The sequence below is a fragment of the Kribbella capetownensis genome, from assembly GCF_004331485.1.
In the GTDB taxonomy this organism is placed as follows: domain Bacteria; phylum Actinomycetota; class Actinomycetes; order Propionibacteriales; family Kribbellaceae; genus Kribbella; species Kribbella capetownensis.
In genome coordinates this window covers 166587-222646 of sequence record NZ_SJKD01000008.1, presented here as the reverse complement: position 1 = coordinate 222646, position 56060 = coordinate 166587, and the positions used below count along the sequence as shown (strand labels likewise).

Sequence of the window (56060 nt, the reverse complement as noted above, 5' to 3'; positions counted from 1 at the left end):
CGGTCGGCGGCGATGAACTGGACGCGTCCAGCGGGGATGTCGAGGACGGCGGTGATCGTGCTGGGGGTGTCGAACTTCTGCATCGTGCTGTCCTCCTGGACCCAGTGGTTTCTGACATCGGAAACGCTACGTTGCGTTTGGAGATCTGGCAACACGACCGTTGCGCAAAAACGACATCTATGCAGGTCAGAAGCCTATGATCGTTGCAACGGTTCTGTTTTTAACGCAACGTCCGCTGGAGCAGTCGTTGCGTTGGAAGGAAAGTAAACGCTATTGTGCCGGCGTCAGTGAACCTGAAGGGAGATCGTGATGCCGGGAGGCAGGCTCACGCAGCAACACCGCCAGCAGATCGCGCTGGGGCTGGCCGACGGGCTCGCGTACGCCGAGATCGCCAGGCGGCTCGACCGCCCGACCTCGACGATCACGCGTGAGGTGATGCGGAACGGCGGACCCACGGCGTACCGCGCCGACCTGGCTCACCGCGCCACCGAACGCCGCGCCCATCAGCGTAGGCAGGCCGCTCCCCGCGGGCAGCAGGCGCTCCCGCAGGCGCACGGACGTGATGCCGAGGCGGTGCGCGAGTACGAGGAGGCGTTCACGACCCTCGTGATGCAGTCGGGCCTGCCGAAGATGATGTCGCGGGTGCTGACAAGTCTGACCATCGCGGACGAGGGCAGTCTCACCGCGTCCGAGCTCGCGCAGCGCCTCCAGGTCAGCCCGGCGTCCGTCTCCAAGGCGAGCGCGTTCCTCGAGAGCCAGGGTCTGATCCGCCGGGAACGCGACGAACGCCGCCGCGAGCGGTACGTCGTCGACGCCGACGTCTGGTACCAGTCGATGATCGCCAGCGCCCGTTCCCACGCCCGGCTCGCCGAGACCGCACGCCAGGGCGTCACCGTCCTGGGCCCCGGCACCCCCGCCGCCGGCCGCCTCGAAAACATCGCCCGCTTCGTCGACTTCGTCGGCGAAAGCATCGCCCGAGCCGCCGAACAGGCCCGCGAGATCCTCTACACCCCCCCACCCAAACCCACCCCCCAAACCCCAGACCGCACCTAGACACCTGCCGCTGGCGGGTTGTTTGACCGATGACGCGCAACAACCCGCCAGCCGGCGCACAACCCGCCATCCACCTGGTGCCCGGTGGGCTGCGCACTCCGGGTGGTTCAGGTCGCGTCGTGGAAGACGAGGCCTAGGGTGTGGCGGTGGCCGGTGTGGATGGGGGAGACGCCGTGGCGGACGGGGGAGGCAGACCAGCCTCGGGTTGAGCGGACCGGGCGGTCGCGGGTGGTGAAGACGAGGCCATGGCCTTGGGGGATGAGGGTCGCCGTACCGCGGGACTGGGCGCGCGGGCGTTGTTCGACCAGGAGGAATTCGCCGCCGGTGTGGTCGGCACCAGGGTCGTTGAGGTTGATCACGACCTGCAGTGGGAAGACCTTGTCGCCGTACAGATCGCGATGCAAAGCGTTCCAGTCACCCGGACCGTACCGCAGCAGGATCGGCGTAGGCCGCGTCTGTCCGGCCTGGTGACACATCTCCAGCCACTCGTCCAACGTGTCCGGCCACTCCGCGTCCCGGCCGAGCTTGGCGTACCAATCCCTTGCTATCGGCAACAACCGCGGATACAGCGCCTGCCGCAACGCCTCCACCGCCTCGGGGAACGGCCGATCGAAGTACCGGTACTGTCCCTCACCGAACCGATGCCGAGCCATGTCGATCGTGGCCCGAAACCGCTGTACGTCGTCGTACAGCCGCGCGATCCCGCTCGCCTCGGTGGGCGTCAGCAGCCGCGGCAGCAACGCACACCCGAGATCGTTCACCCCGGCGGTCACCGCATCCCAGTCCGCCTTGGCCACTCGCTGTGCATATTTGTCCGTCATGACGATGGAACGGATCAGACCGCCGAGGTGTGAGTCAGTACGTCGAGTAGCTCCGGCATACTCCGCGCACTCGCGACACCGAGGCCCGCAACCGTGTTGGCGGCAGTGTCCTCGCTGTGGAACAACACCGGACGGAAGCCGGCAGCATGGGCAGCGGCAAGGTTGGTCGGCCGATCGTCCACCAGAGCCGTGCTCCCCGAGATCCCGGGATGTGCGAGCACGGCCTCGTACGCCGCCGCCGAGGGCTTGCGAGCACCGATCTCGGAGCTGACGAACCAGTGGTCGACGTACGGCTCGAGCCCGAAACGCCTGCGCAGGTGGGCGGACCACGGCCCTGCGTCGTTGGTCAGCACGAGCACCGTCACACCGGCCTCACGGAGCGACCGCAGCGTGTCGACCGTGCCGTCGGTCAATTGATGACGGCCGCAGTACTCGGCATCGGACGCCGACTGGCCAACACCCAGAGCCGCCCAGAACTCCTCCGTCGACAACTCGCCAAGGGTGCAGGCGCGGTACACCTGCCGGATCTCGGGCTCGCCCACCGTGCACCCTTGGTCGCGAAGGTAAGGGATCAGTACGCCGCTCACTACGTTCCCGTGCCGGTACAGCACGCCCATGGCGTCGAGGACGACGACACGCGCAGCCACTACTTGAGCACCTTGAAGCGGAAGTTCATGCGCTCCTGCGTGAGGACCTCGAGTTTGGTCGGCTCGACGCCGGGGCTGTCGTAGAAGCGCACGCCTTCGCCGAGCAGGACGGGGACGATGTGAAGGACGATCTCGTCGACGAGTCCGGCGTCGAGGCTCAGGCGGGGGACGGTTCCGCCGGTCACGACCAGGTTCTTGCCGTTCGCCGCCTTCAGGCCGTCGGCGACCACGTCGCGGATGTCACCGGACACGTAGGTGAACTCGGGGATCGGATTGGTCGCCGGGTCCTTGCGGGTGTAGACGAGGACCGCTCCGCTCCACACACCGCCGTACGGCCGGTTCTCGCCGACGCGGTCGATGAGCCGCCCGCCGCACAGGAACGCGCCGGTCGTGGCGATCACCTCGGCCGCCAGTTCGGACGGCTCGGTCTCGCCGAAGCTCCAGTCGAGATTGTCGGCGCGGTCTCCGATGAAACCGTCGAGGGACATGGTCATGTGCCAGACAACAGCGCCGGTCATGGTGATCTCCTTTCGGCTGCGCACCACCCTGCCGGGTCGAGAAGTATGCGTCCAATGCCAATACGCGCCCGGAATCATAGATACGATCGATCTATGCTCGATCTCGTCCGGCTGCGGGTGCTGGCCGCGGTCGCCGCGCACGGTTCGGTCACCGCGGCGGCCGAGGCACTGCACTACACCCAGCCCACTGTCAGTCATCACCTCTCCCGGCTGGAGGCCGCGACCGGCGCGAAGCTGGTCCAGAAGGCCGGACGGGGCATCCGCCTCACTCCCGAAGGTGAAATGCTCGCCCGTCGCGCCGCGGAGATCATCGGCCGGGTCGATGCCGCCGACGCCGAACTGGCCGAACGGATCGGACTGCAGACCGGCAAGGTCCGAGTGGGCTCGTTCAGTTCGGCGCTCAGCGTGCTCGTCCCACCGGCGGCGGCCGAGATCGGCCGCCGGTACCCGAACATCGAGCTGGAGCTCTCCGACGCTCATCCCGTCGTCGCGCACCAGCAGTTGCGCGAGGGGGCGATCGACCTCGCGATCGTCTTCCGCTACGACGATGCCACGCCGGACGACGGCATCCGCTACACCTACCTCCTCGACGACCCGGTGTACCTGCTGAGCCAGCGGAGCGGAGAGACGCTCACTGACCACCGGGACTCCGCCTGGATCGCGGGCTGCGTGAACTGCCGGCGGGAGCTGCTCGCCCACTGCGCCGACGCGGGGTTCACGCCTCGGATCGCCTACACCAGCGACGACATCGTCGTGGAGCAGGCGTTCGTCGCCGCCGGGCTCGGGGTCACGACCATGCCGGGCATGGCGTTGCGGTCTCATCTCGCCGAGGGCGTGCACGCCACCGAGCTCCCCGTCGTACGCCGGATCTATCTCGCGACGTACGGCGATCCGCCGGACCCGCCGGCCACCACGGCCTTCATCGAAGCACTGCGCAACGTCACGCCGCCGGAGCCGGTTGGAAGCACGGCGTGATGGGCACTGGAAGCACATGCTGGAGCGTGTCGGGCTGCGGTACGGCCAGATCTGGCGGACAGCCGCGGGGCTGCTGGCCGCCATCGGCGTCATCGCGTCCCTTGTCTTCGTGTCACCGGCGTCCAATCTGGTCGCCTTCCTGATCTCGGCCATCACGGTCGGTGCGGTGTACTTCAGTTTCGGGCTGGCGCGCGAGCTGCCGCCCGCGGAGCTGATCCGCGCGGCGCCACGCTGGGCCGGGCTCGGTGGGTTGTTGGTGCTGGCCGCCTGCGGGTACGGCGCGGCCGTGGGAGCCGAGACGCTGGTCCTGCTCGCACTCCTGATCGCGACGTCGCCGCCGATCATCGTACGCATCTGGCCGATGCCGAAACCGGCGCGGGAACCGGAACCGGACCGGCATCCCGACGTAGAGTCGATCGACGAGGGAACGATCGTTCAGCTGGACGTCGTACGGCCCACGCTGCGCGACCTGACGGACGAAGAACTCTGCCTGGCCTGGCGGCGGAGCTTCAAGCAACTGCAGAGTTCGACCGGGCGCGAGCTGCGACTCGGGGTGGCCGACGTCCGCCGGGCGTATCTGGACGAGCTCGAGCGACGGCAGCCCGAGGCGTTCGCCGCCTGGCTCGCCTCCGGTCCGCGCGCGGCCGGCGATCCGGCCAGGTTCTTCACGCATCGCGCCGAACACTGACCGCACACCTGGGGGAGCAGCAGACGGGAGAGCTGAGTGGCCAGCACCGACGAGGGCCGGAGTACGCGCACGTTCTTCGGGCAACCGCCAGTACTCGCGAACCTCTTCGGGGTCGAACTCTGGGAGCGGTTCTCCTTCTACGGTATGCAGGGCATCCTGCTCATCTACCTGTACTACCCGGCCGACCAGGGTGGACTCGGCATCGACGAGGGGACCGCCACCAGCATCGTCGGCGCGTACGGCGGCCTCGTCTACCTGTCCACGATCCTCGGGGCCTGGCTCGCGGACCGGGTCTTCGGTCCGGAACGAACCCTGTTCTACGCCGCGGTCGTGGTGATGCTCGGCCACATCGCCCTGTCGCTGCTCCCCGCCCTGGTCGGCGTCGCGGTCGGCCTGGTCCTGATCGCCCTCGGCAGCGGCGGGGTGAAGGCCAACGCCACCTCGCTGGTCGGCACGCTGTACGCCCCGGACGACGATCGCCGTGACGCCGGCTTCTCGATCTTCTACCTCGGCATCAACCTCGGTGCGCTCGCCGGTCCATTGCTGACCGGCCTGCTGCAGGAGAACGCCGGCTTCCACTACGGCTTCGCGCTGGCCGCCGCCGGGATGTTCCTCGGCCTCGTCCAGTACGGCGCGGGCCGCCGGCGGCTGAGCGGTGCCGCGCGAGTGGTGCCGAATCCGCTGACGCCCGACGTAGCGCGGCGGGTCGCCGTCGGCGCCGGGATCGTGCTGGTGGTCGTCGTGGTGATCCTCCTGACCGGAGTCCTGCCGGCGTCGAAGTTCGCGACCGCCGTCGCGGTCGTCAGCGCGGTCGCGGCGGTCATCTACTTCGCCGTCATCCTCGGCAGCGGGCAGGTGACCGATGTCGAGCGCAGCCGGGTTGTTGCCTTCATCCCCTTGTTCGTGGCGAGCGCTGCGTTCTGGTCGCTGTACCAGCAGCAGTTCACCGTGGTCACGATCTACTCCGACCAGCGGCTGGACCGCAACCTCTTCGGCTGGGAGATGCCGGTGTCGTGGGTGCAATCCATCAACCCGGTGATGATCATCGTGCTGTCCGGCGCGTTCGCCGCGTTGTGGACGAAGCTCGGACCGCGGCAGCCGTCGACGCCGGTCAAGTTCAGCCTCGGTCTGGCGGTGATGGGGATCGCGTTCCTGCTGTTCCTGACGATGGCCGGTGGCGGTCCGAACAGCGCGCCGCTGCTCGGACTCGCCGGCATCCTGCTGGTCTTCACCATCGCCGAACTACTGATCTCGCCGGTCGGCCTGTCCCTGTCGACCAAGCTCGCGCCGGAGGCGTTCCGGACCCAGATGGTGGCGTTGTTCTTCCTGTCCGTGGCCCTCGGTACGGCGCTGTCCGGCGTACTGGCGAAGTTCTACAGCACCGACCACGAGTCGACGTACTTCGGTGTCATCGGTGCGGTGGCGATCATGCTCGGGGTTGCCCTGATGATCGCGGTGAAGCCGATCCGGCGGCTCATGAGCGGCGTGCACTGAACGCCGTCCGCAGGTCGGCTCCGATGAGCTCGACCGCATGCCGCCCGGCGGACAGTACGGCGGGGAAGTTCAGGAAGGCGTGCATGGTGTCGGCGTACTCGACCAACCGGTTGGGTACGCCGTCCCGAGCGAGTCGACTCGCGTAGTTGCGGGCGTCGTCCCGGAGTGGATCACGACCGGCCGCGAGCAGGAGCGCCGGCGGTAGACCGGCCAGCGATTCGGCCCGCAGCGGTACGGCGGTCGCGGGCAACTCGCCGGCCGGGAAGTACTGCGCCGCCGACCACGGGTCGGCGGCGATGCTGAGGAACGTGCCGTCGAAGAGGCGCACCGACTCGGTGTCCTGGTCGTGGTCCAGAGTGGGATAGCAGAGGATCTGTCGGTCAGGGACTGGCTGGCCTTCGTCCCGCGCAAGCACGCAGGCACCAGCGGCGAGGGCGGCGCCGGCACTCTGACCACCGACTGCGATCCGGCCGTCGCCGTTGAGGTCGGACGTGTGCTCGCGCAACCAGGCCAAGGTGTCGAGGACGTCGTGGAGCCCTGCAGGGTAAGGGTCTTCAGGCGCGAGGCGATAGTTGAGTGAGACAACGATGACGTTGCCTGCGGCAGCGATCCCGGAGGTCGCGTACTCGATGTCGCGCAGGTCGCCGCCGATGAACCCGCCGCCGTGCAACCACAACAGCACCGGCCTCGGCCCGGCCGCGAACCGATAGACCCGCGCACGCAGTGTGCGTCCCGGAAGGTCGATGGTCAGGTCTTCGGCACTGGTGCGTGGGTCCTGCTCGCCGGCCAGCTCCGGGTCGGGAAGCTCTTGCCGGTCGAGCCGGAGTGTCTCGTACGGATCGAGGTCCGGACCGGCCGGTTCGGCGGCGAAGCGCTCGAGCAGTGCGTCCGTCTCGGTGTTGAATGCGGGCAGATCCACGATTTCGATGCCCTCGGCAATGGTGTTCATGCCGGCACCGCCGCCGGTGTGAGGTGACGAGCCGCATGGGAGAACAGGAAGCCGTCCGGGGTGGTGCAGACATACTCGGCCAAAGCACCGATACCCCCGTCGAACCCACCGCCCGTCGAAGCATCCGCCCACGACGCCTCGTCGTACTGCTCGATCTCGCCGAGGAACGCCGCGCCGACGCTGTGGAAGCGATGCAGGAGCAGATCGGAGGGGATGTGCCGGCCCGCCTCGACCCCGCCGACATTGAGCGCGCTGCCGATCTCCGCCGTCTCCCAGCGCGGGTCGAGGCTCCAGTGCAGCCGGCCTGCCTTGGCCTCGCAGAGCACAGCGAGGTTGATCTCGTCCCACATCAGGATGTGCGCGGTCAGGTCGTGCAGTGAGTCGCAGAAGTGCCCTAGCGGTCCAGCGGTCACTCGGTACGGCGCCCGCAGTTCGGTCTCGGTCAGTCCGTCGATCCGTTCCAGCAACAACCGCTGGTCCGCACGAATCAACCGCGCGGCCTCGGCCGGCGATGTTGTCGGTGTACGCATGCGCTCAGCCAAGCAGGACATCCGCCGTACCTCGCGTGGATTGAGCGAAATCCTCAATCCACCTCAGCGCCTCCGGGCGGTCGGTGGTCAGTCCTGGGCGAGGCGGGTGAGGAGGTGGTGGAGGGTGGATTGTTCTTCGGGGGTGAGGCGGGCGACGAGGGTGACCATGGCGTCGCGGCGGGTGCGGCGGATGGTGGTGAGGACCTCGGTGCCGGCGGGCGTGAGGGTGACCAGGGTGGCGCGGCGGTCGCCCGGGTCTGGCCGGCGGGCGACCAGACCGGCGGATTCCAGGTCGTCGACGACGGAGGTCGCGGAGCGCGGGACGATGCCGAGTTGGGTGGCGAGCTCGCTCAGCCGGAGGGCGCGGTCGGCCTGGTCGAGGGTGCGCAGCAGCCGGAACTGGCCGTGGGTGACGCTGGCTCCGACGCCGTCCTTCGTCGCGCGGCGCTGACGGCGAACGATGCCCTCGAGCAGCGCCGCGATCTGTTCAGCGGTGTCTTCCGATGCGTGCACGAACTGAGCCTAGTGGTGAGCCGGGAGGTGCGGGATTTGTGAGCTTAGCTCATAGTGAGCTAACCTCAGTATATGTCGTCCCCGACCGAAAGGCTCCGATGTCACAGATCTCCGGACTTCCGGGCGCGGGAGCCGGCGGCGGTCGCGCCATGCGATCGCTGCTGAAGGACTCCTCCGTCCGCCACCACAAGCTCACTGCGGGCACCCTGCGCCGCATCATGACGTTCGCCCGTCCCTACCGCGGCTATCTGGCCGTGTTCCTCGTCCTCGTCGCCTTCGACGCCGGCACCGGCGCCGTCACCCCCTTGCTCTTCCGCGCGATCATCGACCGCGGCATCGTCCCGGGCCACGCCCAGGTAGTCGTGTGGCTGTCCCTCGTGGTCGCGCTGCTCGCCATCGCCAACAGTGCGATCACGCTGGCGGAGCGCTGGTTCTCGTCCCGGATCGGCGAAGGACTCGTCTACGACCTGCGCACTGCCGTGTTCGACCACGTCCAGCAGATGCCGGTCGCCTTCTTCAGCCGCACCCAGACCGGTGCACTGATCCAGCGCCTGAACGGCGACGTCCTCGGCGCCCAGCAGGCGTTCACCTCAACTCTGTCGAACGTGGTCAGCAACGTGCTCAGCGTCGTTCTCGTGCTCGGCGCCATGTTCGTCATGTCGTGGCAGATCACTCTGCTCGCCCTCATCTTGCTGCCGCTGTTCGTACTGCCCGCCCGGCTGATCGCCGGCCGGTTGCGCGAGGCGACCGCCGAGACCTACCGGCTGAACGCGACCATGGCCCAGACGATGACCGAGCGGTTCAACGTCGCAGGCGCCGTACTGGCCAAGGTCTTCGGCCGGACCCAGGACTCCTCCCGTGACTTCGCCGGTAAGGCCGCGCAAGTGCGCGACATCGGCGTCACCACCTCGATGTACGCCGGAGTCTTCCGCGTCTCGCTCACCTTGGTCGCGGCCCTCGCGGTCGCCCTTGTGTACGGCGTCGGCGGAGTCTTCGCGGTAGAAGGGGCGCTCGGGATCGGCACGGTCGTTGCCCTGACCGCCTACCTCACCCGGCTGTACGGCCCGCTGACCGCGCTCTCCAATCTCCAGGTCGATGTGATGACCACGCTGGTCAGCTTCGAGCGCGTGCTCGAGGTGCTCGACCTCCCGCCAATGGTTGCCGACCGCAAGGATGCGAAGGAACTGCCGCCGACGGTCGAGCCGTCGATCGAGTTCGACCACGTCTCGTTCCACTACCCGTCGGCCGCGGAGGTGTCACTCGCCTCGCTGGAGTCGGTCGCCACGCTGTCCGCCGAGACCGGCGAAGAGGTCCTCAAGGAGGTCAGCTTCACCGTCGAACCCGGCCAGATGGTAGCCGTCGTCGGCCCGTCCGGCGCCGGCAAGACCACCCTGTCGTCGCTGGTCTCCCGGATGTACGACGTCACCGACGGCGCGATCCTGGTCGGTGGGCGCGACGTCCGCGAGGTGACCCAGAGCTCACTGCGATCCGTCATCGGCGTGGTGACCCAGGACTCGCACATGTACCACGACACCATCCGCGCCAACCTCTTGCTCGCCCGCCCGGAAGCAACCGAGGCGGAGCTGCAGACGGCCCTCGAGGCCGCGCAGATCGCGACCCTGGTGAACAGCCTGCCCGACGGCCTCGACACCGTGGTCGGCGATCGCGGGTACCGGCTGTCCGGCGGTGAACGTCAGCGTCTCGCGATCGCCCGGCTGCTGCTCAAGTCGCCGTCGATCGTCATCCTCGACGAGGCGACGGCCCACCTCGACTCCGAGTCCGAGGCCGCGGTCCAGGCCGCGCTCGCCAACGCGCTGGTCGGGCGTACGTCGCTGGTGATCGCGCACCGGCTGTCGACGATCCGCAACGCCGACGTCATCCTCGTCCTGGACGAGGGCCGGATCCGCGAACGCGGCACCCACGAGCAGCTCCTCGCCGCAGGCGGGCTCTACTCCGAGCTCTACACGACCCAGTTCACCAAGGCCGCCTAGGTCGCGGTCTCCAGCCGTAGCCGGCGGAGTTCCGGCTCGGCCGGACCGGCCACTCCGGTCACGAGCAGCGCGAGCCCGGCCCAACCCGGTGGGATCCACAGCAGGTCAGGATCTCCGCCGGCGAAGGCCGGGCGTTCGCCTGCCCACACCCGCCCGATGCACTCGCCGGACGCCCACGCGGTCACCCGGACCTGCACACCTTCCGGCCGGAGCAGATAGCCGGTATCGGAAGCCGGCAAGTCCACGTCCAGCCACGCTTCCTCACCCGGCCGCAAAACCAGCGGCAGTACGACGTCCTGTCCCGGCCCACCGCGACCGGCAAAGGCGGTCAGCAACTCGTCGTCCTGGACAGCACACGTCCAGCCCGTGACCGGCTCCAGACTGAGCAGCTCGGCGCGGAGACGCCCGCCACTCGGGTCATGCGGCACGGTCACCGAGATCTGCTTGGTCCCGGCCGGTAGCAGCATCCACGGATTCTCGGCGTGGACCGTGGTCGGCTCACCGTCGTCCACGGACACCGCGATCGGCACGTGGGCGCCGTGCAGGTGCAGAGCGGAAGTGGTTTCAGCGGCGATCGGTCGCGTGTAGGTGACCGGCGTACCCACCTGCGTGCTGCTCCAGCCGGTGAGAACTCGCGTCGGCGCAGGGTCGCCCGCCCAGTGGCCCTCGACCGTCCACAACGCTGAGATGTCTTTGGTCCCGACGACTGTCCAGAGACCGCCCAGACCGCGGAGCGCACCGAGCCGGAGTGCCGGCAGCCGGGCGTCGTCGAAGTTGGCGTGACCCCAGATCTCCACAGTGGCTCGGATGTCGCCACTGAGTCCGCGTACGTCGATCCGCCGGGTGGCGCCGAATCCTGCGAACGTGTGAAGCCTGCCGCCGATCGATAGGTCGACAATGTCGGCCGCACCCACCAGCAGCAGCTCGTCGGTCAGTTCCGCCGTGGTCGTGTAGCTCCCGCGGCCGCGATAGACACCGAGCGACTCCAACGTGGGCGCCGGCTCATGCGTGCCCGCTGGGATCTCCGGTGCTGCCGCGGCCCGTCGTCGTACCTCGGAAACCTCTTGCGACAGAGGACTCTCAGGAGGCGCGACATCAGGTCGCGACTGCACAGTGATGCTGAGCCCGTCGACGACCTCGGTCGACCCGGCCTCGACCTCCGCAGACCTGTTGCCGACGACAACAGTCACCGGCACCGCCGAGCAGAACACCAGGCTGTCGTCCGCCAGCTCCACCACATCCGCCGAAGCCAACGTCAGCGTCCTGTCTCCCAACGGCAGATCGAGCAGCATCAACGGACACGAGTCCGCCGCGACCGCCACCGACACCCCGTTGACCACCGCGCGCCCGTCGCTGCGGCCGAGATTCGGTACGGCGACCAACCGCCCACCACCATCCAGTTCGAGGACCCCCGGAGCCGAGCTCGTCGAGAAGTCGGCCGTCACCTCGACAGACGGTCCAGGCGTCGCAAGCGCCAGCCGCGATCCCAGTGCATCGAGCACCAACGAGAGCACCTGCGCCTCGGCGTACTCAGGCCGCTCTACCCCCGTCGACGACACATACCCGCCGAAGTCGTAGCTGTGGCTCATGAAGTTCCCCGGCTTACCCCAGTTCCCACTCGACGGTGTGTACCCGAAGTCCCAGCCTGACGCCTGCAGGTACGGCGCGAGCAGGGACGCACCACTGGCCAGCAGCCGCCGCAGGGTCCGGTGCCGCCGGTTCGTCTCGGTGATCAGCAACGGCAGCCCGCGGTCCGCGAGCAGATCGGCGTACCGGCGTACCTCGGGCTCGATGTCCGGCGAGTCGTCGTTCGGATAGAAGTTGCACGCAGGTACGACGTCCGCCACGTTGCCGGTGGCACCGAAGACATCACCCTGACCGGCGCAGGCGATCAGCGGCACGGTGATGCCGTGGGCAACCGCCTGGTCCCGCAGGGCGGTGACGTACCCGGGCCGGTCCTCGCAGTCGAAGAAGTCCAGCTCGTTCTCCAGTTGGACCATGATCACGGAGCCGCCGGCGCCGTGCTGGCGAGCGGCCAGGATCGCCAGCACCTGGTCGAACCAGGCCGTCACGGCGGCCAGGAAGCCCGGCTGGTTGTCGCGGATCCGCAGCGACGGATCGAGCCCGAGCCAGGCCGGGAGCGCGCCGCCGTCCCACTCCGAGCAGATGTACGGCCCGGGCCGGGCGATCACGTGCAGCCCGGCGTCGTACGCGAGATCCAGGAACGCGGCGACATCGCGCCGGCCCTCGAACGACCACCGGCCGGGCGCGAGCTCGTGGAAGTTCCACGGCAGGTACACGTCGATGCAGGTGTACCCCGAGGCCCGGACCTGGTCGAGTCGCGCCCGCCACTGCTCCCGGGGCAACCGGAAGTAGAAGAGGGACGCACACAGCACGACCCGCGGTTCGCCGTCGATGCGGATGCCCCGGGCATCCAGTTCCACTGAACTCATGGAGCCAACAAGATCAGAGTCGGCCGGTGGTCGCCAGGTGCCGTCTTGCACCGTGGCGCCGGCGCGACGGAGGGTGGGGGCGTGAACCTCGTCATCGGAGTCGACATCGGCACCGGCAGTACCAAGGCCGTCCTCACCACCACCGACGGCACAGTGCTAGCCGTTGCGCGGCGGGACCACGCGCCGAGCCTGCCGCGACCAGGCTGGGCGGAGATGGACGCCGAACGCGACTGGTGGGGTGACGTCGCAAAGGTGCTGAACGAGCTGACCTCGACGCATCCGGGCGACCGGATCGCGGCCGTCTGCGTCTCCGGCCTCGGACCATGCGTCGTCCAAACCGACGAACAACTCCACCCGCGACGGCCGGCCATCCTGTACGGCGTCGACAGCCGCGCGACCGTGGAGATCGACGAGATCACCGCACAGCTCGGCGCGGACGAGATCCTGCAACGCTGCGGTAAGGATCTGTCCAGCCAAGCGATCGGTCCGAAACTGGTGTGGTTGCGCCGGGAGGCCGGCGAGGCGTGGCGACCACAGGACCGGTGGTTCAGCGCGCACACGTACGTCGTCGCGCGGCTGACCGGGGAGTGGGTGCTCGACCACCACACCGCCAGCCAGTGCGACCCCTTCTACGACATCCACACGCAGGGCTGGGCGACCGACTGGGTCGAGCAGGTGCTGCCGGGTCTGGCCCTGCCACGCCTGGTGTGGCCTTCGGAGCAGGTCGGTGTGGTCAATGCCGACGCGGCTTCAGCGACTGGACTCGCCGAGGGGACTCCGGTCGTCGCGGGCACAGTCGACGCGTGGGCCGAGGCCTTCAGCGTCGGTGTACGACGTCCTGGCGACCTGATGCTGATGTACGGCTCCACCATGTTCTTCGTGCAGGTGCTGACCACGCCGACGAGTGTGCGCGGGCTCTGGACGACCTCTGGGGTCGAGCGGTCAACCCACACCTTGGCTGCCGGTATGGCGACGTCCGGCACGATCACCACCTGGCTGCAGGACCTGACCGGCGGTGTGCCGTTCGAGACACTGGTCTCCGAGGCAGCCGCCGTTCCCGCGGGAAGCGAGGGGCTGGTGATGCTGCCGTACTTCAGCGGGGAGCGTACGCCGATCTACGACCCGCTCGCGCGTGGCGTGATCGCCGGACTGACTCTGCGCCACGGACGTGGCCATTTGCTGCGAGCGGCGTACGAGGGAATCGCTTGTGGCGTGCGGCAGATCGTGGAGTCCTTCGAGGAGGCGGCTGGCCGGCCGGCCCGCATCGTCGCGGTCGGCGGCGGTACGCAGGGCGGACTGTGGACGCAGATCGTGAGTGATGTGAGCGGTCTGGTCCAGCAAGTGCCCGCAGAGACGATCGGAGCGTCGTACGGCGATGCACTGCTTGCGGCGATCGGGGTCGGTCTGGTGCCGCCGGAGACGGACTGGGCCCGGCTGGATCACACGATCCAGCCGGATCCATCGACAGCGTCCGTCTACGCCAGCCTCTTCCAGACGTACGGCGAGCTGTACCCGGCGACTCGCAGTCAGGTGCACCGGCTGGCCCGCTCGGTGGAGTCGTCAGGTGACGTCGCTGATGTGGAGCACGGTGCCGTTGGGTAGGTCGCGGTCGAGCAGCGACCAGATGGACCGGGCGACATCCTCCGGTTTGGCGAGCAGGCCCTGGGCGTCCAGCTCACGGAAGTGCTGGGCGTCCGGCACCTGGTCTTCGGTACTGGCGCGCAGCTCCGCCTGCATGTCGGTGTCGACTGCGCCGGGAGACACCGAGATCACCCGGCAGTACGGACTTCGGCGGTCCTGCTCCAGCCCGACCGTTCGCACCCACTGATCGATCCCGGCCTTGCCGGCGCAGTAGCTCGACTCGCCTTCGTGCGGGTTCTTGGCCGCGCCCGACGACACCATGATCAGGTGCTGGTGGTACGGCTTCCCGGCGACCGCCTGCAGGAAGGCCTGCCCGAGGACCTGCGCCGAGGCCGAGTTGAGCAGCACGTTGCGCGTGTACTCCTCGGTGTCGACCCGACCGGCCGACCCCAGCGGGGTCAGTGTGCCGGCGTTGTGGATGAACACCACCGTGTCCCCGTCGAAGGTGGACAGCCGCCGGTCGAAGTCGTCGGCCACCACCGGCCAGGACGCCGGATCGGCCAGATCCACGGCCACGTGAAACGCCCCCGGCGTCCCGCCGCGCCGGGAGATGTCGACCAGATCCGCGTCGAACGGAATCGTCGCCGCCAACGCCGCCCCGAGTCCGGCCGATGCACCGGAGATCCACACCAGCATCCGCCCCAGCGGATTCATTGCTTCACGCCCGAAGGCAGGCAAAACTCACTCATAGCAGTTCCCCCCTGCGGCGCCCGGACGGTGCGCTGCCACGCAGCCTACGACGCGATGCCCTCCGGATCGAAGCGTTCCCGGCAGGTTTCTGTCCTGAGCAACCCGTCGTTCAACCGGAGTTGCGGACGGTGACCCGACCGGGAACGATGGGTCAACCGTGAACGAGGACATGTACACGCCGACCGCCGCCGCGATTGCGGAAGCCTTCGCACTCGGTGAGCCACTCGGCGACCTGGTCCTGGTCCGACGCGGCGACACCGACACGTGGCGGCTCGAGACGGTGACCGGCAGCTACTTCGTGAAGGGCTACTGGTCCTCGACCGCGCAGTTCACGCCCGGTGGCCTGACCGATCAGCTCGAGGTGGCGATGGCGTTCGAGAACCGGGCGCTGGCCGCGGGCATCGACCAAGCCGAGCCGATCGCGCCGGTCGATCCCGTGCTCGGCTGGATCACCCGCATCAACGAGCGTCTCTTCCGCGTCTACCGCTGGGTCGAGAGCCGCCCGCTGGCCGCGGACGACGACATCACCGAGTGGCTCGGCCGCACCCTGGCCCAGGTCCACCAGTTGCAACCGGTGGGCGCGTCCGGCCTACCGGACTGGTGGCGTACGGCGCTCGGCCCGCGCGCCGACTGGGAGAATTGGTTCACCGCGGCGCAGGAGCGCGGTAAGGAGTGGGCAGACCTGGCGTGGGACCGGTTCCCCCTGATCCTCGATCTGACCGACCGCATCCGGAACGTCTGCGAGCTCGCTCCGGACTGCGTCGTGACGCACGGCGACTTCAAGACCCACAACCTCTTGAACACGCCGGATGGTCCGGTCCTGGTCGACTGGGACAGTGTCCGCGTCGACAGCGCTGCACTGGAGGCCGCGCGCGTCGCCTACATCTTCGCGGCCGGCAAGCAAGAACCGATCACCAGCATCCTGACGGCGTACACGGCAGCAGGCGGCGACGTCAGCTGGCCCGGCGAAGACCTCTTCTTGAGCGAGTCCCGCCACGACCTCCATGTCCTGTTCGAGCACGTGTTGGTCTGCCTCGGCGAGCTCGCACCAGCCCGCTGGATGACCGACCCCGAGCAGACGGCTACCAAGCTGCTCACCGAGTTCCCCGGCAAGCTCGCCGGCCTGCGGAGCCTGGTGGGCTAGAGGTCGTCGATCTCGTCCGGGCGAACCAGACCGTCTTCGATCGCGCGAGCGAGCAGAGCCGCCTTGCCCGCGGCGTGCCGGCCGACCTGCCCGTACTTGATTCGTGCTCGGTCGATGTACTGCTTCACGGTCGTCTCGCGGATTCCCATCCGCTCGGCCACCGCGGCCTTCGACCGGCTCTGGAACCACAGCAGCAACGCCGTCCGTTCCTGCGGCGCGAGCCGGGGGCGCTGATCGGCGACCATCACACCGGCCATCGCGGGAGGAACTGCGGGCCGGTCGTGCGCGGTCGCGACGATCGCGTCGACCAGGTGGCGCGGTCCCTCCTGCTTGGTGACGTAGGCAATGGCTCCGGCGTCGAGGGCGGCTCGCACCATCTCCTCGCCGGAGTGCTGGGAGAACACGATGACTCGGCGTCCGCCGTCGGCGAGTCCGGCGATCGCGTCGATCATCAACCGGCCCTCGAGTTCGAGATCGAGCAGGATCACGTCCGCCTGCCGACCGGCGCCGTGGACCGCTGCGTCGAGGTCCGGCCCAGCCGAGACGATCCGGACCCGAGCGGCCGCGTCCTGGCCGATCCAGGTCCGGACGCCTTCGATCACCACCGGATGATCGTCGACCACGGCTACCGTCACTGATGCTGCCATCTGGCCTCCAGCCACAGGGGATCCGGTCGTCCGGCCTGATCGCCGACCGCCGACACGATCACTTCGTCCGGGCCGCCGTACACCGTGACGCGGGCCCAGGTGCTCGAGGCGACGAGTGCTTCGATCGCCGGCTCGGTGAGGATGCGGCGGGCCTCGAGCGGGAGCTCCGGCAACGGGCCGGCCGTCGCGAGCTCGACCAAGACGCCGCGGCGCTCGGCGACGTTCGCACAGGCCCGCACCTCGTGCAGCAACGGATCGGGTACGTCGTCGGACTCGGCGAACAGTCGCCGGAGCCGGGCCGCCTCGATTGCGCAACGGCGCTGTACGTCGGGAGAGTCCGGGTCGAGCGAACCGTTCGCAAGGCCGTCGAGCAGTGGCGCGACCTGGCCGCGGAGCGACTCGTAGCGTTCCCGGCGGGCTTCGTGCAGAGCGTCGGCGACCTCGCGGTCAGCACTTGACTCGGCTCGCTGCGCCGTCGCGAATCCCGCCACCGCGGCCGCGTCGTCGAGCGCACGAGCCGCGAGCAGCACCGCCGACGGGACCAGTACGCCGCCCGCGCAGGCGATCACCAGGAAGCGCGCGATCACGGTCAGGTCGATGTGGTGGTCGGTGAGCAGCAGGACCGACAGGTTCAGCAGGATGTTCGCGAGGAAGACCACGGCGAACGCGATCAGCCGCTCGCGCAGCATCAGCAGGACACCGATCAGTACGACGTCGCCGAAGGCCCAGTTCGCGGCGCCGGTGATCTGGTCGCCGGGAACCATCGAGACCGCTAGAGCGCCCGCCGCGATGACCGCCGCTGCCGACCGCCACCAGTGAGCGAAGGCCGGTCGGCCGGTCAGCAATCTGATCGAGCCGTGCACCAACAGTGCCGCGAGCAACGCCCAGGCGACGAGCTCGGCGCCGGTCGCGCGATAGAGCCCGGCGCTGAGGACGAGTGACGGCAGCACGTAGACGACATGCCAGACCCCGACGATGACCACGACGCTGATGTCGAGTGCGCGAGCGAGGCCGGACCGGATCCTCGCCGCTTGATCACCCTCGCCGGTCACCGTCACCCCACCGCAGGACGACCTGGGTGCCACCGGCCGGCATCGACAAGACCTCGGCCACTCCGCCGACATCGGCCATCCGTCCCAGGATCGACTCCCGGACCCCGCGACTGTGCGCGCCGATCGCCCGTACGTCGAAGCCGCGGCCGCGATCGCGGATGTCGACGCGCAGCCGCCCCGCTCTGTCGACCGAGACTCCGACACTGGCGGCGTCGACTCCGGAATGCCGTACGACGTTCCGCAGCGCCTCGCCGACGCACGCCGAGATCGCGGCGGCGACGTCCGCGCGGACGGACACCACGGGCAGCGCGGCGGCAATGTCCAGGTCGGCGGCTTCGGTCTCGATGACGGAACGCAGCCTGTCGTCGAGGCGCTCCTGCCGATCGGTCCGGGACGGCCCGGTCGACAGCGCGCGCAACGCCGCGGCGTCTGATGCGGCCCGCGCGTGCAGGATCGCGGAGCCCGAACGGACCGAGCCAGAGCCGACCATCGTCAACGTCGCGAGTGCGGTGTCATGCAACTGGCGGAAGTGTTCGCGTTCGTCGGCGCGTCGGGCCGCTGCCACTTGTGCGTCCCGGTCCTGCTCGGCTTGGCGCTCGCACTCGAGCTCAGCCGCGCGTCCGGCACGACGTACCAGCTGGACTGTGGCGGCCGCCAGGCCGGTCTGGATCACCAGGATGCCGGCGCCGATCAGCATCGACGGCTGGAAGTTTGTCGCAAGTGATTGACCCAGGGCGTCGGCGGCGCTGATGAGTACGCCGATCGGCACGCCGACGGCCGGGCGGAGTCGAAGTTGCGCGAGGAGGACCGCCGCGGTGGCGATCGGCAGCAGCCAGGCGGAGCTGTTCGGGAGCTCGGCGGCCGAGACCAGATGGCCTTGTAGTAGAAGGATCGCGCAGACGATGAGGCTGTCGGCAACGACCAGGCGGTGCGTCAGTCCGTGCCGGACCACGACCGACAGGAAGAGCAGGCACCACACGGCGAGTCCGCCGAGGACCGGCACGAGCCACAGTGGTGCGACCGGTGGCGCGAGACTCAGGACGGCCGCGATGGCGCCGAGGCCGACGGTCCCGAGCCGCAGCGCCAGGCCGTAGACAGCCGCGAAACGATCCAGTGCGCGATCAGGAGCGCCGCGTTCCAAGGCCAGATCCTCCGGCACCGGCGCGCGTGAAACTGAGGCTCTCGCATCAGCGAGAAGCCTGTTTGTGTCGATCAACATCCCCCCATGCGGTTCCCTGCCGCAGCAATACCTTGCCCGCCGGAATCGCGACCGTCAACAACACAGAGCGACGGAATGACCTCCGTTCGGAGGTCCCTCGCCGTACCGGCCGGCTCGTACCGTTCGAGGCGGGGGAACGGCAGCCGAGTCACAGCTGCAAGGGGAGAGATGACTCGGCGCAAGATCAGCAGTCGATGGATGGTGGGGACGAGCTCCGCACAAATTTCGATGCCGCAAGCAATGAGTTGTACTGAGGGGGATGGATGACGTTTGATGTGCTGTGTGTGAAGGGGTTGGGGGACGGTGGGGACGAGACGATGTTCCCGGGGTTGGATGGGGGTGGGAAGGTCAACCAGGAGTTGCTGGATGGGGATTCGGCGCAGCAACTGGTGGCTCGGGCGATCGCGGTGCGGGATGTGGGTGGGGGGAAGGCGCGGACCGTTGTCGAGGTGCGGGAGATTCGGGCCGAGGTGTGCATCACCGACGCACGAGTGATCCTGCTGTGCTCGAAGTACGACAAGGGCGGCGGCTGGGTCGGCAGTCCCGGTACGGCGCTGATGCTCAACGCGGTCAGCAAGCTCAGGGCGGCGCGCCGCAGCCGCGGCACCGCGCTGGTCGGGCACATCCGCTACCCGTGGCTGATCTCGGTCGGCTTCAGCCCGAAGCAGGGCTGGCTCGACGAGGAGGTACTGCGCCTGGTCGTTCGCGACGGTACGGCGGACCCGACGAGGCTGCTCGTGGTCGACCTCAACCTGCCCAAGGAGACCGACTCAGGCGCCGTCGCCCGCGCGATCATGCTGCGTGCGGTGCAGTACCGCACGACGCACGAGACGCTGACCGACGACGAACTCGCCGGCTTCCGGCAACTCGCCGAGTCACCCGAGCTCGCCCGGCCGCAACCGAAGAAGTTCGCGGTCTACGCGATGCCGACGTCCTGGCAGGCCAAGCCCGCGACCGCCTACCCGCGGACGGTGTGACGCCGATGCTGACAGCGATCATCGTTGTTTGCTACCTGATCACCATCGCCGCGGTGATCGACGCCATACGACGTCCGTCGTACGCCTGGGTCGAGGCCGACCGGAACCGCGCCTACTGGATCAGCGGTCTCGTCTTCGGTCTGTTGTTCCTGCCGGTCGGGATCCTGCTGGCGATCGCGTACGCGGCCGGCGTCCTGCCCAGGATGACCGAATCCACCGGATCCGACGCCTTCCGGAGGCGGCCATGAAGCTGCGCATCCTGGCCACCGTGCTGGTCCTGGGCCTGGCCGCGACCGGCTGCGGCGACGACGCGCCGAACACCGGCGCGGTCGCGGCCCAGACCACCGCACCGACACCAACCGAGAGCCCGACCGCTACTGAGACCACCCCAACCGAGACGATCCCGACGGACACACCGTCCGTTGATTCACCGAGTGAGGAACCGAGCGAACCCGAAGACAGCGAGAAGCCGGCCGTGCTGCCACCCGAGGCTGCCAACCGCCCGCTGACGCTGAGCAGCATCTTCAAGTACCCGGACGGTTGGCGCGACGGCCGGTACGACGTTGCCGACCGCAAACAGGCGACCGGGATCGGCGGCACCCTCAACGGGTGCGGAGACTCCTACGGCCAGGTCCTCGAGCTTCGGCTGGCGAACAACTTCAGCAAGATCAAGCTCGAGTTCGGCGAGAGCAACTCGTCGGAGAGCTCCGAGCAGATCCTGCAGGTTCGCCTCGACGGCAACAGTCAGTACATCGACCAGAAGACCGTGAAGCTGAACCAGATCGCGGCCTTCGACCTGCCGGTACAGAAGGTGAACGCGCTCAAGATCAGCTTGTCGCTGAAGGACTCCGACGGCTGTGGGAGCGGTGAGGTGGAGGCCGTGCTGATGAACATGGTGCTGTCCTGAACACGCAGTCCACCTCCGGCGGCACGACGAAGCTCTGGCCCTTCGTCGTGTCCGCCGGGCTGCCCCTGGGGCTGGGGCTGCCGCTGGCGTTCGCGGTGCCGTCGGTGATCGACGCGACCGACGCCATCTGGGCCCAGATCACCGCCGCCGCCCTGATCCTGGTGGGAGCGGCCGCAGTCGTGCTGGCGTACTGGATCTGGTCCACTCATCCGCGGTTGCGGAAGGTCCCGACGGCAGCTGCAGTCGTCTGCTATTTCTTGTCGGTGGTCGTGATGATCCTGGGCAACGCCCACCCGTCGGGGCCTGGATCGGGGCCGGTCGCGGGGCCGAGCGTCGCTCCATCGTCGTCTGTGACGACCACTGCACAGCCGAGCAATCCGGTGGCGACGACTGCGGCTGGGCCTCGGTGCTGGTCTGCTTCGAAGGAGGCGATCGACTGCCGGGAGAAGCATCGATTCGAGGAGTTGCTGGGGGCAACGAACTGCGATCAGGACGCCGTCGTACGGTTCCTGGGTGGTTCGCCGGCGATCGACGCCGTCACGGCGCAAGCCGCCGCGGCGCCGGGCGGAGTGTGCGCCGTGCAGACAGATGAGGACGTGATGGGATCGGCTCACAACGTCCTGCAGAACGGAACGGCGGCCGGCTGGCGGCGCTGCTTCGATCGCCGGACCCAGTCCGCCGTGAACTGCTCACAACTGCACTCACGTGAGTACGTCGCCACCGGAAGCACCCACCGGCCGACACCGGACGAATGCGTGGCCGCCGCGGCAACCTACCTGAACCAGCTCCCGGCCAACCTCGTGGACGACCTCGTCGTCGGCGTCAAGGACGTGCCGTCCGGCAACCCGGATCCGGCCCGCTGCACCATCGATGCCCGAGGCAACCAGCTGCTCGACGACTCGGTCCGCTCGCTGGGAGTCCGTCCGGTACCGATTCACACCACCTGAGCGAGCCAGCTGTGGAGATGGTGGCTGAGCGGGATCGGTGCGTCGTACTGCATCAAGTGACCGGATGACGGGATCTCCGTGTACGTGGCTTGCGGGATGAGGGAGGCGAGACGCCGTCCGATGGTGGGGGAGAGCCAGGCGTCATCGGCACCCCACAGGACCTTGACCGGGATGCTGAGCTTGCCCAGATGGTCCTCGATGTCTTGGAGATACCGTTCGTCGAACTGCGCTATCTGACGGTAGAACGCGGGCTGACCGACCTCGCCGAGCCACGGGGAGACGAGCTGGTCAAGCTGGTTCGCGCGCAGGCCGTGGAGGGTGGCGTTCTGGATGTACGCGCGCAGGATCGCCTCGTGGATGTAACCGGGCAGCTGGTCGAGCGTCGTCGGGTTGTCCTGCACGAACCGGAAGAACGGCGACCCGGCCGGCGGGATCGCGACCGTGTCGACCAGCAGCAACGACGTGTACGTCGCCTGCTCGAACAGCGTCGCCCGCAACGACGCCGCACCGCCGTAGTCATGGGCAATGACGTGCAGCCGCTCAAGGCCCCAGTGCCGCAGGAGCGCAGCCAGCACCTTGCCCTGAGCATCGAAGTCAACCGCGTCCCCGGCTCGCTTGGACGATTCGCCGTACCCCGGCATGTCCCACAGGTACACCGTGAACTCGTTGCTCAGGGCATCCGCGTGGGCGCTCCAGACCCGCGACGAGAACGGCGTACCGTGGCAGAACACCACCGCCGGACCGCGACCTCGCCGGCCCCACGCGATCGTCCGTCCGTTCCATTCGAGCTTCTCCGTCAACTCCATCGCCCCACCAAATCACGTCGCGTGGTCACAACTCCTCGATTAGTCTCGAGCGGTGAGCGCCGGCGAGTGGAACTGGACCTGGGACGAGAGCCTGTACGCCGGGAGTGCCGAGCACTACGTAGTCGGCCGGATGGCCTACCCCGCTGGGCTTGCGGAGGCGGTGCGCGATGAGCTCGGGCTCGACGGCAGCGGCCGGTTGCTCGACGTGGGATGCGGGCCGGGACCGCTGACGCTGTTGTTCGCGCCACTGTTCGAAGAAGCAGTCGGTGTCGACGCGGACGGCGACATGGTCGCGGTGGCGGCCCGTCGGGCCGAGCGAGCCGGGATCACCAACATCCGGTGGCGCAAGCTCCTGGCCGAGGACATCTCGCCGGAGCTCGGCACCTTCCGGGTGCGCTGCCGACCGGCACCGCGGCGGTGAGGAGGACGTCATGCGCAGCGCCGGGTACGACGGTCCGACCCGGATCATCGTGGGTGGTGGCGAGATCGAGGAGCGCACCGTGGACGACCTCGTCGCCGCTGTCTTCTCCCTGTCCGGCTCCACACCGGCTCTGCTCGGCGCGGACCGGCCGGCCTTCGAGGCCGATCTCCGCGGCCTGCTGCGCCGGGCCGCCGACCACGACCTCTTCTCCGAACGCCGCCGCGAGATCGATGCCGTCATCTGGCACTGACAGCAGGTAGTCGCGAGCGGCCGCGGACGCCGGGTCCGCGGCCGCTCGGCCTCTGCTCAGTTCAGGTTGTCTCGGCTCAGGACTCGTTGTCCGGCATGTCGTCGTTCTGACCGTCCAGCCCGTCCAGCCGGTCCTTGGCGAAGTCGGTGCCCTGGTCGATCTTGTCCCCGTGCTCACCACCGGTCTTCTCGTTGGCGAACTCGCCGGCCTTGTCCAGGCCCTCGCTCACCTTGTCGCCGTGCTCGTCGACGGCCTCGGTCGCCTTGTCCTTCAGGTTGTCGAACATGCCCATCGTCTTTCCCCGTTCTGTCGATGGTTGCTGGCACTACCTAAATCCCCGCCGTACCCGATCGGCCCGATTCCACACACCTGATCACGGAGTGTGGTCGGAAAACGGATTCCAGTCGGCGATGAGCGCAGGGAGCATCGAATCGGACAGTTTGCTGTAGAGGTGGCGCTGGAGCATGGGGCCGAAGCTGATCCGGGCGACACCGGCCGCGGTGTAGTCGGCCACGGAGTTGGCGCCCTGGCCGTAGCCGACGTTCACCGGACCGGCGATCTCCTTGGTCAGCCTGGCGATCAGGTCGAGGTCGCCGACCCCGATCGGGTAGACGCAGTCGGCGCCGGCGGCGAGGTAGTGGGCGGCGCGGTCGAGGGCGGTCCGCAGCTGCTCCTCGGGTGAACCGGCGCGGCGCACGAACGCGTCGATCCGGGCGTTGATCACCAGTTCGGTGCCGGCTTCGGCCCGGATCGCGGCCAGGAAGTCCGCCTGTTCGGCCGGATCGATCATGGTGCCGGTGGCGGGATCGGAGTCCTCGAGGTTGAGGCCGACGGCACCGGTCGCGGTGAACCGTTCGACGAGCTCGGCCGGGGCGAGCCGGTAGCCACGCTCGAAGTCGACGGTCAACGGCACCGCGATCGACTGCGCGATCCGGGTCGTCGCGACCAGGACATCCTCGACCGGGACGTGTTCGCCGTCGTCGTACCCGAGGATCGTCGCGGTGGCGAAGCTGCTGGTCGCGACGGCTGGGAAGCCTGCCGCCTCCACCATCCGGGCCGAGGCCGCGTCCCAGGCGTTGGGCAGGACGACGGGTGTGCCGGGCACGTGCAGCGCCCGGAGAGTGGTTGCCAAAGTCATCGTTGTCTCCGTGTCAGCGGATGATGGACAGCCCGAACGCCGGAAAGAGCGCGGGCTGGTGGAAGGCGAGAACGGCCGCGATACCGGCCTTGGTGAGGGTCAGGACCTTGATCGAATGCGCGTGATAGCGCCCGTCGTGACCGCGGATGTAGAGCGCGAACGCGGGCTGCCCGTTCGCCGACGTCTCGACCAGGATCCGTCGATCCGGACCGGGCCGCAGCTTCGAGTCCAGCAGCCGCAGTACGTCGTTCCGTCCGCTGAACCAGGTCGGGATCGGTGGCATCTCCCACCGGGCGTCCGCCGTGAACAGCGCCTCCAGCGCGACCAGATCCTTGTTCTCCATCGCCGTGGCGAACTGGTCGAGCAGCGCGCGCCGGAGCGGCTCGTCCGGCACGCTGAGGTCCTCCTCGATCGGCCGGAGCCGGGCCAGTTCGGCTCGGGCGCGCTGCAGTGAACTGTTGACGGCGGCCGTGGTGGTGTCGAGCAGCGTGGCGACCTCGGCCGCCGGCCAGGTCAGCACCTCGCGCAAGATCAGTACGGCGCGCTGCCGCGGCGGCAGGTGCTGCATCGCGGCGACCATCGCCAGCCGCAGGCTCTCCCGGTCGCCGACCACGGTGGCCGGATCGGCCCCGAGCAGGAGGTCCGGGAACGGCTCGAGCCAGGTCACTTCGAGTGCGTACGGATGCAGCTCCTCGGGGTCGTTGCCGGGGGCACCGAGCGCGGACGGCACCACGCGGCGGCTGCTGTGCTGGAGGAGGTTGAGGCACACGTTGGTCGCGATCCGGTAGAGCCAGGTCCGGACCGTCGAACGGCCCTCGAAGTCCGCGTGTCCGCGCCAGGCCCGCAGGTACGTCTCCTGCACCGCGTCCTCGGCATCGTGCAGCGAGCCGAGCATCCGGTAGCAGTGCGCGACCAGCTCGGCCCGATGCTGCGCGAACTCCTCCTCGAGGTTCATCCCACCTCCTCCATGGCCCTGGGCACGACCGGTCCGGCGGTCCGCCGGCGGGCGGTGATGCCGAGGCCCGACAGTGCCCCGAGCAACGACAGTACGCCGCAGCCCGCGAGGGCCCGGGTGAAGCCGTGACCGGCGTACCCACCGGCGGATGCGAACACGGATCCGAGTACGGCGACACCGGCGGCGCCACCGAGTTGGCGGGTCATGCTGTAGATGCCGGCCGCGATTCCGACCGACTCGCGTGGCAGCGATCCGACGCTGGCGTTCTGCGTGGCCGGCATCGCGAGCGAGACGCCGCAGCCCGTGATCACGAGCGGCACGATCAGTTCGTAGTACTGCACGGAACCCTTGCTGATCTGGCTGACCCAGAGCATCCCGAGGGCCTGCAGACCAAGCCCGATCACGACCAGCGGCCGCTCACCCACGCGGTCCACCAGGCGACCCGCGATCGGGCCGACGATGAACAGCGTCGCGGTCCAGGGCAGCAGCTTCAGCCCGGCCATGAACGGCCCGGAGCCGAGCACGACCTGCATGTACTGCGAGAGGAAGAACACCGCACTGAACAGGGCGGCGCTGAGGAAGAATCCGGCCGAGTTCGCTGCGCTGAACGTCCGGTTGCGGAAGAACGTCAGCGGCACCATCGGGTGCGCCGTCCGGTTCTCCCGGACGGCGAAGGCGGCGAGCAGTACGACGCCGGCCGCGAACGACCCGAGCACCTCGGCACTCGACCAGCCCGAGCCCTGACCGTGGACCACACCCCAGACCAGACCGAGGACCGCGAGGCTGATCAGCACGGCGCCGGTCAGGTCGAGTCGCCGCATCGGGCCCTTGCTCTCCGGGATGTTCCGCAGTACCAGCGGGATCGCGATCAGGCCGACCGGGACATTGATCCAGAAGATCCACTGCCAGGCGAGACCTTCGGTCACCGCACCACCGATCATCGGACCGCCGAGCACGGCCAGGCCGGTCACTCCACTGAACACGCCGGTCGCCCAGCCGCGCCGTTCGGGTGGGAACGCCGCACCGAGCAGCCCCATCGCCAGCGGCATCACCACGGCCGCGCCGACGCCTTGGATGGCGCGCGCCGCGATCAGCCACGGCAGCGAGGTGGCCAGCGCACACGCTACCGATGCCAGCGTGAACAACACCAGACCGCCGGCATACGTCCGCCGGCGCCCCCAGCGGTCACCGATCGCCGCGGCGGTCATCAGAAGCATCGCGAAACTCAGGCCGTACGCGTTCACGGTCCACTCGAGCTGCTCGGCCGTGGCGCCGAGATCCGCCCGGATGGTGGTCAGCGCAGCCGCCACCACCAGGACATCAAGGGCCACCATGACCGAGCCGATCGAGGCCAGTCCCAGCACCCATCGTTGTTGAGTCGTCGTCCGCACAGGTCCTCCAGGGAAATTGCTGTCACCTGGGTAGACCGCGCGCGACCGCCGGATTCATCGGTCCGATCAGAAGGAATTTCTGAGCGTCGCTCAGCGTTCGGGGCGCGCCGCGACCTGGATGAGCGTCTGCTGGCCGGTCGCGACCAGCGTCCGCCGGCTGCCCTGGACCGAGAACACCTCGAGCTGGCAGACGGTGAGCGTCCGGCCGGACTTGAGCACTGTGCCGACAGCTTCGAGGTGGTCGCCTTCGGCCGGGGCGAGCAGGTTGATCTTGTACTCGACCGTAAGCACCGAGCTCTCTTCCGGGAAGAGCGTGAAAGCGGCGTACCCGCCGGCACTGTCTGCGATCGAGCTGGTGGCTCCGGCATGGAAGTAGCCGTGCTGCTGCGTGACCTCGGGCCGGCTCGGCAGCACGATATGCACCCGCCCCGGAGCGATCACTGCGAGGCGTGCACCGAGATGGTGCATCAGCCCTTGCCGCTCGAAACTGTCCCTGACCCGACCCTGCACCTCAGCCGAAGCCTCGTCCATGCGGCGACAGTACCCGCCGTCAGGTCATCGGGATCGTCGCCGCGGCCGGCTGGGACGGTGTGGCGGAGCCGCCGTCGGGCTCGTTGGTGAGGCCGAAGGCGATCATGCCGGTGACCGAGCCGTCCAGCACCCGGGTGACATCACCCGAGGCAAGGCCGACCGAGTGGGCCGTCTTCGACGGGTCGATCATCCACAGCTGCCAGGTCCGGCCCGCGCGCAGTCTGGGCAGGTCGTTCAGTACGACGACCGCCTCGTCCGCGCTGGGAGACATGACGATGGTGGCCTGACCGCCGCCGGCGACGGGCCCCCGGACAGTTCGCGCATCCGGCTGGGCCAGGACGGCGGTGATCTGGTCGTTGGCCTGAACCGCGTCGGTCTTCTCGCGGTACTGGTCGACGGCGACACCGCCGACACCGGCGACCGCGAGCGCGGCCGCGGCAAGAGTGAGGACGGAACGACGTGTGAACCGCTTGCGCGCGGGCGCGCCGCGGTGCCCGGCAACCAGCGGAGGTACCTGGCGGACGTGGTCGATGGCGGCCAGGACGTTCGGCTTGAGCGAGGGCGGCGGCGGGGTCGCGACCTGGGTGGCGAGCTTGACCGCGGCCTCGCGGAGCTCGGCGACCTCGGTGGCGCAGAAGGTGCAGCCGGCCAGATGCGCCTCGAACAAGGTCCGCTCGTCCTCGGGCAGCGCGTCGAGGACGTAGGGGCCGGTCAGAGTGTGCACGTCGGATTCGGTCATGACGTACGCCCCTTTGTGGTTCCGAGGCAGTCGCGGAGACGGATCAGGCCGTCGCGCATTCTCGCCTTGATGGTCGGCAGCTTGGCGTCGAGCCGCTGGGCGACCTCTGGATAGGTGTAGCCGTTGTAGTAGGCCAGGGTGATCGACTCGCGTTGCAGGTCGGTCAATGTGTCCAGGCAGCGCCGTACCTGCTCGGACTCGAGCCGGGTGGTGACAGTATCGGCGACCTGGTCGAAGTCGACCTCGGCCGACCGCGCGCCGATCAGCTCGGTGCGGTCGGCGGCCGCCTGCTCGGACCGGACCCGGTCGACGGCCCGGCGGTGCGCGATGGTCAGGATCCACGCGTGCGCGGAGCCGCGGTGCGGGTCGAACCGGGTGGCCGTCCGCCAGACGTCGATCATCACTTCCTGGGTGACCTCCTCCGACTGGGCCGGGTTGCGAAGGATCCGCCGTACCAGGCCGAACACCCAGGGCGTGACCCGGTCGTACAGCGTGCTGAAGGCGGCCGTGTCGCCGCCGGCGGCACGGGCCAGGAGATCGCCGTCGCTGACCTCGCCGGGCCGCGTGTGCGGCCCGGCAGGCCAGGGCAGTGCAGTCGGTTCGGTCACGGTCAGTTCGCCGGTGGCATCAGGACAGAGTCGATCAGATACACCGTAGCGTTGGCCGTCTTCACCCCACCACAGATGACGGACGCGTTGTTGACCTTGAGGTTGTCGCCGGAGCCGGTGACCGTGACGTCCTGCTTCTCGACGGTGGCGTGCGTACCCACCACCGCGGACGGGTCGAGCTGCCCGGGCACCACGTGGTAGGTGAGGATCTTGGTGAGCAGCGCGTCGTTCGTCTTCAGCGTGGTGATGGTGGCCGCCGGGATCTTCTTGAACGCGTCGTCGACCGGCGCGAACACCGTGAAGTCGCCGCCGTTGAGCGTCGAGACCAGATCGACCTTCGCGTTGAGCTTCCCGGACACGGCCGAGACCAGGGTGGTCAGCAGCGGGTTGCCGGACGCGGCGGTCGCGACCGGGGCGGCGGCCATGCCGTCGATCGAGCCGGCACCGCTCGGGTTCGCCTTCGCGTAGTCGGCACAACCGGGGCCGACCAGGCCGGCCGAGGTGCTGTCCATCGACTTGCTGGCCGATGGCGTGCTCGCTGACGAGGCGGCGGAACTGTTGTTGCTGCTGTTGTCGTCGCTGCCACCACACGCTGCCGTCGCGAGGACGAGAGCCAGTGCGGACGCGGTGAGACCGGCGCGGACGAGGTACTTGGGCATGACAGGTTCGCTTTCTCGAAGGGGACACTGACAGGACGCTGACACCGGTACTTCGGTGCCGCCGCGGCCCTGGATGGGTGGGAATTACTCGACCATCACGACCGTGTTGTGCAGGCCGCTGGAACCGTTCGGACGCGGTGCGGCCCGCTGCGCTGTCTGCAGGTTGCCGTCGCCGTCGGTCGCCCGGACGGTGAGCTTGTGGTTGCCGGGGGTCGCGTCCCAGCGGAAGGTCCACTGCCGCCAGGTGTCGATGGTGTCCTCGGCCGCGAGCGTCGCCTCCTGCCACGGGCCGCTGTCGACCTGCACCTCGACCCTGCGAACGCCACGTTGCTGTGCCCACGCGACGCCGGCGGCCACCGCCGGCCCTGCCTTGATGGTCGCGAACCCTTTGGGTACGTCGATCCGCGACGCGGTCTTGACCGGGGCCTCGACGGCCCAGCCGCGGTGGGTCCAGTAGGCGCTGAAGTCCTGGAACCGGGTCACCTCGAAGTCGGCGATCCACTTGGTCGCCGACACGAAGCCGTACAGACCCGGCACCACCATCCGCACCGGGAACCCGTGCTCGAACGGGAGCGGTTCGCCGTTCATGGCGACCGCGAAGATCGCGTCGCGTCCGTCGGTGAGCGCGCCGAGCGGCGTACCGATGGTCAATCCGTCGATGCTGGTGGACTTCACCGCGTCAGCGCCGTTGCGGACACCGGCCTCGGCGAGGATGCCGGCGATCGGTACGCCGATCCAGCGCGCGGTGCTGACGTACGGGCCGCCGACCTCGTTGGACACGCAGGTCAGCGTGATGTCGCGCTCGATCAGCCGCCGTTCGACCAGGTCGCCGAGCGAGAGCCGGAGTTCCTTGTTCACCATGCCGTGGATCCGCAGCTCCCAGTCGTCCGGGTCGATCCGCGGGACCTGGAGCAGGGTGTCGACCCGATAGAACTTGGCGTTCGGCGTCACGAACCGCGATACCCCTGGTACGTCGGCCTGCACGCCGACCGGGAGTGGGCCTGCGGCATCCGCCGGGATCGGCACGCGGAACTTGGCGCGTACCGCGTCACCAGGCCCGAACGACGCGACCCTCGTCGTGGACCAGGCCGCAGCCCCAGCGACCGCCAAACCAGCCACGGTCACCAGGAACCGCCGCCGATCGAATCCCTCCGGCTGCTCCGCCTCGGTCTCCGGTCGTGGCGACCGAACAACCAGCGCCATGGCCAGCACTGCCACCACCAACGTGACAATTGCCGGCAGCAACCGATCCGCGGTCCCTGACGCAGCCGACCGTCCGAACGCCGCGAACACGACCCCAACAACCCCAAGCCCCGCGGCGATCCCCACCGCCACGCCTTTCCGCCGCTGGGTGTTTCCCATGCCTATGACGCCGGCAACGGCGGCCACGAGTGCGAGGACCACGCAGATACCGGCTCGGAGGAGTTGACGATCTGCGGTGCCGAGTTCTCGGACGGCGAAGTCTTTGACCGGGCCGGGGGACCAGTCGATGAGCTGCACGCCGACCGCGTCGACCGGCCACGGACCGCCGCTGACAGTGGCCACCAGGTAGCCGACCGACAAGGCGGCACCCGCCGCGACGACTCCACCAACCGCGCCTGCTGCTTGCCAACCTCGCGACGTGCCCATGCACCCGCTTCGGTGACGCCCGCCGCCCGGATGGGCCGGTGGCGACAACTGGCCACCTGAGATCGCCTGGACCCCGGCGCGGGTAACGTCAGCGAGCGACATCGAGGCGGCGCATCGCCATTCGGGGTGGGCGTGCTCGGGGAAGGGGTGTGACGACGTGCTTCGCAGGGTGATCAGCGGTGTGATCGTGGCCGGGGTGGTCGGGGTGACGCAGGCCGGAACGTCGGCCTTCGCTGCGCCGGCTGCAACGGTCCCGGCTCAGGGATCGACGCAGACGGCCGAGCTCCACGAGGCGCCGGTGCGGCTCGACGGTCTGACCGAGTTGGTCATCCGCCGGATCTTGGTCGGCGACGAGGTGGCCGCGTCGAAGTACTTCAGTGGGAAGCCGGTCGAGGACCCGGTCCGGGAGCAGCAGATCATCGATTCGGTCCGGGCGTCCGCCGTACAGCTGGGGATCGACCCGGACTCGACGGCCGACTTCGTCCGGGCGCAGATCGAGGCCAGCAAGGTCGTGCAGCGCGGGCTGCTGGCCAAGTGGGCCGCCGATCCCTCATCCGCTCCGACGTCAGGCCCGGACCTGGACGCCGTACGTCAGGAGCTCGACGAGCTGACCACGGGTCTGCTGACCGAGCTGGTCCGCGTCGACCACGTCCGGCACACCGGCCTGGCCTGCGACATCTCCTTGCTGGTAGCAACGACGACCGGTTCGATCGAGCACCACTTCGACCGCCTCCACCGGCAGGCTCTGGCCGTCGGCACCGCGGCGGTCTGCGGATAACGCTGGTGTCTGCTCTGGTGCTCTCGGGTCCGCCCGGGGTCGGGAAGACCATGGTCGGCTGGCGGGTCTTCGATCGGTGTACCGACCTCGGGCAGGATCCGGCGTTCGTGGATCTCGATCTGATGGGTGCGGCCTGGCCCGCTCCGGCGGACGACCCGCATCAGGCGCGGCTGAAGGCGACGAACCTGGCGGCGGTGTGGTCGAACTATCGCGCCGCCGGCAGCCGCCGGCTGATCATCGCGGCGGTCGTCGAGGACCGAGGCGAGCGGAAGCTGTTGGAGGCGGCCACGGGCGGCGCGGTCGTCATCTGCCGGCTCGATGCGCCGGACGACGAACTGGCGCAGCGGATCCTCGGCCGCGGTCGAGAGGATGGCGCCGGTGTCGCCACGCTGGTTGCCCGTGCGGTCGAGCTGTCCGCCCAGCTCGCCGCTCACGACGTCAGCGACTACTCGATCGGCACCGGAGGTCGCACGATCGACGAGGTCGCCGACGAGGTGCTCGCGCGCTGGGGCAATCCTTAGGCCATCCGGGCGAGGGCCGCTTCGGTGAGTTCGTACTGCAACGGGGCTCCGGCGACGTACCGCTCGATCTCGGACGCCACGATCGTGCCCATCTCGAGGTAGCACTCGACCGTTCCGGCAGCCCGGTGCGGGGTGAGTACGACGTTCGGCAGTCCTCGGAGCGGGCTGTCCAGCGGCAACGGTTCCTCGTCGAACACGTCGAGGGCAGCGTCGATCCGGCCGGACCGCAGTTCGGCGAGCAACGCGTCCGAGTCGACCAGCCAGGAGCGGGCGGTGTTGACCAGCCCCGAGCCGTCGGGCATCAGCGCCAGCTCGCGTGCACCGATCATCCCGCGCGTCTCCGGCAGCGTCGGCGCGTGCAGCGCAACCACCCGGCTGGTCCGCAGCAGTTCGTCCAGGTCCATCCGCCGTACGCCGAGCTCCATCGCGCGCTCGTCGGTCAGATACGGGTCGAAGACAACGACATCGGCGCCGAGGGCAACGACCATCGAGAGGTACTCGACGCCGGTGCGGGAGGCGCCGACAACACCGATCCGGGAGCCGCTGATGCCGTGCTGCGGAGGCGTGTCGATCGCATTCACCCACGACGCGCCACTGTGCATCGCGCGGTCGAACCGATGGATCCGGTGCAGCAGCGTGAGTGTGAACGCCAGCGAGACCTCGGCCACCGGCCGCGCCATCGCCTGCCCGGCCTGCGTGAGCCGGATGCCACGCCGGAACATCTCGTCGGTGACGAAGTGCTTCACCGACGAGGCGCTGTACGCGATCAACCGCAACCGCGGTGCGTGCGCGAGCACCTCAGCAGTCAGCGCCGTCGCACCCCACGACGGGATCAGTACGTCGGTCTCCGGCAACGCGCCCACCAGCGCCTCGGCGTCACCGGGATCATCAAGCAGCACAAGCTCCCCGAGCTTCTCCAGCCGCGCGATGCTCTCGTCCGAGAACACCATCGACCGGAACGACGGTGTAGCCACCAGCAACATCCGAACCCCATCACGCATGGCCCGATAGTAGCCACCACGTAGGATCCGGAGGTGGTGAATTCGCGGAGTAGACGTCCGCCGCGTGCGGATGAACGTGAGACGGTGCTCGCGTTCCTGCAGTGGCATCGGGAGACGCTGGAACTCAAGTGCGCCGATCTGCAGCCGGAGCAGTTGGCGGAGCATGCGGTACGGCGTTCCGGGTTGTCGCTGCTCGGGCTGGTGCGGCACGCAGCCGAGAGTGAACGGTTCTGGTTTCGCCGCGTGATGGCAGGCGAGGAAGCCCCGCCGCTGTTCGACGTACCGGGCGCCTTCGACGTCACGGGTGCGGACGCAGCGATGGTCGATCAGGCCTGGGATGCGTGGCGGGCCGAGGTCGCGTTCGCGAGCAAGCTCGTCGAGGCGGCACCGGACCTCGACGTCATCGGCGACGAGCCCGGTGAGGGTCCCGTCTCACTGCGCTGGGTGCTGATGCACCTGCTCGAGGAGTACGCACGGCACAACGGTCACGCTGACCTGCTCCGCGAGCAGCTCGACGGCGCGGTCGGGCTCTGAGAGCGCGTCTGAGGCTCAGGACTCGATCAGGCGCAGGGCTTCGGTCACGGAGTTGGTGACCGGGAGGGCGGTGGTCTCCAACGCGGCGCGGGTCATGGCACCGGTGGTGACGAGGATGCACTGGGTGCCGGCCGCTTGCGCGGCGTTGGCGTCGTCGACGACATCGCCGATGAGGACGACGTCGGCCGGGTCCAGGTTCTGCGCCTCCAGATGGCGGATCAGACTCTCAGCCTTCGAACCGCCACCGACGTCGCCGACCAGACCGTCGACCCGGCTGAAGTACTGCGTCAGGCCGAACTGGTCGATGGTCGGCGTCAGCCGTGCGTGGAACCACATCGACAGCAACGACTGGGTCCGCCCGCTCTCGCCCCACAGCCGCAGCTCGTCGGGGACTCCCGCTGCCAGGCCACACGTGTGCAACAGAGCGTCGTACCGCTCGTGGTAGAGCTTGTCGACGCGGGCCCACTCCTCGTCGTCGAGGGCGCGCTGGAGGATCTGCTCGTACGAGACCCGCATCGGCCGCGCGTAGACCGCCTGCCACTCGGGCCAGGTCAGATCCGCCCGGCCGAACTCGACGCAGACCGCGTTGACCGCGGCCAGTACGGCGGTGTTGTCATCGAGCAGAGTGCCGTTCCAGTCCCATACGACATGCGAAATCCTCACCCGCGCAACTCTACGTACTGCGCCGGCCGTCACTCCGAAGTGGGCCAGATGGAGGACAGGTGGTGGAGGGTGAGCGATGTCAGCCTCAGGGGAGCAGTGGTGGTCAACTGCACCCCGTTGCCCGTCGAGGTCGTGTCGAAGTCGACGTTGTAGCAGGCGTAGTAGACGCCGTCGGCGGCGAAGATCGCGAGTTGGCCGCGGTCGACCAGGAGACGGACGGAGAGTATGCCGTCGGCGTCCGGCGACACCGGCACTCCGTCCAGCGTTCCGGCTGAGACGTCGTACGTGACCTCACGAGCGGACGACCCGTCGGCACCGGCCCGCAGCCGGAAGACGAACGAACCATCCACGGCGCCGGACACGTCGAAGGTGGCCTCGAGCTCGTAACTCGTGGCGTCCACCTCGGTCAGGAGCGGCGCCCCGGGGGTGACGAGCTGAGCATCGTACGACGTTGTCGACCGGCGCAGCGACGCGATCTCGTCAACCGGCAGGCTGAACACGCGGGGACCGTCCGGAGTCGCGACCAATCGTTGCTGCACCGGGAAACTCGCGTTGCCGGTCCAGACCGAGCCGCGATTCAATCCCTGCCAAGCCATCGTCACCACGCGGTCGTCCGGCATGTTGTCGAACGACTGAGCCGCGTAGTAGGGACCACCCGCACCGCCAGGATTCACGGTGATCGTGCACGGCTCCGTCCAGTCCGTCCGGAACTCGCGCCCGTCGAAGTCGCCGACGACATACGATCCGCGGCCGTCACGCAGGACCCAGGTCACGACGCCGTCCAGCATCATCGGCGTGAAGTCCGGACACTCGAACAACCAGTCGGCGACGTACCGATCGGTCCGCTCCCAGGTGCGCAGATCGGGTGACACGAAGAAGTCCGCGCCGTTCCCGTTGTCGTCGGACCAGACCACCATCGCCCAGGTCTGGCTCGGCTCGTGCCAGACGACCTTCGGGTCGCGGCTCTCGTGACCGCTCGGCTGCGCGATCACCCGGCCCTCGTCGTACGCCGCGAACGTCATCCCGCCGTCCAGGCTGTAGAACATCCGCACGCCCTGCGTCCCGGTGAAGACCGCGATCGGATCGTGGTCCCCGTCCTTCAGCCCGGACGTGTTCCGTCCGTCGACCACGCCGCCGCCCGACCACAGCTCGCCCGGATGCACGGCAGGATCGAGCGCGATCGGTTGCTGCTCCCAATGGACCATGTCGGCACTGGTCGCATGACCCCAGTGCATGGTGTCCCAGACGAGGCTGTCCGGCGCGTGCTGGAAGTAGAAGTGGTAGGTGCCGCGGTAGTGCAGCATCCCGTTCGGGTCGTTCATCCACCCACGCCGAGGACTGAAGTGAAACTGACCGCGATTGCTCTCGTGGTACTCGGTCACAGGCGACCCTTCCTGGCGTGGACGACGATGCTCACGCGACGGTAGTCGGTCAGCGGCCCGGCTGGGCCAGGAGGCCGGTGACGAAGGCTCGGAGGGCTGGTTCGTAGTTGTCCTCGGCCGCGAGGACGGACCACTTGTTCGCGACGCTCGCGAGGTGCGGCAGTTGGGTCGCCTTGAGGTTGGCCAGGAGAGTGCGATCGAGGGGCTGGCCGTCGTCTCCTCGCACGTGGGCCGAGTGGGCCCGGACCAGGATCTCGCCGGCGGTGTAGTACCAGATGCTGCGGAACACGTGAACGGCTTGCTCGGGAGTGCAGCCCGCGTCCACGGCAGCGGCCAGGACGAGCTCGACGATCCACCGGGCCGAGTCGTCCAGACGGCCGAGGAAACCATCGACCGTGAGGATCTCCAAGGCCCACGGCCAGGCGGAGAGGGCGTCGTGCATCGTCGTCGCGGACACGACGATGCGCTCGGCCGGATCGCTCGGCAGTTCGGGCGGCGGGACCTGGCCGACGTACTCGTTGAGCAGGAGGAGCAGTAGATCCTCCTTGTCCCGCACGTGGTGGTACAGGGTTGTCGGCCCGATCCCGAGCTCGGCGGCGAGCCGCCGGACGGTCAGCTTCTCCCAGCCGTCCCGGTCGATCAGCTGACGGGCCGCGGCCAGGATCTGGGCGCGCGACGTGACCGGTGGCCGGCCGGTCCGGCCGTTCGCGGATTTGGGTCGAGGCACCGACCCATCATGCAATGACATCGACAACCGGTGCGTCGCGGTGCTACTTTCGGAACATGTTCCTAAAGTCACCAGCCGCACAGACGCGGCCTGCGCTCACCCTCGCCGCGGTAGCTGTCGTGCAGTTCATGGTGTCGCTGGACCTGTCGGTCGTGAACGTCGGTCTGCCGCAGATCGCCGACGGCCTCGGGTTCAGTGCCGTCAACCTGGCGTGGGTGATCCACGCGTACGCCCTCACCTTCGGCGGACTGCTCTTGCTGGGAGGCAAGGCCGCCGACCGCTACGGCCGGCAACGCGTCCTGCTGGTCGGCCTCACCCTGTTCGGTCTCGCCTCTCTGGCCGGCGGCTTCGCGCAGGATCCGGGCCAGTTGATCGCCGCCCGCGCCGCGCAAGGCATCGGTGCCGCGACCCTGGCGCCGTCCGCGCTCGCGCTTCTCACCGCGACCTTCCCGAGCGGCCGGCGGCGGGTGCGGGCATTCGGGATCTGGAGTGCGATGAACGCCGCCGGTGGCGCGTTCGGCGTCCTGATCGGCGGTCTGCTGACGCAGTACGTCAGCTGGCGCTGGGTGATGTTCGTCAACGTGCCGATGGTGGTCGTCGCGTTCGCCATGGCTTGGCGGGTCAGGACGACGCAGCCGATTGCTCGTGGCGGTCGTCCCGACGTACTCGGTGGCGTCCTCGCGACGGCGGGCATGGTCGCGCTCGTGTTCGGTGTCGTCCGCACCGATCGGCACCCGTGGACTTCGCCGACCACCGTGACCACGCTGGCGATCGCGATCGTCCTGCTGGCCGGCTTCATCGCGGTCGAGCGGACCACTCGTCGCGAGCCGCTGATCCGGCTCGGCCTGTTCTCCCACCGCTCGGTCAGTGGGGCGAACGCCTTCAACCTCCTGGTCGGCGCGGCGATGGCCTCGTCGTTCTACTTCATGTCCCTGTATCTCCAGCAGGTGCTCGGACACGGACCGGCCGCGAGCGGAGCGATGTTCCTGCCCTTCGCGCTGGGAGTGGTCGTCGGCTCGGTGCTTGCCATCAAGCTCGGCTACCGGTTCCCCGCCCGGAACCTGCTGGTCGCCGGAGCCTTGCTGACCGCCGTCGGGTTCGCGTGGTTCGGGAGGATCAGCGCGGACGGCTCGTTCCTGACCGACGTACTGGGTCCGTCGATCATTGCCAGCGCCGGCTTCGGGCTCTGCCTCGCTCCGCTGGTCTCGACCGCCACCGCGGGCGTCGATCCCGGGGAGTTGGGTACGGCGTCCGGCCTGCTGAACAGCTCTCGCCAGATCGGTGCGTCACTCGGACTGGCCGCACTCGGCACGGCTGCCCACGACCGCACCGGGTCGATCGCCACACCGGAGACTCTCAACGCTGGTTATGGGCTGGGTCTTACGCTCTGCGCCGCGCTCCTGGTCGGTGCCGTCGTCATCCTGCTCGCGGTCCTGCGCCGGTCGTGATGGTGGGCTGGATGCGTTACCACTCTGGTCACCATGCCTTCGGAGTCGCGAACGCTCTGACACCGAGCCGACCCGGCTGATCGCGATCTGCATCGCGGTCGTGGGCACGATCTGCCTGATCCTCGACGGAGCCGACGGCCGCATCGCCCGGCGCCTCGGTGAGACCAGCAGCTTCGGCGGCTGGTGGGTCGTCCTGATCGGCCTGCTCCGCTACCTGTACCTGCTCGCGGCAGCGATCCTCCCTGCGCTCCGAGCACCGTTGCCGTTCAGCCAGGTACGTTGAGTGATCGGGCTCAGCCAAGCGATCATCCTCGTGCTCTGCGTCCTGCTGGCCGGCGTAACCTCCAGCAGGTGGCTCGCACTCCTTCCAGCCATCGCCCTACTCGCACTCAGCTGGTCCTTCGGCCGCGACGCCTGGGGACAACTCGTCAGCGCGAGACGCTGATCCCATCGATCAGGAAGCTCGTCGCGGCCGCGTCATCCTCGGTGCTGGTCCACTGCAGCGTCACGGTCCGGCCGCGGTACGGCGTGAGGTCCACGGACTGCTCGACGTACTTCGGACCGCTCTGCGCAGCCGTGTAAGTGCGGACCGGATGGCCGTCGACGGTCAATCGGAGGATGTCGCGGTTCGAGGTGTCGGCACTGTCGACCCGCAGTGCGAACCGCAGCCTGGGCCGACCGATGAACGGGACGGTGATGCGCTGGCTCAGCGAGTCGGTGTGGGTCGTGCCGTAACCGCCGAGCCACGCGTAGCCCAGACCGTCGTCGGCGTACTGACCGTCGGTCCGGAGCACGTCCGCGGTCTGCGACCAGCCGCCGGTGCCGGACTCGAGGTCGCCGTTGACGACGCCGCGCGAACCCTCACGGGTGCTGACCGCCCAGTTGATCACGGTGTTGCCTTGGGCACCGGTCGAGTCGGTCGCGGTCACGGTCACCGAGTGGGTCTGTGGTTGCGTCGGACGGCCGTAGATGATGCCGGTCGTGGCGTTGATGTGCAGGCCCGGCGGCAGGTCCGTCGCGGCGAAGTGGACCAGCCGGTGGCCGGAGTCGGTCGCCCGGACCGGGAGCAGGACGAGGTCACCGACGGCGCTGGACTGCTGCGCCGGTGTGTTCACCGTGATCCGGTTCGACTTCGCCGGTGACGTGAGTGCCTGGGTGCCGATCGGCGTACCGAGTCCGGTCGGGCCGTCCCAGCCGGCCTGCGCCGTACAGAGCGGTGCAGACCCGCACCCGCCGTTGTTGCCTTTGACAACGTCGTTGAGATTGCCGGTCCGGGCGTACGGGTAGCTCGCCGGGGACGAGGCCGGTGCCGGATCGCCGGCGAGTGCGTACGTCGCGGCGATGATCGGGGCAGCCGCGCTGGTTCCGCCGTACACGGCCCAGCCGTCGCCGCCGGTGGTCTGGTAGACCGCGACGCCGTTCGACGGGTCGGCGATCGCGGAGACATCCGCGACCGCACGCTTCGGGCAGACCGCGGCCGGGATGACGGACTGCCAGGCGGGCTTGGTCACCTCGCCGGAGCAGCCCGAGCCGGTGCCGTCGCCCGGGAAGCTGTTCCACACCGACTCGCTCCAGCCGCGGGGCGAGTCGTCCTTGACCAGCGTCGTACCGCCGACGGCTGTGGTCGACGCCGAGCTCGCGGGGTACGACGTGCCGGCCTCGTAGTCGCTGTCCCCGGTCGAGGCCGCGTACACGACGCCGTGCGGGCGGAAGTACTCCCGGTCGAGGTCGGCGAGGTTGCCGGTCTCCGATCCGCCCCAGCTCAGTGAGACGAACTTCGCGCCGAGCTGCCCCGCGGTCCGGACCGCGGTCAGCAGGTCGTCGGTCGGCGAGTTCGCCTCGATCAGCGTGATCGCGCACTGCGGGCAGACCGCGGACACCATGTCGAGGTCGAGCGAGATCTCACCGGCCCACGAGTGCGACGGTGCCGGCAGTGGGCTCGGTCGGCCGTCCTGATTGAGCTTCTGGAAGCAGCCGTTCGCGGTCGTGCAGGGCGGCAGCCCGTACTGCTGCCGGTAGACAGCGAGGTCGGACTCCGCCGTCGGGCTGTCGTACGCGTCGACGATGTACACCCGCTGCCCCTGCCCGGCGCCCGTCGGCAAGCGGTACGCCGACTGGAGGTCGCCGGGACTGTAGCCGGCCGGCGTCTCGGTCGCCGAGCGCGACCGGAAGCCGAGGTCCGTACGTCGTTGCGCGAAGCACCTGAAGCTCCCCGGCTCCACCTTCTGGTCGCAGTTGGCCTCGACCGCCGGCGTCTCCTCGACGTTCTTGCTGGTCACCGTCTTCGCTGCCGGCAGCGACGCCTGCTGCCAGGACTGGCCGGCATCGCGAGTCACCCAGAGCCGGGACTGCTGACCGTAGATCGCCTGCCCCTCGATCATCCAGGCGGTGGCCGGGTTCTGGAAGACCAGGTTGTGCAGGACCTCGCCGCCGTTCTCGAGCCAGGTGGTGTCGAGCCGCCACGACTTCGACAGGGCCGGGCGGCTGTACACCTGACTGGCGGTGAGGGTCGGCACCATCACGGTGCCGTCGGGCGCGACAGTGAGCTCGTTGGCCAGGCCACGGTCTCCGGGAAGTTCGTCGTACCGGAAGGTCCTGCCGCCGTCACCGGAGGACATCAGCGTCTTCACCGAGTGGCCCTGGCCGTAGAACGCCATGCACAGCACGAAGACGCGATCGGCTCCGTTGGACGTGAAGCCGGTGATCGTCGCCTCGTCCTGGTCCGCGCAGGTGGCCGGGTCGGTCGCACGGACCTTGCCCTGCCGCAGGGTGGTCAGCCGTCCCGCCACCCCGGCGCCGGCCGAAGCCAGCAGGTAGACCGTGGAGCCGTTCGCCGTGAGCCAGGTGTGGTCGCCCGCCGCTACCGGTACGTCGATCAGCTGCCAGCCGGTCGACTTCCCGGCCGGTGCCCGCCAGACCTTGAGCGGCCGGTCGTCGCAGACACCGCTACCGATCGGGCAGCCACTGGTAACGACGTACGTCCCGTCGGCCGAGGCGAGGAACTGCACCACTCTCGCGTCGCCGCCGGGTACCGCGACCTTGGTCCAGGTCCGGCCGCCGTCCCTGGTGTTCTCGAGGTACGGGTCGTAGGCCCACCCGTTCTTGCGGTCCAGGAACTGCAGGCTGGAGATGCCGGGCTCGCCACTGCGGGCGAGCTCGTTGTGGGTATGTCCCACTGTGGTCCAGGTCTTGCCGCCGTCCTGGGTGGCCTGCACCTCGGCTGGACAGGTCGCCGTACCGCAGTCGACGCCGCCGAGCAGATAGCCGTCGGTCGGGGTCGGCCAGACGATCGACTGGGGCGCGAACGCCGGCGCGGCGGCCCCTTCCGCGGTCCCGGCTGCTGGCGTGGTCGCTCCGATGCCGACGAGAAGTGCGGTGACAAGTGCCCCGATCAGGGCGATCGCGGAACGACCGGCATGCAGACGCACTGTTCACTCCTCGGACGACGACAGCTTCCTGGCACACGCTAAGCCCAGACTCGGCCGCCAGGGCGCCGGATCCGGCCATCTGCCCATCCCGGCCAAACTCGGTCGAACTACGCTCGGCCCGTGGCCGATTGGGAAGCGGTGGGGCTGTCCGCGTTCGACGCACAGGTGTATCGGCAGTTGCTGCGGGATCCGGGCGTCCCGGCGCGGCAACTAGCCGAGTCTTTGGAGCTGCCGCCGGCAACTGTCGAGGAGGCTGTCGCCCGGCTGGCCGAGGCGGGGCTGGTGCGCAGCGGTTCAGAGGCCGCGCCGGCGCCGGTCGATCCACGGTCCGGGCTCGGCATGCTGGTGCGGGAACGCCGGGCGGCGCTGGACGGCGTGGCGGCGATGACCGACCAGTTGGCGCGCGAGTTCAGCGCCGGGCAGTTGCAGGCGGAGCCGAGCCGCCTGATCGAGATCGCCGTCGGACGGGACGCGATCGAGGCGCGCATCGACGACATGTTGCGTGGGGCAACCGTGCAGGCGGTCGGCACCGACACCCCGCCGTACGTCGCGGACGGTAGCCATCAGGTGTCCAGTGCGGAGCTGGCGTTGCTGGAGCGTGGTGTGAAGTTCCGCGCGATCTATGCGGCCGAGGTACTGGATCATCCCGGCTGGGTCGCTCGGTTGAGGTCGATGGCCGAGCGGGGTGAGCAGTCCAGGGTGCTTCCGCAGGTGCCGGTGAAGCTGCTGATCGTGGACGGGACGACCGCGATCCTGCCGCTCGCCGGCGACGGACCGTCGCGGCCGGGTCAGGCGCGGGCAGTGGTGGTCACGGACTCGGCGCTGACGAGCGCACTGCAGGTCCTGTTCGACCAGCTGTGGGGACAGGCGACGCCGTTGCGGCTGACGGAGTCCGCCGGCGCTGATCCGGTCACGACCCTGATCAACCTGCTCGCGAGCGGGATGAAGGACGAGGCGATCGCGCGGCAGTTGGGCGTCAGTGGGCGGACGCTACGGCGGCGGATCTCCCAGGTTCAGGATCAGCTCGGCGCCACCAGCCGGTTCCAGGCCGGTCTGCAAGCCGGGCGCAACGGCTGGCAGGGAGAGGGCGTCTGAGACTCAGTTGCGGACGTGGATCTTGTCAGCGGTGATGCGGATGACGATGCGGATCACCTCGGGTGGCAGGTCGACGTACTCCTGGCCGGCGCCTTCGCCTTCGTACTTCTCGGCGAGTTGCTGGGCGAGTTCGCGGTCGACGTCGGGCGAGACGGCCGCGGAGCCGCGGATCTCGACGTACCGCAGGGGCTCGTCCTTGTCGATGACGAGCACACTCACCCGCGGATCCCGCCGTACGTTCCGGTCCTTCTTGCGGCCTTGTCCGCTCGAGATCAGTACGTCGTCACCGTCGCGGCCGACCCACACCACCGACGTCTGCGGACTCCCATCCGGATTCGTCGTGGCCAGCACAGCCGGATTGTCCGCATCGATCAACGCCCGCGCGACCTCGTTCAACTCCATGGCCCCACCCTAGAGACAGAATCGGTTCAATGACGGCGATCGAGGTCAACGGGGTCAGGCTCGAGTACGACGAGGTGGGACGTGGGCCGGCGGTGGTGTTCTCGCATGCTGGGATCGCGGATCGGCGGATGTGGATGCATCAGGTGGAGCGGTTTTCGGCTGCCCATCGGGTGATCACCTACGACTGGCGTGGGTACGGCGAATCGGGCGATGCCGAGGGTTCGTTCGCGCCCTACAAGGATCTGCTCGGCCTGATGGACGCGTTGGATGTCGAGGAGGCGACCCTGGTCGGCTCGTCGATGGGCGGGTCGTACTCGCTCGAGGTCGCGCTGGCTGAACCTTCGCGAGTCACGGGGCTGACGTTGATCTGTTCGGGGCTGTCCGGTCATCTGTGGCCGGAGGAGATGAACGAGTACGTGAAGGCGCATGTCCGCTCGTCGGTCCCGGCCGAGCGCCTCGCCCGGTATCGCGGCGGCCGGAACGAGTACGTCGATCCTGACGACGTCGACGCGATGGCTCGGGCGCAGGCCGAGTTCATCGTCGCCGGTCCCCACCGGCCGTCGTCCGCTGTTGATCCGCAGGTCTGGGAGTTCGCACTGTCGATGCTGCGGGGTGTGTTCGAGCGGAGTTGGCGCGGCCCGGTGATCACGGAGTTGGCCCTCGACCCTCCGCCGGGCGAGCGGCTGGGTGAGATCCAGGTGCCGACCGTCGTGATCAACGGCTTGGAAGACCCGCCCTGGATCCAGGCCGTCTCGGATCTGATCAGTGATCGAATCCCTGGCGCACGACGTGCCGACCTCGCCGGCACCGGTCATCTGCCGCCGCTCGAGCGGCCGGCCGAGGTCAATCAGATCCTCCAGGACCTGCTGCGTCACTGATGGTTCGCGGCACGAACTTCCGTGGACGCGAATGCTATCTTGGCAGCGTGGCGAAGAATGAGGACGGCAAGATCGGAGTGGTGGCCGGACTCGTCCGGTCGGCGTTCCTGGTGAATGCGGTGTACGCCGAGGCGAGTCGTGAACGCGGCCTCACCCCGCAGCAGGGGCAACTGCTCTGCGTCCTGATGGCCCAGCCGTACGGGATGGGTGAGCTCGGCACGATGCTCGGCCTGGCCAAGTCCAGCATGACCGGCCTGGTCGACCGCACCGTACGCAACGGCCTGGTACGCCGCGAGCCGGATCCACGTGACACCAGGGCCGTCCGTGTCGCGCTGACTCCACGCGGCCAGGACGTTGCGGAAGAGTTCTACGCCGAGACGTGCCGGCGGATCGACCGGTTGCCGGACGGCCTGAGCGTCGCGGAGCGCGAGACGCTCGCCGGCCTGCTCGGCCGCGTCGTGCTGGACAACGAAGTGCCGGTCGTCTTCATGGAACAAGCCTGAATTCCTCGCTGATGGGTTGCAGTTCGTAGTACGAACTAATATGGTTCGTACTACGAACAAGTTCGATGCGTCCACGCATCGGCCGTCATGTGAGGAAAATCCATCATGTCCGATCTCATCGCTGTCACCGGCGCGACCGGCGCGCTCGGCACCCTGATCATTGATCAACTGCTCGCCCGGGTCCCGGCCGAGCGCATCGTCGCCATCGCCAGGAACCCGGCCAAGGCGGCCGCACTGGAAGCGAAGAACGTCCAGGTCCGGATCGCCGACCACGACGACCGTGCAGCGGTCGACGCCGCCCTCGACGGGGTCGACGTCGCGCTGCTGATCTCGGGGAACGAGTTCGGCAAGCGGATGGTCCAGCACGAGAACGTGATCCGTGCGGCCCAGCAGGCCGGCGTCTCCCGGATCGTCTACACGAGCGCGGCGCACGCCGACACCAGCCCGACGTTCATCGTGACCGAGCACAAGGCCACCGAGCAGTTGATCCGCGAGTCCGGTCTGACCTACACGATGCTGCGGATGAACTCGTACCACGAGAACTACGTCCCGTTCCTGACGTCGGCGCCCGAGACCGGCGTGATGATCGGCAGTGTGCACGAGGGCCGGGTGGCCAGTGCCGATCACCTCGACTACGCCGAGGCGACCGCGGTCGTGCTGACCACCGAGGGCCACGACAACGTGGCTTACGAACTGGCCGGTGACACCGCATGGGGCTATCCCGACCTGGCGGCGGCCATCGCGGAGGTGAGTGGCAAGCCTGTCGTCTATCAGGACCTGTCCTCGGAGGAGCACGCTGAGGCGCTGCGAGCCAACGGTGTCGACGAGCAGACCGTCAGTTTCCTGGTTCAGTTGGACAAGGACGTCTCCAATGGTGTGTCAGCAGACGCGACCGGTGAGCTGCACAAGCTGATCGGCCGGCCCACCATCTCGCTGGTCGACGGTCTGCGCGCCATCGCCGCCCGGACGTGAGGAATGGTTGCCGCAGGCAAAGGGGCGTACTGCGAGCTGACCGCCGGTCTCACCTAGGGTCGTGGCCATGAAACGAGCGATTGTGTGGGTCCTGTCGGTCGCCGGCCTGGCCGCCGTTCTCTGGCTGCTGATCGGCGCGCCCGACTCGGGCAGCGAGAACACCTGGGCCAGCCTCGGCGGCGGACCGCGGACCGAATGCAAGTCGGCGCTGACGACGGATGCCATTCCGGTTCACGGCGTCGTCGATCCGACCGCGGTGGAAACCTGCAAGGCCGGCCAGGTGAGCCGCTTGGCCTGGGCCGTGCTGATCGCGATGCCGACCACGGTCCTGACCTCGATCGCCGTACGTCGCTGGAATTCGTAGCCGCGGCCAGTTCTGGCCGTGGCCAGATCAGGCCACGAAGCATGCTGGACACCCCCACGCGGCGCTGACAACACTGCTGGACGTCGTGCCGGGACGGTGAGGATTCCGGGGCGCACCATCCTGGGGAGGGTTCCGCATGCACCCTGTGGTCTCTGGATCCGGACGACGCCGGACTGCGGCCGGCGTCGTCCTGGCCATGCTGGCCGGGCTGCTGATGCTGCCGGCCGGGACGGCGGGCGCGGCACCGCCACCGGTGCCCTGGCAGGACAAGGTGTCGGCCGGCCTGCGGGCCGGACTCGTCGCCGGCCAGACGAGTGACTTCATGGTCCGGTTCGCCGACCGTGCCGATCTGAGCAAGGCGGCCACGATCAAGGACTGGAAGCAACGCGGCGAGTACGTCGTCCGGCAGTTGCAACAGGCCGCCGCCAAGGGGCAGCGCGACGCCCGTGCGGCGCTCGATGCCGCTGGCAACGACTACACGCCGTTCTGGATCACCGACGCCCTGTTGGTGAAGGGCGGCTCCGCGGCGCTGGCGCAGTCGCTGGCGGCCAGGCCCGAGGTCGTGGGTCTGCAGGAGGCCCCGGCGTACGACCTGACCGAGCCGGCGCCGGTCGCCGAGCCGAAGGCGGCGGCGGCGGTCGAGTGGGGTCTGGCGGACATCGAGGCGGACAAGGTCTGGTCGGAACTGGACGATCGTGGCCAGGGCATCGTCGTCGGCAGTATCGACACCGGCGTCCAGTTCGATCACCCGGCGCTGGTGGACTCCTACCGCGGCACGGTGAGCCCGGGGGTCTTCGACCACGACTACAACTGGTTCGACCCGTCCCAGGTCTGCCCGTCGGCCGCGCCCTGCGACAACATCTGGCACGGCACCCACACCATGGGCACGATGGTCGGCGGTGACGGCCCACGCGGGAAGATCGGCGTCGCGCCGGACGCGCGGTGGATCGCCGCGAAGGGCTGCGAGGATGAGGAGCGTGGGTGCTCCCTGAGCGCACTACTCGCCTCCGGCCAGTGGATGCTCGCCCCGACCGACCTCTCGGGCGCCAACCCGCGGGCCGACCTGCGGCCGAATGTCCTCAACAACTCGTGGGGCGACGACAACCGTGACGTCGAGGACCCGTTCTACGACGACGTGATCGCGGCGTGGAACGCCTCCGGCATCTTCGCGGTCTTCTCGAACGGGAACGACGGCCGGGCCGGCTGTGACACCACAGCCTCGCCGGCCGACGGCGGATCGACGTACGCGGTCGGCGGGTACGACGAGTCCGGCGTGATCGGTGACTTCTCCGGCCGTGGACCGGGTGCGTCCGGCCGGATCAAGCCGGACATCGCCGCCCCCGGGGTCGCCGTCGGCTCGTCGGTTCCGGGCGGCGCGTTCGGCACCGGCACGGGTACGTCGATGGCCTCGCCGCACCTCTCGGGCACGGTCGCGCTGATGTGGTCCGCGGCGCCGTCCCTGATCGGGGATATCGACGGCACGCGTGAACTGCTGAACCAGACCGCGATCGACACCGGTGACCTGTCCTGTGGCGGCACCGTCCAGCGGAACAACACGTTCGGAGAGGGCCGCCTCAACGCCCTCGCGGCGGTCGAGGCGTCGCCGCGGGGCAACACCGGGACACTGGCCGGACGGATCACTGACAGTGCCGGGAAGCCCGTGGCCGGCGCGACGGTGGCCGCCACCGCCGCGGAGTACGAGCGACGGACGACGACCGCGACCGATGGCAGCTTCGAGGTCCGGGTGAGCACCGGGACGTATCACCTGGCGGTCTCAGCCTTCGGGTTCGAGAACGCGACCGCGGACGACGCCGTGGTGGCGAAGGACCAGCGGACGGTGCGCGATGTCACGCTCACCCAGGTGCCGATGGCAACGGTCAGCGGCAGGGTCACCGACGGCTCCGGTCACGGCTGGCCGCTGTACGCCGCGCTCACCGTGGCCGGGACGCCGCTCGCGCCGATCCACACGTCACCGGTCGACGGTTCGTACCGCCTCCAGTTGCCGGTGCGGTCGACGTACCGCATCGAGTTGGATCCGGATCCAGCCGGCTACCAGGCGATGACCCGCAAGGTCGTCGTCCAGGGTGATCAGTCGGTGGACTTCGCCGTACCTGTGATCGCGGCTCCGTGTACGGCGCCCGGCTACCGCGGCGAGCACCAGGGCCTCGGCGAATCGTTCGACGGTCCGTCGATCCCGGCCGGCTGGACGCAGGACCTGGTGCTCGGCGACGGCTGGGAGTTCGACGACCCGGGTCAGAACACGAACCTGACCGGCGGCTCCGGTGGTTTCGCGAGCATCGACAGCGGCTCGGGGAAGAGACTGGAGGACTCGCGGCTGATCTCGCCCGCCGTCGACCTGAGTGCGCTGGACCAGCCGGTGATCGCGTTCCGAACCGATGTGCTCGGCAGCCGGGCCGCGGTCGAGGTCGACCTGTCCGTCGACGACGGTGCGACCTGGACCAGCGTATGGCACCAGAACGGGAGCCTGCGCGGTCCGCGACCGATCCAGGTCCCGATCCCCGCGGCCGCTGGGCACGACAAGGTTCGGGCCCGGTTCCGGTACAGCACCGAGGTCTCCGGGAACGGCTGGCTGCAGCTCGACGACGTGGTGATCGGGATGACCAAGTGCGCTCCGGTCGCCGGCGGTCTCGTCCTCGGCAACGTGACGGATGACAGATTCGGCCGCGCGGTCGACGATGCGACCGTGCAGAATCTCTCCCGTCCCGCCGATGTCGCGACCGCGCGACGGACTCCGGCCGATCCGAACCTCGGCGACGGCTTCTACTGGATGTTCGCACCGGCCGGTCGGCAGCGGTTCAGTGCGCAGTACGACGCCGGGCAGTACGAGGCCAGGACGCGGACCGTCGATGTACGACCGGACATGGTGGTGCGGGCCGACTTCGCGCTCGGTATGGCCGAGCTGAAGGTGACCGCGAGCGACCTGACCCAGTCGGTCCGGATCGGCGACCGGCGGACGATCGAGCTGACGGTGAAGAACGTCGGGACCGGACGGGCGACGTACGAGTTGACGCCGTTCGAGGACAAGCCGGACACGAAGGCGGCAGCCGTCTCCACCGTTGCGGAGCGGCGGTACCTGAGCCTGGACGGCGGCGGTCCGATGCAGGCGGCCGGTCAAACGGCGGCGTCCCGGACGGCGGGTGCGAAGATCGCGCCCTGGCAGCAGGAGACCAACCTGCCGGAGGGCGATTTCGACGCCCTGGCGGCATACCACGACGGGAAGCTGTACAAGATCGGCGGCGTCGCCGACCTGAGTCACACCGAACAACGCAACTACGTCTACGACCTGAAGACGAAGACCTGGCAGGAGATCGCACCGACCACCGATGCGCTCGAGCGGCCTGCCGGTGGGTTCGTCGGCGACAAGCTGTACGTCGTCGGTGGCTGGCCGCGTGGGGGTGCCCCGGCCGCCGGGCTGAGGATCTACGACCCCGCGACCGACAAGTGGTCGTCCGGACCAGACGCCCCGATCGGCACGGCCGCGGCCGCATCCGCCGTCCTGGGCGGCAAGCTCTACGTCATCGGCGGGCGTACGAACGCCGACGACACGGCAAGCCGCGCTGTGATGGTCTACGACCCGGCCTCGAAGCGGTGGACGCGGGCGGCGGACTATCCGGAGCCGGTGTCCTGGCAGCACTGCGGCGCCATCGGTGCACGCATCTACTGCGCCGGAGGGCAGAACGGGGGCATCGATCAAGGGCTCCGGACGGCGTACAGCTACAACCCGGTGACGAACCGGTGGCTGCGCCTGAGCGATGTGCCGACAACGGTCTGGGGTGCCGCGTACTCCGCTGCCAACGGTGAGCTCCTGCTCTCGGGTGGGACGGTGGCCGGCTATCGAAGCAACCTGGGCTTCGCCTACAGCCCTGCCTCGGACACCTGGAGGTCGTTGCCGAACTCGCAGTTCGCGGTGACCCGGGTCGCCGGCGCGTGCGGATTCTTCAAGGTGGGCGGAGCGGAGGGGATCCTCGGTGCCAAGCCGTACGTCGAGCAACTCGCCGGCAACGACCAGTGTGCGCCCGGCGGCCGGGACGTGCCGTGGCTGAAGGCCGACAAGCCGGTCGGCACCCTCGCACCGGGCCAGTCGACACGAATCCGGATCACTCTCGACGCCGGGACACCTGCGACGAGCCAGCCGCGCGAGGTCAGCGCACGGCTGCTGCTGATGGAGGACACGCCGTTCCGGAACGCACCGCTGACCGTGACGATGGATGCGGTCGCGCGGCCCGACTGGGGCCGGATCACCGGCACGGTCACCGGTAAGGATCGGTGCACCGGACAGACCTCCGCCCTGCCTGGAGCAGCCGTCACGCTCGGCACGAGACACAGCGCGGTGCATCTCGTCGCGGACGAGGACGGACGGTACGCGTACTGGCTGAAGGCGGACGAGCATGTCCTGGTGAGTGCGGCGACACCCGGCTGGCTGCCAGCGGCGGACGTCGTCAAGGTGCGGCCGAAGCAGACGACAACCGGAGACCTCCGGTTGGCCAAGGCAGGACCTTGCTCGGTCCTGCCGGGCGGGTAGGCACCGGACCGTGCAATCACCATGGAAGGACGCGGCGGCGAACCTGGCCATCCTCGGCGTCGGGGAGCTCGGGGAACGGGCCTACCGGATCCTGCTGCGCTCACCGGGACTCACGGTGACCGGGCTGGCGGATCGAATCGGTTCGCCGGCCGCCCGGGTCCGTCGCGTGGTGACCGTGCTCGAGCAGTCGGGCCTGGTCACCCGGTCACCGCTGCCGACGCCGCGATTGTTGCCGGTGGCACCGGATGCCGCGATCGAGGCACTGGTCCGCCGGCAGGAGTCCGAGCTGGAGCGGGTCCGGGCGCTGGCCGCGTCCTGGGTCCCGGAGTTCCGCTCCGGAGGCAACGCCGCGCCGACCGAGCTGATCGAGGTGGTCACCGGGGCCGACACGGTCCTGAGCCGCTTCGACCAGCTGCAGCGCGGGGCGATGGAGGAGGTGCAGGTGCTCGACACCCCGCCGTACGCAGGTGACGCGGGGCCGATCACGAACGACGCGGAGTTCGAGGTGCTGGCCAGAGGGGTGACCTGCCGGGCGATCTACGCCCGGGCCGCACTGGAACAGTCGCCGAACGCGGTCACCGCGATCCTGCGGTACGTCGCCGCCGGCGAGCAGGCCCGGGTCACCTCGGAGCTGCCACTGAAGCTGGCCACCTTCGACCGCAAGGTGGCCTTCATCCCGCAGTCGATCGCGCAGCGGGACATCGCGGGAGCGATCGTGGTGCACCCGTGCAGCCTGCTCGACGTCCTGCTGTTCGTCTTCGACCAGCTCTGGGCGGAGGCCACGCCGCTGACCGCGGCGGAGCCGCTGCGCTCGACCGAGCAGGACGGCGCCGCCGAACCGAGTGAGAACGACCGGCGGGTCCTGGCTCTGCTGGCCGGCGGGCTGAAGAACGAGGCCATCGCGCACCACCTCGGCTGGAGCCATCGCACCACCAGGCGGCGGATCGCCACGCTGATGGCGGCGCTGGGAGCCGACACGAGATTCCAGGCCGGGCTCTACGCCGCCCGCGCGGGGTGGCTGTGATCAGCTGGTCAGGCCGGCTGTTTCTGGGCGGCCAGGATTGCGTCGAGCAGGCCGGGGAAGGCCTGGTCCAGGTCGGCGCGGCGGAGTGAGTTCATCCGCAGGGTGCCGACGTAGTACTGCCGGATCAGGCCGGCCTCGCGCAGCACGCCGAAGTGATGGGTCGCGGTCGCCTTGCCGACCGGGAGGTCGAAGCCGCCGCACTTGATATCCGCGCCGAGCGCGTCGAGTTGCGTCACGATGCTGCGCCGGACCGGGTCGACCAAGGCTTCCAGCACCCGCTGGACGTCGAAGTCGGAGACCTCCGGGTGCTGCGGCGTACGTCCCATGGGATCAATAGTATGATCATCAACAAGTTTGACGTTGATCAAACTTATCCGAGCGGGAGGGAATGGCATGGCGAGGACGGTGCGGTTCCACCAGGCCGGCGGACCGGAGGTGCTGCGGCTGGACGACCTCGATCCGGGCGAGCCGGGTCAAGGTGAGGTGCGGGTCCGGGTGGACGCGATCGGGATCAACCGGGCCGAGGTGCTGTTCCGCCGGGACCAGTACATCGAGCCGGTGAAGCAGTTCCCGTCCCGGCTCGGTGCCGAGGCGGCGGGCGTGGTCGAGGCGATCGGCCCGGATGTCACCGGATTCGCGCCCGGCCAGGCCGTCAGCGTCATACCGGCCTTCTCGCAGAACGATTACGGCGTGTACGCCGAGCAGGCGGTCGTCCCCGCGAGTGCATTGGTGAATCGACCTGACGGCATCGATGCCATCGCGGGCGCGGCCGTCTGGATGCCGTACCTCACGGCGTACGGCGCCATGGTCGAGATCGCCGGACTGCGTGCGGGGGAGAACGTCGTACTGAATGCGGCGTCCAGCAGTGTCGGTCTCGCGGCGATCCAGACCGCGAACCGGGTCGGCGCCAGGCCGTTGGTCGTCACGCGGACCCGCGCCAAGCGGCAGCGACTACTCGACGAGGGCGCTGCCGAGGTGATCGTTTCGGACGAGGAAGACGTCGCCGGGCGTGTTCTCGACCTGACCGCGGGCCGCGGCGCGGAGTACGTGTTCGATGCGGTGGCCGGGCCGGAGGTCGTCAATCTCGCGCGCGTGGTGGCGTCGGGCGGTACGTTGTTCCTCTGGGGCGCGCAGAGCGGGCAACCGACGCCGTACCCGGGGTTCGAGCTGGGCATGCCGGCGCTCAATCTGCGCTCCTACACGGTGCACGAGATCACCCGCGATCCGCAGCGGTTGCTCCGGGCAACAGCTTTTGTTTCGTCGGGCCTGCTTGCAGGCACGTTCCGCCCGGTGGTCGATCGAGTGTTCCCGCTGGAGCAGATCGTTCAGGCCCACGAGCACATGGAATCCAACAGCCAGGTCGGCAAGATCGTGGTCAGCGTCGATCACGGCTAGCGATCCGGCTGCCGCAACGAAGGGACACGACGATGGAGTACCGCAATCTGGGCCGGACCGGCCTCAAGGTCAGCGAGGTGTGCCTGGGCGCGATGCACTTCGGCGGGCCGGCGGACGAGCAGACCAGCGTGCGCATCCTGGATGAGTTCGTCGAGGCCGGCGGCACGTTCATCGACACCGCCGACGTGTACAACGCCGGTGAATCCGAGGCCGTGCTCGGCCGCTGGCTCAGGGCCCGCGACCGCGACTCGCTGGTGATCGCCACCAAGGTCTACGGCAGCATGGGCGACGGCCCGAACGACGACGGCCTCAGCCGCAAGCACATCCTCGCCGGGGTGGACGCCAGCCTGCGCCGGCTGGGCACCGACTACATCGACCTGTACTACACCCACGTGTGGGACACGGCCACGCCGATCGAGGAGACGCTGTCGACGCTCGACGTACTGGTGTCGTCTGGCAAGGTTCGCTACCTGGGTGCCAGCAACGTCACCGGCTGGCAGCTCCAGAAGGCTGTGGACGTGGCGAAGCAGGCCGGGATCAATGGGTACAGCGCACTGCAGCCGCTGTACAACCTGCTCGACCGCGAGGCCGAGTGGGAGTTGCTCGCCATCTGCCGCAACGAGGGACTCGGTGTGATGCCGTGGAGTCCGCTGCGCGCGGGCTGGCTGGCCGGCCGGTTCCACCGCGGCATGGAGGCGCCGCCGGACGGAACACGGGTCGCGGAGGCCGCCAAGCGTGGGCTCTACGAGGCCTGGGATTACTACGACAACGACCGCACCTGGAACGTCCTGGACGCGTTGCATGCCATCGCGGCGGACACCGGTCGCAGCGTCGCGCAGGTCGCGCTGCGCTGGCTCATCCAGACCGAGCCTGTCACCGCACCGATCATCGGTCCGCGCACCCTCGAGCACTACACCGACAACATCGGCGCGGCCGGCTGGTCGCTCGACGCCGAGCAACTCGCCCGCCTGACCGAGGTCAGCGAGAAGCCGTCCGTCTATCCCTACAACCTGCTGTCCGGCTTCGACCGCTGACGCCGGTGACAACCCACGCAGCTTGGACGACGGCGCTGATGCTTGACGGGGAAGGCCCCCTGCACCGGCAGGTGGAGCGCGGCCTCCGCGGCGCCATCAGGTCGGGGCGTCTGATTCACGGCTCGGTGTTGCCGCCGAGCCGTGAGCTGGCCGTCCAGCTGGGCTGTTCCCGGTGGGCTGTCACGCAGGCCTACGGCCAGCTCGTGGCCGAGGGCTACCTGTCCACGCGGGTCGGCTCGGGGACCTGGGTCAGTTGGTCAGGTCGTACGTCGGGAGCGGTGCAGGCGACAGGCCCGGTCGCCCCGGGCAGCACCTACCGCTTCGACCTGACACCCGGCATTCCCGATCTGCGTGCGTTCCCACGCACCCGCTGGGCCGAGGCGGCGAGCGAGGCCGCACGCGCGTTGCCGACCGCCGACCTCGGCTATCCGGACGCGGCCGGGTACCCGCCGCTGCGCGAGTTGCTGGCCGACTATCTGCAACGCAGCCGGGGAGCTGTCGCCGGCGCCGGCGACGTGGTGATCCGCACCGGGGTGCGGGCCGGTGTCGCGCATCTCTGTACGAGTCTGCGTGCTGCCGGTGTCGACCGCATCGGGGTCGAGGATCCCGGTTGGACCCGGCTTCGTGACGTGATCGAGTCGACCGGCGTACAGGCCGTGCCGGTGCCGGTCGACTCCGAGGGTCTTCGGGTCGATGCGCTCGGGCGGCAGCAGGACCTGCGGGCCGTGGCGGTGACGTCCGCCCATCAGTTCCCGACCGGTGTCGTGCTCTCGCCGGCCCGGCGGCTGGAGCTGATCGACTGGGCCCGGCGGACGAACGGCTTGATCCTCGAGGACGACTACGACGCCGAGTTCCGGTACGACCGCAGTCCGGTGAGCACCTTGCAGGGGATGGCACCCGAGCAGGTCGTGCTGCTCGGCTCCGTCAGCAAGACGTTGTCGCCTGCGATCGGCCTCGGCTGGTACGTCGTTCGCGGGCCGTGGCGGAAGTCGCTGACCAGATCGATCGGTCCGGGTCCGTCGACGTTCGACCAGGCCACCTTCGCGGCACTGCTGCGTTCCGGTGCCTACGACCGTCAGTTGCGGGCGCTGCGCCGGCGCTATCAGAGCCGGCGTGAGCAGGTCGTCGCAGCGGTTCGCCGGGAGCTGCCCGGCTGGTCGATCGACGGCGCGGCGGCCGGGCTGCATCTGATCGCCCGGCTCCCGGACGGGCTCGCGGCGGCTCCGGTGCTGGCGGCCGCACGCGGTGCCGGGATCCGGCTCGTCGCGCTGAGCGGGTACCGGGCCCGGGCCGGCGAGGATCGGGACGGACTCGTCCTCGGATACGGCAACCTCGCCGACGGCGATGTCGACGCCGCGGTCCGATCCCTGGCCCGGGTGTGCGCATTGGTCTGCGAATCCGCTCGCTGATTGGCCGCGGATCCCGGCCGATCCGGCCGTACGTTGGGCGCCGGTGGCGGGAAGGGCCCGCCCCGCCACAGGAGTTGTGATGCGCACACGATGGCTGGGCGACCGCGACGGACGGGTGGAGGTCAGCGAGTTCTGCCTCGGGACGATCCCGTTCGGAACCAGGACGGACGAGGACACGGCGTTCGCGCTGCTGGACCGGTTCTTCGAGGCCGGTGGGACGTTCATCGACACCGCCAACAGCTACGACCAATGGGCCGACAGCGGTGTCGGCGGCGAGAGCGAGATCGTGATCGGCCGGTGGATCCGCAGCCGTGGAGTGCGGGACCAGGTCGTCGTCGCGACCAAGGCCGGCGCGCACGCGACGAAGGTGCCCGGCGATCCGGCGATGGAGAACTGGGAGGGCCTGTCCGGCAAGGCCGTACGTCGTGCGGTGCAGGGCAGCCTCGAGCGGCTCGGCGTCGACCGCATCGACCTGTACTACGCCCACTGGGACGACCGCGAGCCGGAACTGGCCGACACGGTCGGTGAGTTCGGGGCTCTGGTGAAGGAGGGCGTGGTCGGTGCCATCGGGTGCAGCAACACCCCGGTGTGGCGGATCGAGCGTGCCCGCGAGCTGGCGCGTGCGGCCGGCGTTGCGGCATACAGTTGCGTTCAGCAACTTCACACGTACCTGTGGCCGCGGCCCGAGCGGACCGGGTTCGACGTGATCACGCCCGAGCTGATCGACTATGCCAAGTCGGAGCCGGAGTTCACCTTGCTGGGTTACAAGCCCTTGCTGCGCGGCGCTTACACCCGAGCTGACCGGCCGTTCGAACGCGGCTACGACCACCCCACGAGCGCATCCCGCCTCGAGGTCCTGAACCAGGTCGCTGCCGAGACCGGGGCCACCGCGAACCAGATCGTCCTCGCCTGGATGATGCAGAGCGATCCCGTCATCATTCCGGTCAGTGCTGCCGGCACGGTCGCCCAACTGGAC

Annotated in this window: 58 protein-coding genes (2 of these 58 cut by a window edge); 29 read left to right on the top strand and 29 right to left on the bottom strand. The window is 69.0% G+C overall.

The genetic code is table 11. The features are described 5' to 3' along the window. Window positions 1–83, bottom strand: the beginning of a protein-coding gene (locus tag E0H75_RS31780; protein WP_131517398.1) for a DUF4097 family beta strand repeat-containing protein. It extends 583 nt beyond the left edge of the window; 83 of the gene's 666 nt are visible here — the first part of the coding sequence; the start codon lies at window positions 81–83; its stop codon lies beyond the left edge, outside the window. Between the two features lie 226 nt (window positions 84–309). Between E0H75_RS31780 and E0H75_RS31775 the strand changes: the two genes are divergently transcribed. After that, window positions 310–1053 (top strand): helix-turn-helix domain-containing protein, encoded by a 744-nt coding sequence (locus E0H75_RS31775; RefSeq protein WP_131517397.1) that lies wholly within the window; start codon window positions 310–312, stop codon window positions 1051–1053. A gap of 107 nt (window positions 1054–1160) precedes the next feature. Here the strand turns inward: E0H75_RS31775 and E0H75_RS31770 are convergent, their stop codons facing one another. From E0H75_RS31770 to E0H75_RS31760, 3 genes are read right to left on the bottom strand one after another with little or no spacing between them, the layout of a single operon-like run. After that, window positions 1161–1874 (bottom strand): 2OG-Fe(II) oxygenase, encoded by a 714-nt coding sequence (locus E0H75_RS31770; protein WP_131517396.1) that lies wholly within the window; start codon window positions 1872–1874, stop codon window positions 1161–1163. Between the two features lie 14 nt (window positions 1875–1888). Next, window positions 1889–2521 carry an HAD family hydrolase gene (locus E0H75_RS31765; protein WP_131517395.1) on the bottom strand — a complete coding sequence of 211 codons (633 nt, stop codon included), beginning with the start codon at window positions 2519–2521 and terminating at the stop codon, window positions 1889–1891. Then, window positions 2521–3039, bottom strand: a complete 519-nt coding sequence (locus E0H75_RS31760) for a dihydrofolate reductase family protein (RefSeq protein ID WP_165554166.1) — start codon at window positions 3037–3039, stop codon at window positions 2521–2523. Before E0H75_RS31760 ends, E0H75_RS31765 begins: the two co-directional genes overlap by 1 nt. A 93-nt stretch (window positions 3040–3132) precedes the next feature. Here E0H75_RS31760 and E0H75_RS31755 point away from each other — a divergent pair, with 93 nt between their 5' ends. From E0H75_RS31755 to E0H75_RS31745, 3 genes are read left to right on the top strand one after another with little or no spacing between them, the layout of a single operon-like run. Beyond that, on the top strand, window positions 3133–4014 hold the full coding sequence (locus E0H75_RS31755) for a LysR family transcriptional regulator (protein ID WP_131517393.1): 882 nt from the start codon (window positions 3133–3135) through the stop codon (window positions 4012–4014). Window positions 4015–4030: 16 nt separating this feature from the next. Next, window positions 4031–4702 (top strand): hypothetical protein, encoded by a 672-nt coding sequence (locus tag E0H75_RS31750; protein WP_131517392.1) that lies wholly within the window; start codon window positions 4031–4033, stop codon window positions 4700–4702. Between the two features lie 36 nt (window positions 4703–4738). After that, complete coding sequence (locus E0H75_RS31745; RefSeq protein ID WP_131517391.1) at window positions 4739–6196, top strand: peptide MFS transporter; 1458 nt, start codon at window positions 4739–4741, stop codon at window positions 6194–6196. On the opposite strand, the gene E0H75_RS31740 is transcribed toward E0H75_RS31745, so the two are convergent. From E0H75_RS31740 to E0H75_RS31730, 3 genes are all read right to left on the bottom strand, one after another. Then, window positions 6177–7145, bottom strand: a complete 969-nt coding sequence (locus tag E0H75_RS31740; RefSeq protein WP_131517390.1) for an alpha/beta hydrolase — start codon at window positions 7143–7145, stop codon at window positions 6177–6179. The genes E0H75_RS31745 and E0H75_RS31740 overlap by 20 nt on opposite strands. Further along, window positions 7142–7675 (bottom strand): hypothetical protein, encoded by a 534-nt coding sequence (locus tag E0H75_RS31735; RefSeq protein ID WP_131517389.1) that lies wholly within the window; start codon window positions 7673–7675, stop codon window positions 7142–7144. Before E0H75_RS31735 ends, E0H75_RS31740 begins: the two co-directional genes overlap by 4 nt. A gap of 87 nt (window positions 7676–7762) precedes the next feature. Further along, complete coding sequence (locus E0H75_RS31730; RefSeq protein WP_131517388.1) at window positions 7763–8188, bottom strand: MarR family winged helix-turn-helix transcriptional regulator; 426 nt, start codon at window positions 8186–8188, stop codon at window positions 7763–7765. A 149-nt stretch (window positions 8189–8337) separates the two neighbouring features. Here E0H75_RS31730 and E0H75_RS31725 point away from each other — a divergent pair, with 149 nt between their 5' ends. Next, on the top strand, window positions 8338–10179 hold the full coding sequence (locus E0H75_RS31725) for an ABC transporter ATP-binding protein (RefSeq protein ID WP_238163371.1): 1842 nt from the start codon (window positions 8338–8340) through the stop codon (window positions 10177–10179). Here E0H75_RS31725 and E0H75_RS31720 read toward each other — a convergent pair. Then, the gene (locus tag E0H75_RS31720; RefSeq protein WP_131517386.1) at window positions 10176–12632 is read right to left on the bottom strand and encodes a beta-galactosidase; all 2457 of its coding nucleotides are present in this window, start codon (window positions 12630–12632) and stop codon (window positions 10176–10178) included. The genes E0H75_RS31725 and E0H75_RS31720 overlap by 4 nt on opposite strands. Window positions 12633–12713: 81 nt before the next feature. Between E0H75_RS31720 and E0H75_RS31715 the strand changes: the two genes are divergently transcribed. Continuing rightward, window positions 12714–14234 (top strand): FGGY-family carbohydrate kinase, encoded by a 1521-nt coding sequence (locus tag E0H75_RS31715; protein ID WP_131517385.1) that lies wholly within the window; start codon window positions 12714–12716, stop codon window positions 14232–14234. On the opposite strand, the gene E0H75_RS31710 is transcribed toward E0H75_RS31715, so the two are convergent. Further along, window positions 14193–14927: an SDR family NAD(P)-dependent oxidoreductase gene (locus E0H75_RS31710; RefSeq protein ID WP_131517384.1), complete on the bottom strand. Its 735-nt coding sequence runs from the start codon at window positions 14925–14927 to the stop codon at window positions 14193–14195. The two genes, E0H75_RS31715 and E0H75_RS31710, sit on opposite strands and share 42 nt — an antisense overlap. A 193-nt stretch (window positions 14928–15120) precedes the next feature. On the opposite strand from E0H75_RS31710, the gene E0H75_RS31705 reads away from it, so the two are divergent. Further along, entirely contained in the window at window positions 15121–16107 is a 987-nt protein-coding gene (locus tag E0H75_RS31705; protein ID WP_131517383.1) for an aminoglycoside phosphotransferase family protein, read from the top strand. On the opposite strand, the gene E0H75_RS31700 is transcribed toward E0H75_RS31705, so the two are convergent. From E0H75_RS31700 to E0H75_RS31690, 3 genes are read right to left on the bottom strand one after another with little or no spacing between them, the layout of a single operon-like run. Continuing rightward, window positions 16104–16754 carry a response regulator transcription factor gene (locus E0H75_RS31700; protein WP_131517382.1) on the bottom strand — a complete coding sequence of 217 codons (651 nt, stop codon included), beginning with the start codon at window positions 16752–16754 and terminating at the stop codon, window positions 16104–16106. The two genes, E0H75_RS31705 and E0H75_RS31700, sit on opposite strands and share 4 nt — an antisense overlap. Continuing rightward, entirely contained in the window at window positions 16739–17806 is a 1068-nt protein-coding gene (locus tag E0H75_RS31695) for a hypothetical protein (protein WP_131517381.1), read from the bottom strand. The genes E0H75_RS31700 and E0H75_RS31695 overlap by 16 nt, the downstream gene beginning before the upstream one ends. After that, window positions 17790–18965, bottom strand: a complete 1176-nt coding sequence (locus tag E0H75_RS31690; RefSeq protein ID WP_165554163.1) for a sensor histidine kinase — start codon at window positions 18963–18965, stop codon at window positions 17790–17792. Before E0H75_RS31690 ends, E0H75_RS31695 begins: the two co-directional genes overlap by 17 nt. 323 nt (window positions 18966–19288) lie before the next feature. Here E0H75_RS31690 and E0H75_RS31685 point away from each other — a divergent pair, with 323 nt between their 5' ends. Genes E0H75_RS31685 through E0H75_RS31670 form a run of 4 tightly spaced genes read left to right on the top strand, consistent with a single transcriptional unit; the run spans window position 19289 to window position 21856 of the window. Next, a complete protein-coding gene (locus E0H75_RS31685) occupies window positions 19289–20002 on the top strand; it encodes a hypothetical protein (protein WP_131517379.1) in 714 nt (237 codons plus the stop codon). 5 nt (window positions 20003–20007) lie between these two features. Further along, a complete protein-coding gene (locus E0H75_RS31680) occupies window positions 20008–20250 on the top strand; it encodes a hypothetical protein (protein WP_131517378.1) in 243 nt (80 codons plus the stop codon). Beyond that, the gene (locus E0H75_RS31675) at window positions 20247–20909 is read left to right on the top strand and encodes a hypothetical protein (protein WP_131517377.1); all 663 of its coding nucleotides are present in this window, start codon (window positions 20247–20249) and stop codon (window positions 20907–20909) included. Before E0H75_RS31680 ends, E0H75_RS31675 begins: the two co-directional genes overlap by 4 nt. A 47-nt stretch (window positions 20910–20956) precedes the next feature. Beyond that, window positions 20957–21856: a hypothetical protein gene (locus tag E0H75_RS31670; RefSeq protein ID WP_131517376.1), complete on the top strand. Its 900-nt coding sequence runs from the start codon at window positions 20957–20959 to the stop codon at window positions 21854–21856. Here E0H75_RS31670 and E0H75_RS31665 read toward each other — a convergent pair. After that, window positions 21844–22662, bottom strand: coding sequence for an alpha/beta fold hydrolase (locus tag E0H75_RS31665; RefSeq protein ID WP_131517375.1), 819 nt, complete (start codon window positions 22660–22662; stop codon window positions 21844–21846). The two genes, E0H75_RS31670 and E0H75_RS31665, sit on opposite strands and share 13 nt — an antisense overlap. A 52-nt stretch (window positions 22663–22714) precedes the next feature. On the opposite strand from E0H75_RS31665, the gene E0H75_RS43730 reads away from it, so the two are divergent. Both E0H75_RS43730 and E0H75_RS43725 read left to right on the top strand, forming a co-directional pair. After that, on the top strand, window positions 22715–23083 hold the full coding sequence (locus E0H75_RS43730) for a class I SAM-dependent methyltransferase (protein ID WP_202873273.1): 369 nt from the start codon (window positions 22715–22717) through the stop codon (window positions 23081–23083). 10 nt (window positions 23084–23093) lie between these two features. Further along, window positions 23094–23333, top strand: a complete 240-nt coding sequence (locus E0H75_RS43725; RefSeq protein WP_202873272.1) for a hypothetical protein — start codon at window positions 23094–23096, stop codon at window positions 23331–23333. A gap of 76 nt (window positions 23334–23409) precedes the next feature. Here E0H75_RS43725 and E0H75_RS31655 read toward each other — a convergent pair whose 3' ends face one another. The 9 genes from E0H75_RS31655 to E0H75_RS31615 form a co-directional block, all read right to left on the bottom strand. Next, complete coding sequence (locus E0H75_RS31655; protein WP_238163370.1) at window positions 23410–23619, bottom strand: antitoxin; 210 nt, start codon at window positions 23617–23619, stop codon at window positions 23410–23412. A gap of 87 nt (window positions 23620–23706) precedes the next feature. Beyond that, entirely contained in the window at window positions 23707–24471 is a 765-nt protein-coding gene (locus E0H75_RS31650) for an isocitrate lyase/PEP mutase family protein (protein ID WP_131517374.1), read from the bottom strand. 13 nt (window positions 24472–24484) lie between these two features. Continuing rightward, window positions 24485–25426, bottom strand: coding sequence for a sigma-70 family RNA polymerase sigma factor (locus E0H75_RS31645; RefSeq protein ID WP_131517373.1), 942 nt, complete (start codon window positions 25424–25426; stop codon window positions 24485–24487). Beyond that, window positions 25423–26817 (bottom strand): DHA2 family efflux MFS transporter permease subunit, encoded by a 1395-nt coding sequence (locus E0H75_RS31640; RefSeq protein WP_238163369.1) that lies wholly within the window; start codon window positions 26815–26817, stop codon window positions 25423–25425. Before E0H75_RS31640 ends, E0H75_RS31645 begins: the two co-directional genes overlap by 4 nt. 90 nt (window positions 26818–26907) lie before the next feature. Further along, the gene (locus tag E0H75_RS31635; RefSeq protein WP_131517372.1) at window positions 26908–27348 is read right to left on the bottom strand and encodes a PaaI family thioesterase; all 441 of its coding nucleotides are present in this window, start codon (window positions 27346–27348) and stop codon (window positions 26908–26910) included. 19 nt (window positions 27349–27367) lie between these two features. Next, window positions 27368–28087, bottom strand: coding sequence for an anti-sigma factor (locus tag E0H75_RS31630; protein WP_131517371.1), 720 nt, complete (start codon window positions 28085–28087; stop codon window positions 27368–27370). After that, entirely contained in the window at window positions 28084–28695 is a 612-nt protein-coding gene (locus E0H75_RS31625; RefSeq protein ID WP_238163368.1) for a sigma-70 family RNA polymerase sigma factor, read from the bottom strand. The genes E0H75_RS31630 and E0H75_RS31625 overlap by 4 nt, the downstream gene beginning before the upstream one ends. Before the next feature lie 2 nt (window positions 28696–28697). Continuing rightward, entirely contained in the window at window positions 28698–29354 is a 657-nt protein-coding gene (locus tag E0H75_RS31620) for a fasciclin domain-containing protein (protein ID WP_131517370.1), read from the bottom strand. A gap of 84 nt (window positions 29355–29438) precedes the next feature. Beyond that, window positions 29439–30983 carry a molybdopterin-dependent oxidoreductase gene (locus tag E0H75_RS31615; RefSeq protein ID WP_131517369.1) on the bottom strand — a complete coding sequence of 515 codons (1545 nt, stop codon included), beginning with the start codon at window positions 30981–30983 and terminating at the stop codon, window positions 29439–29441. A 157-nt stretch (window positions 30984–31140) separates the two neighbouring features. On the opposite strand from E0H75_RS31615, the gene aroQ reads away from it, so the two are divergent. Continuing rightward, a complete protein-coding gene (gene aroQ / locus E0H75_RS31610; RefSeq protein ID WP_165554161.1) occupies window positions 31141–31761 on the top strand; it encodes a gamma subclass chorismate mutase AroQ in 621 nt (206 codons plus the stop codon). Between the two features lie 5 nt (window positions 31762–31766). Further along, on the top strand, window positions 31767–32282 hold the full coding sequence (locus tag E0H75_RS31605; protein WP_131517367.1) for an AAA family ATPase: 516 nt from the start codon (window positions 31767–31769) through the stop codon (window positions 32280–32282). On the opposite strand, the gene E0H75_RS31600 is transcribed toward E0H75_RS31605, so the two are convergent. After that, window positions 32279–33283 carry a hydroxyacid dehydrogenase gene (locus E0H75_RS31600; RefSeq protein WP_238163367.1) on the bottom strand — a complete coding sequence of 335 codons (1005 nt, stop codon included), beginning with the start codon at window positions 33281–33283 and terminating at the stop codon, window positions 32279–32281. The genes E0H75_RS31605 and E0H75_RS31600 overlap by 4 nt on opposite strands. An 84-nt stretch (window positions 33284–33367) precedes the next feature. Here E0H75_RS31600 and E0H75_RS31595 point away from each other — a divergent pair, with 84 nt between their 5' ends. Next, complete coding sequence (locus tag E0H75_RS31595; RefSeq protein ID WP_238163366.1) at window positions 33368–33817, top strand: DinB family protein; 450 nt, start codon at window positions 33368–33370, stop codon at window positions 33815–33817. Window positions 33818–33832: 15 nt separating this feature from the next. On the opposite strand, the gene E0H75_RS31590 is transcribed toward E0H75_RS31595, so the two are convergent. From E0H75_RS31590 to E0H75_RS31580, 3 genes are read right to left on the bottom strand one after another with little or no spacing between them, the layout of a single operon-like run. Next, window positions 33833–34480, bottom strand: coding sequence for an HAD family hydrolase (locus E0H75_RS31590; RefSeq protein WP_238163365.1), 648 nt, complete (start codon window positions 34478–34480; stop codon window positions 33833–33835). A 29-nt stretch (window positions 34481–34509) separates the two neighbouring features. Continuing rightward, entirely contained in the window at window positions 34510–35862 is a 1353-nt protein-coding gene (locus E0H75_RS31585) for a glycoside hydrolase family 32 protein (protein ID WP_272948945.1), read from the bottom strand. A gap of 49 nt (window positions 35863–35911) precedes the next feature. Next, window positions 35912–36589 carry a TetR/AcrR family transcriptional regulator gene (locus E0H75_RS31580; RefSeq protein WP_202873270.1) on the bottom strand — a complete coding sequence of 226 codons (678 nt, stop codon included), beginning with the start codon at window positions 36587–36589 and terminating at the stop codon, window positions 35912–35914. A 56-nt stretch (window positions 36590–36645) separates the two neighbouring features. Between E0H75_RS31580 and E0H75_RS31575 the strand changes: the two genes are divergently transcribed. Further along, a complete protein-coding gene (locus E0H75_RS31575) occupies window positions 36646–38037 on the top strand; it encodes an MFS transporter (protein ID WP_131517363.1) in 1392 nt (463 codons plus the stop codon). A 100-nt stretch (window positions 38038–38137) separates the two neighbouring features. After that, a complete protein-coding gene (locus E0H75_RS43265) occupies window positions 38138–38320 on the top strand; it encodes a CDP-alcohol phosphatidyltransferase family protein (protein WP_165554159.1) in 183 nt (60 codons plus the stop codon). 145 nt (window positions 38321–38465) lie between these two features. Here E0H75_RS43265 and E0H75_RS31565 read toward each other — a convergent pair whose 3' ends face one another. Continuing rightward, entirely contained in the window at window positions 38466–41465 is a 3000-nt protein-coding gene (locus tag E0H75_RS31565) for a putative Ig domain-containing protein (protein ID WP_131517361.1), read from the bottom strand. Between the two features lie 120 nt (window positions 41466–41585). Here E0H75_RS31565 and E0H75_RS31560 point away from each other — a divergent pair, with 120 nt between their 5' ends. After that, window positions 41586–42560, top strand: a complete 975-nt coding sequence (locus E0H75_RS31560; protein WP_131517360.1) for a winged helix-turn-helix transcriptional regulator — start codon at window positions 41586–41588, stop codon at window positions 42558–42560. Window positions 42561–42563: 3 nt separating this feature from the next. On the opposite strand, the gene E0H75_RS31555 is transcribed toward E0H75_RS31560, so the two are convergent. Next, window positions 42564–42962 (bottom strand): PPOX class F420-dependent oxidoreductase, encoded by a 399-nt coding sequence (locus E0H75_RS31555; RefSeq protein ID WP_131517359.1) that lies wholly within the window; start codon window positions 42960–42962, stop codon window positions 42564–42566. A gap of 29 nt (window positions 42963–42991) precedes the next feature. Here E0H75_RS31555 and E0H75_RS31550 point away from each other — a divergent pair, with 29 nt between their 5' ends. From E0H75_RS31550 to E0H75_RS31525, 6 genes are all read left to right on the top strand, one after another. Continuing rightward, a complete protein-coding gene (locus E0H75_RS31550; protein WP_131517358.1) occupies window positions 42992–43840 on the top strand; it encodes an alpha/beta fold hydrolase in 849 nt (282 codons plus the stop codon). 47 nt (window positions 43841–43887) lie between these two features. Further along, window positions 43888–44343 carry a MarR family winged helix-turn-helix transcriptional regulator gene (locus E0H75_RS31545; protein WP_131517357.1) on the top strand — a complete coding sequence of 152 codons (456 nt, stop codon included), beginning with the start codon at window positions 43888–43890 and terminating at the stop codon, window positions 44341–44343. Between the two features lie 105 nt (window positions 44344–44448). Continuing rightward, the gene (locus tag E0H75_RS31540; RefSeq protein ID WP_131517356.1) at window positions 44449–45315 is read left to right on the top strand and encodes an SDR family oxidoreductase; all 867 of its coding nucleotides are present in this window, start codon (window positions 44449–44451) and stop codon (window positions 45313–45315) included. A gap of 67 nt (window positions 45316–45382) precedes the next feature. Continuing rightward, window positions 45383–45679 (top strand): hypothetical protein, encoded by a 297-nt coding sequence (locus E0H75_RS31535; RefSeq protein ID WP_131517355.1) that lies wholly within the window; start codon window positions 45383–45385, stop codon window positions 45677–45679. A gap of 136 nt (window positions 45680–45815) precedes the next feature. Further along, window positions 45816–50222, top strand: coding sequence for a S8 family serine peptidase (locus E0H75_RS31530; protein WP_131517354.1), 4407 nt, complete (start codon window positions 45816–45818; stop codon window positions 50220–50222). Window positions 50223–50232: 10 nt separating this feature from the next. Further along, window positions 50233–51246 (top strand): helix-turn-helix transcriptional regulator, encoded by a 1014-nt coding sequence (locus E0H75_RS31525; protein WP_165554157.1) that lies wholly within the window; start codon window positions 50233–50235, stop codon window positions 51244–51246. Window positions 51247–51254: 8 nt separating this feature from the next. Here E0H75_RS31525 and E0H75_RS31520 read toward each other — a convergent pair whose 3' ends face one another. Then, the gene (locus E0H75_RS31520; protein ID WP_131517352.1) at window positions 51255–51572 is read right to left on the bottom strand and encodes an ArsR/SmtB family transcription factor; all 318 of its coding nucleotides are present in this window, start codon (window positions 51570–51572) and stop codon (window positions 51255–51257) included. Window positions 51573–51639: 67 nt separating this feature from the next. On the opposite strand from E0H75_RS31520, the gene E0H75_RS31515 reads away from it, so the two are divergent. From E0H75_RS31515 to E0H75_RS31500, 4 genes are all read left to right on the top strand, one after another. Then, the gene (locus tag E0H75_RS31515) at window positions 51640–52641 is read left to right on the top strand and encodes a zinc-dependent alcohol dehydrogenase family protein (RefSeq protein ID WP_131517351.1); all 1002 of its coding nucleotides are present in this window, start codon (window positions 51640–51642) and stop codon (window positions 52639–52641) included. 32 nt (window positions 52642–52673) lie between these two features. Beyond that, window positions 52674–53675: an aldo/keto reductase gene (locus tag E0H75_RS31510; RefSeq protein WP_131517350.1), complete on the top strand. Its 1002-nt coding sequence runs from the start codon at window positions 52674–52676 to the stop codon at window positions 53673–53675. Between the two features lie 38 nt (window positions 53676–53713). Next, a complete protein-coding gene (pdxR, locus tag E0H75_RS31505; protein ID WP_131517349.1) occupies window positions 53714–55084 on the top strand; it encodes a MocR-like pyridoxine biosynthesis transcription factor PdxR in 1371 nt (456 codons plus the stop codon). 79 nt (window positions 55085–55163) lie between these two features. Next, on the top strand, window positions 55164–56060 hold the 5' portion of the coding sequence (locus tag E0H75_RS31500) for an aldo/keto reductase (protein ID WP_131517348.1). It continues 81 nt past the right edge of the window; 897 of the gene's 978 nt are visible here — the first part of the coding sequence; it begins with the start codon at window positions 55164–55166; its stop codon lies off the right edge, out of view.

What these genes read in the sequence shown, in the direction of transcription:
- E0H75_RS31685 (WP_131517379.1), top strand. Translation starts at nt 19,289, where the DNA reads ATGACGTTTGATGTGCTGTGTGTGAAGGGGTTGGGGGACGGTGGGGAC.
- pdxR (WP_131517349.1), top strand. Translation starts at nt 53,714, where the DNA reads ATGCTTGACGGGGAAGGCCCCCTGCACCGGCAGGTGGAGCGCGGCCTC.
- E0H75_RS31635 (WP_131517372.1), bottom strand. Translation starts at nt 27,348, where the DNA reads ATGGACGAGGCTTCGGCTGAGGTGCAGGGTCGGGTCAGGGACAGTTTC.
- E0H75_RS31535 (WP_131517355.1), top strand. Translation starts at nt 45,383, where the DNA reads ATGAAACGAGCGATTGTGTGGGTCCTGTCGGTCGCCGGCCTGGCCGCC.
- E0H75_RS31655 (WP_238163370.1), bottom strand. Translation starts at nt 23,619, where the DNA reads ATGTTCGACAACCTGAAGGACAAGGCGACCGAGGCCGTCGACGAGCAC.
- E0H75_RS31675 (WP_131517377.1), top strand. Translation starts at nt 20,247, where the DNA reads ATGAAGCTGCGCATCCTGGCCACCGTGCTGGTCCTGGGCCTGGCCGCG.
- E0H75_RS31555 (WP_131517359.1), bottom strand. Translation starts at nt 42,962, where the DNA reads ATGGAGTTGAACGAGGTCGCGCGGGCGTTGATCGATGCGGACAATCCG.
- E0H75_RS31665 (WP_131517375.1), bottom strand. Translation starts at nt 22,662, where the DNA reads ATGGAGTTGACGGAGAAGCTCGAATGGAACGGACGGACGATCGCGTGG.
- E0H75_RS31575 (WP_131517363.1), top strand. Translation starts at nt 36,646, where the DNA reads ATGTTCCTAAAGTCACCAGCCGCACAGACGCGGCCTGCGCTCACCCTC.
- E0H75_RS31650 (WP_131517374.1), bottom strand. Translation starts at nt 24,471, where the DNA reads ATGACTTTGGCAACCACTCTCCGGGCGCTGCACGTGCCCGGCACACCC.
- E0H75_RS31770 (WP_131517396.1), bottom strand. Translation starts at nt 1,874, where the DNA reads ATGACGGACAAATATGCACAGCGAGTGGCCAAGGCGGACTGGGATGCG.
- E0H75_RS31725 (WP_238163371.1), top strand. Translation starts at nt 8,338, where the DNA reads ATGCGATCGCTGCTGAAGGACTCCTCCGTCCGCCACCACAAGCTCACT.
- E0H75_RS31760 (WP_165554166.1), bottom strand. Translation starts at nt 3,039, where the DNA reads ATGACCGGCGCTGTTGTCTGGCACATGACCATGTCCCTCGACGGTTTC.
- E0H75_RS31615 (WP_131517369.1), bottom strand. Translation starts at nt 30,983, where the DNA reads ATGGGCACGTCGCGAGGTTGGCAAGCAGCAGGCGCGGTTGGTGGAGTC.
- E0H75_RS43725 (WP_202873272.1), top strand. Translation starts at nt 23,094, where the DNA reads ATGCGCAGCGCCGGGTACGACGGTCCGACCCGGATCATCGTGGGTGGT.
- E0H75_RS31735 (WP_131517389.1), bottom strand. Translation starts at nt 7,675, where the DNA reads ATGCGTACACCGACAACATCGCCGGCCGAGGCCGCGCGGTTGATTCGT.
- E0H75_RS31645 (WP_131517373.1), bottom strand. Translation starts at nt 25,426, where the DNA reads ATGAACCTCGAGGAGGAGTTCGCGCAGCATCGGGCCGAGCTGGTCGCG.
- E0H75_RS31775 (WP_131517397.1), top strand. Translation starts at nt 310, where the DNA reads ATGCCGGGAGGCAGGCTCACGCAGCAACACCGCCAGCAGATCGCGCTG.
- E0H75_RS31540 (WP_131517356.1), top strand. Translation starts at nt 44,449, where the DNA reads ATGTCCGATCTCATCGCTGTCACCGGCGCGACCGGCGCGCTCGGCACC.
- E0H75_RS31520 (WP_131517352.1), bottom strand. Translation starts at nt 51,572, where the DNA reads ATGGGACGTACGCCGCAGCACCCGGAGGTCTCCGACTTCGACGTCCAG.
- E0H75_RS31740 (WP_131517390.1), bottom strand. Translation starts at nt 7,145, where the DNA reads ATGAACACCATTGCCGAGGGCATCGAAATCGTGGATCTGCCCGCATTC.
- E0H75_RS31515 (WP_131517351.1), top strand. Translation starts at nt 51,640, where the DNA reads ATGGCGAGGACGGTGCGGTTCCACCAGGCCGGCGGACCGGAGGTGCTG.
- E0H75_RS31510 (WP_131517350.1), top strand. Translation starts at nt 52,674, where the DNA reads ATGGAGTACCGCAATCTGGGCCGGACCGGCCTCAAGGTCAGCGAGGTG.
- E0H75_RS31755 (WP_131517393.1), top strand. Translation starts at nt 3,133, where the DNA reads ATGCTCGATCTCGTCCGGCTGCGGGTGCTGGCCGCGGTCGCCGCGCAC.
- E0H75_RS31720 (WP_131517386.1), bottom strand. Translation starts at nt 12,632, where the DNA reads ATGAGTTCAGTGGAACTGGATGCCCGGGGCATCCGCATCGACGGCGAA.
- E0H75_RS31600 (WP_238163367.1), bottom strand. Translation starts at nt 33,283, where the DNA reads ATGCGTGATGGGGTTCGGATGTTGCTGGTGGCTACACCGTCGTTCCGG.
- E0H75_RS31550 (WP_131517358.1), top strand. Translation starts at nt 42,992, where the DNA reads ATGACGGCGATCGAGGTCAACGGGGTCAGGCTCGAGTACGACGAGGTG.
- E0H75_RS31630 (WP_131517371.1), bottom strand. Translation starts at nt 28,087, where the DNA reads ATGACCGAATCCGACGTGCACACTCTGACCGGCCCCTACGTCCTCGAC.
- E0H75_RS31750 (WP_131517392.1), top strand. Translation starts at nt 4,031, where the DNA reads ATGCTGGAGCGTGTCGGGCTGCGGTACGGCCAGATCTGGCGGACAGCC.
- E0H75_RS31620 (WP_131517370.1), bottom strand. Translation starts at nt 29,354, where the DNA reads ATGCCCAAGTACCTCGTCCGCGCCGGTCTCACCGCGTCCGCACTGGCT.
- E0H75_RS31710 (WP_131517384.1), bottom strand. Translation starts at nt 14,927, where the DNA reads ATGAATCCGCTGGGGCGGATGCTGGTGTGGATCTCCGGTGCATCGGCC.
- E0H75_RS31680 (WP_131517378.1), top strand. Translation starts at nt 20,008, where the DNA reads ATGCTGACAGCGATCATCGTTGTTTGCTACCTGATCACCATCGCCGCG.
- E0H75_RS31530 (WP_131517354.1), top strand. Translation starts at nt 45,816, where the DNA reads ATGCACCCTGTGGTCTCTGGATCCGGACGACGCCGGACTGCGGCCGGC.
- E0H75_RS31700 (WP_131517382.1), bottom strand. Translation starts at nt 16,754, where the DNA reads ATGGCAGCATCAGTGACGGTAGCCGTGGTCGACGATCATCCGGTGGTG.